This window comes from Neorhizobium phenanthreniclasticum, assembly GCF_040066075.1.
GTDB classification, from domain to species: Bacteria; Pseudomonadota; Alphaproteobacteria; order Rhizobiales; family Rhizobiaceae; genus Neorhizobium; species Neorhizobium petrolearium.
Genome location: NZ_JBEAAL010000025.1, coordinates 57,363 through 115,033, shown reverse-complemented (window position 1 = coordinate 115,033; position 57,671 = coordinate 57,363). Strand labels below are relative to the sequence as shown.

The following is a 57,671-nucleotide window of genomic DNA, read 5'->3' as shown; positions in this document are numbered from 1 at the left end:
CGGTATAGGCCCGACCTCGTCGCGTCTATCGAGGACGGTCTGCGCAAGGCGGGAGCACGCTTCCGGCTGAAGACGCTGGCCAGCGCCTACGCGCGGGAAGACTGATCGCTCAGCGACGTAAACGGGCCGGCCATTTACAGTTACATTTACCGTAACGTACTTGTGTTTTCACCGAAGCGCCGGATGCTGCCCCTGAAAGCATCCGGCAATCAGATACGGCACGACAAGCATATCCGAAAGGCATTTTTCTTGGGTTAGTCGCCCTTCTTCTGCTGCCGTTCAGCCAGAAAGCCGGAGCAGGTTCCTATCTGCTTGGCTTCAAGGGATCGGTTGATGCGATCTTGCCACCGGCTGAGGTCTTCCGTCCGACGGCACGACATGCCCGGCACGTGGACAGCTTGATGAGCGATGGTTGCTGCGTCGCGATATCCGGAAAGGAGGCCAGGAATGAGCAAGGACGACGACCCTTCTCGGCTTCAGCTGGCGCTGACCTGGACCGTCGTCGCGCTCGCGATCGTCCTGCTGCTCTTCGGCATTCTGCTGCATGGCTTTTCGGCGGAGGTTCACCAGCGATTTTGGAGCGATATCTTCGGTCGGCTTGGCGGCCCTATGACCTTCCGGTTCATCCTGCAGCCGGCAATGGCGCTGCTCGCCGCGCTGCCGGACGGTATCTCCGATGCGAGGCACGGTCATTCCTCCTTCTTCTGGACGAACTGGAGGGATCCGACAGTCCGGCACGGTCGCCTGCGCGAAGGGCTTATCTCGACGGCGCGCGTCCTGTTCCTCGGCATCGGTATGGACGTCATTTATCAGCTGAGAGAGTTCGACCGGTTTTATCCGGCCGAGGCCGTGGTGATGGCGCTGCTGCTCGCCCTCATTCCCTATTTCGTCTTCCGCTGGCTTGTCGAACTCATCGCCGGCCGGTGGTTCGCCCGCAAACCCACTTCTTGAAACATGTGAGCTACATGGCCAATCCGCCCAAAGCAATTCCCCAAAGGCCTGCGAAACTGCCGGAAAGCCCGGTGCCGCCCATCCCGAAAGTCGACGAGTCGAAATCGGACGTCGCCTCGGTACAATATTCCGCCTACCGGACCAACCTATCCAACCACCGGACCGGCCTGTCGGAACACCGTACCTCCCTCTCGGAATACAGGAGCGACCTTTCCACGTACCGCACCGACCTTTCGACGGATCGCACCAAAATGTCGATGCGCCGGACCGGCATGTCTTTCCAGCGTACGCGGATGAGCGCCGACCGCACGCTGATGTCTGTGATCCGCACGTCGCTGTCGTTGATCTCCTTCGGCTTCACCATCTTCCAATTCTTCGAGAGGATGCGCGATGCTGGCACCATCACGCATGCCGCAGCACCCCGCAATTTCGGCGTCACGCTGGTCCTTCTGGGCATAGTGCTGCTCGTCTGCGGCATCATCTACCATCTTCAGTTCATGTTGGGATTGCGCCACGAGCGGGAGGCAATGCGGCGGGATGGGCTCGTTCATGCCGAAAGCAAATTTCCCCCTTCGATAACGCTGATCACCGCGATCCTGCTGCTGATCATGGGAGTCGTCGTCATCCTCAGCATGGTGTTTCAGGCCGGGCCGTTCGGATAACCGCCCGAGGAAACAGCCGGCTGCCCGGTTCGAAGGAGGAAGAAGCAGCCGGTTCCTACGACCTGAAGCCGGTCATCCGCGCAAGCAGCTATCAACAAGCAGCTATCAAATAGGGAGTTAGCACTATGGCCAAGACAGACAAGCCAAACATTCTCGTTATCTTCGGCGATGACATAGGGATGTGGAACGTCGGCGTCTATGCCAACGGCATGATGGGCGATACGCCCAACATCGACCGCATCGGGCGCGAAGGCATTATCTTCACCGATCACTACGGCCAGGCGAGCTGTACGGCGGGCCGCGCAGCCTTCATCATGGGGCAGGTGCCGGTTCGCACCGGCATGACGACCATCGGTATTCCAGGCTCGCCGCGCGGCATCCAGAAGGAGGATCCGACACTTGCCGAGGTGCTGAAATCGCAAGGTTATGCGACCAGCCAATTCGGTAAAAACCACCTGGGCGACCGCAACGAGTTCCTGCCGACGGTGCACGGCTTCGACGAATGGTTTGGCAACCTTTACCATTTGAATGCGGAAGAAGAGCCTGAGCAGCTCGATTACCCGGGACAGAAGAAACCCGAATACACCAAGAAATACGGGCCGCGTGGCGTGCTGCATGCCTGGGCGACAGACGAGGACGATTCATCCACGGACCCCGTCTTCGGCCGCGTCGGCAAACAGAAGATCGAGAACACCGGCATGCTGACACGCGAGCGCATGGAAACCTTCGACAGCGAGGTGCTGGAGCAAACGTTGAACTGGCTGGATAGGAACGGCAAGGGCGATAAGCCTTTCTTCTGCTGGTTCAATACGACCGCAATCCACATCTGGTCGCACCCGCAAAAGAAGTACGTGCAGATGGCGGTGGACGAAGGACGCGCCGAAGAGGACGTCGTGCGTGCGAAAATGCTGGAACACGACGAACACATCGGCGCGCTCCTGCAGAAGCTCGAGGAACTCGGCGTCGCCGACAACACCATCGTCGTCTACACCACGGACAATGGCAACGAGCTCATGTTGTGGCCCGACGGTGGTTATGCGCCGTTCCGCGGAGAGAAGGGAACGACCTGGGAAGGAGGGCTGCGGGTGCCATGCATGGTGCGCTGGCCGGAAAAAATACCCGCCCATTCCATATCCAACGGCATTCAGAGCCACGAGGACCTGTTTGTGACCCTCGCAGCGGCAGCCGGCTTGCCTGACCTCAAGGACAAGCTGCTCAAGGGGCACGAGATGAACGGTGCGACCTACAAGGTCCATCTGGACGGTTACAACAACCTCGACCACTGGACCGGCGCCTCTAAGAAGTCCGCCCGGCGCGAATTCTTCTACTACGACGAGACGGACCTGATGGCCGTCCGCGTAGACGCCTGGAAGATGCATATCGGCCTCAAATCGGAGGGCAGTTGGTGGAATGACAAGTATTATCCAAGCGTTCCATATCTCTTCAACCTGCTGATGGATCCCATGGAGAAGATCGATCCGGAGTCCCACGAATGGGGTTATGCGGGCCGCAAGTTCTTCGCCCAGAAGATGTGGGCGCCGACCGCCGGCCAGTCGTTCATCGGTGAGCATTTGAAGAGCCTGAAGGACTATCCGCCCCGGCAGGGCGCCGACACGCTCAGCCTTCACAAGGCCCTCGAAGCGGCGATGGCAAAGATGGAAGCTGCCAGAACGTCAAACAATTAGAGACCTTACCGCGGTCTTCCGGTCGCGACCGGAGGACCGCAACAGGAGGAAGATTCATGGCCAAGTCACCGAAGAACGGAAAGCCGAATATTCTCGTCATATGGGGCGACGATATCGGCATCTCCATGTTTACCGACAGCTATGGCGAGCAGTCCTGCACCGCCGGCCGGTCAGCCTTCATCACGGGCCAGAGCGTCTACCGTACCGGCCTTTCCAAGGTCGGGCTTCCCGGCGCACCCATCGGCATGTCCGACAAGCTCGTCACGATCGCGGCGCTTCTCAAGGAGCAAGGCTATGCGACGGGACAGTTCGGCAAGAACCACCTGGGCGACCTCAACCACATGCTGCCTACCAATCACGGCTTCGACGAGTTCTTCGGCAACCTCTATCACCTTAATGCCGAGGAGGAGCCGGAGATGGAGGACTATCCATCGCCGAAGGATTTTCCGAACTTTCGCGACAAGTTTGGGCCCCGCGGCGTCCTCCACACCTTCGCGACCGATGAGGACGATCCGACCAAGCACGAGCGCTGGGGCCGGGTCGGCAAGCAGAAGATCGAGGATACGGGACCGCTCAACCGAAAGCGCATGGAGACCTGCGACGACGACTTCGTAGCGGCCGCTCAGGACTTCATCCGTCGGCAGGAGGAGGCCGGCAAGCCTTGGTTCGTATGGCTCAATACCACGCACATGCATCTCTACACCCATACCAAGCCGGAGAGCCGGGGCCAGGCCGGGCGCTGGCAGTCCGGCTACCACGACACGATGATCGACCACGACAAGAATGTCGGCCAGATGCTCGATTTCCTCGACGAGATGGGCATCGCCGAAAATACCTTCCTGCAATACTCAACTGACAACGGTCCGCACCGCAATTCCTGGCCTGATGGCGGCACGACGCCCTTCCGCAGCGAGAAGAACACCAACTGGGAAGGCGCCTTCCGTGTGCCGATGCTGGTGCGCTGGCCCGGGAAGATCGAGGCCGGCTCGATCAGCAACGAAATCGTGCAGCACCACGACTGGCTGCCGACGTTTCTGGCGATAGCCGGCGCCCCTGACGTGGTGGACAAGCTGAAGAAGGGCTATCAGGCAATCGGGCGAACCTACAAAAACCATATCGACGGCTATAACCTGCTGCCCTACCTCACCGGCGAGCAAGAGAAAAGCCCGCGAAATTTCTACTTCTACTTCAGCGATGACGGCGATGTGCTGGCGATCCGCATGGACAACTGGAAGATCACGTTCATGGAGCAGCGCACGGCGGGCAAGCTTGCTGTCTGGCGGGACCCGTTCACGCGACTGAGGGCACCGGTCATCTACAACCTGCGCACCGATCCATACGAGTTCGCGACCGTCACATCCAACACCTACGACGACTGGATGATGCAGCACGCCTACCTCATCTACGCGGTGCAGGCTGTGGCGGGGAAGTTCGCGGAGACCTTCAGGGAATTTCCGGCCGTACAGAAGCCGAACAGCTTCACTATCGACGACGCGATGTCAAAGATGAGCGAGGCGGCAGGCGGCGACTGATGCCGTGTGCGGGCGGCGAGCAGTCGCCGCCCCTTTTCGAGGGAGCCAGGTGGCATGAAGGAATGGCTGATCGCCGTGACGGAGAACGGGATCGTCATCATCGACTGGATGGCGCTTGTCATCGTGCTGATCGGGACGGCAGAGGCATTCTTCGTCGGGCTGCGCGCGATGCTCAGCTCGCCCTCCGGTCATGAGCGGCGCGACATCTGGCTGCGTTACGCGCGCTGGCTGGTGGCGGCGCTCACCTTCCAGCTCGCAGCGGATATCATCGAAACATCGATCACAACGGATTGGGAGGCGGTGGGACGCATCGCAGCCGTCGCAGTGATCCGCACCTTCCTCAATTATTTCCTCGAACGGGATCTGGCGGAGGTCAGGGAACGCCAGAGCAAAGTTCTGAGTGCGCCATTGTCGAGCGTCCCGAGGGAGGAATAGCAATGTTTCGCCATGGCTCCGTTCTCTCTATGACGCCTTTCGCTGCCTTTGCCGAGTGGCCGGCGTCCGCGCTCGGCGACGTGAACTGCAGTGATTTCCTTCTTCCGTCTGGTGTATCGTCGTCACGATCAGACGGTGGGGGACAGATGTGACCGCGAGTTGCCGCTTCGAGCCGGATCGGGCATCCGGTCCCGGAAGGTGGCATTCGGACGCAACTTAACGGCATTCGAAGAAGGGAGCAGCGTCAACGGCAACATCAGACGGGGTATTGGGGATGGTCAGCGACCGGCCATACGACCTCAAGATCGAATCGGGAATTCCGCATGTGAACTTCTGAGAGGGGAAGAGGAATATGCCTGCACCGAAAGCGTACATGCTGGCAGCATCCGCAGTGGTTGCCGCCTCCTTTCTTTGTTTGGACAAGGCGAGAGCCACTGAGGCCGTTGCCGGCCGCTACATCCCGGGAGCGTTCGCCGGCCCAGGGGCGGGCATTGTACCGCCGACGCCCGGTTTCTATTGGGCAGTGTCAAACATTTACTACCATGGCGAAGCGGGTAGTGACGTGCCCTTTGGGGGGAGTTCGATCGCGGTCGGTCTTGAGGCCGATATCTGGGCGACAATTTTCGGCGGATTGTACGTCCCCGACTGGGATCTTCCCGGAAACTGGACCTATGGATTTCAGGCGGCGATCCCCGTGGGCTGGACCGGAGCTACAGCAACCGTCGGACCCTTCGACGCCGACGACGAGGTGGCGGGATTGGGCGACATTGCGTTTGCACCTATCATGCTTGGCTGGCACAACGATGCGCTCAACACGTTCTTCTCCACCTCCTTGACGATAACCGCCCCGACCGGCACGTGGGAGGAGGGAGAACTGGCCTTTGTCGGCCTCAATTATTGGACTTTTACTCCAGCAATCGGATTCACGCGCCTCGTTCCCGAGCATGGCCTGGACTTTTCTGCGAAGCTCGGCATCGACATCAACACCGAAAATCAGGACACCGATTATTACAGCGGTCGGACCGTATCTTTCCTATAAGGCGAAGCTGAGCGAAGAGACGGAAGTGAGTTTGTCCCTCAAATGGCTGCACGAGGTGGAAGTGGAAAACCGCATGAAAGGTGATGCGATCTTCCTGGACATCAGCGGGAAATTCTGACCGGCTGGCGCATAACGGTAGCTCGGGTTCATCGGTCGAGGCCGTTCATGTCTCCTTGGGTGCCGGGCTATGAAGCAGACCCTTGTGCCCGTGCCACGTCTGATGTTCCGCCCTCGAGATGTTCCGGTATCTCGCGAAAGATCGCTCCGGATGCTCGTTCGATCAGCTTTGGGGCGAAGCGTTCACGCCCTCCGCCGCCGCCGTCTGGATTTGCTGCGAGCGAAGCGCCATCGCCGCCGCCGCGCCGTCTTTTTCTTCGCCGCCGACCTGTACCATGGGGTGCGCGAAGCTGATGCCGTTCTGCTGGAATGCCTCCCTGATCATCGCGTAAGCCCGCCGTCGGATCATGGACTGGAACTGGCTCGGCTTCAGCATCATGCCGAAGCTCAAGTCTATCCCGTAGTCGCCGAACTTCTCGACCCCCTTCATCTTGAGGGTTTCGATGATGAGAGGCTCGAATTCCGGGTCCTTCTGAAGTTCCTTACCGACCGCCTTGGTAAGTTTCTTCACCTGCGCGACGTCGGTGTCGTAGGCAACCGAGATTATGAATTTCACAACCGCCCAATCTCGGCTCATGTTCTGGACGGCGCCGAGTTCGCCGAAGGGTACGGTATAGACCGGACCCCGGTGATGGCGCAGCCGCACGGAGCGCAGGCTGAATCCTTCCACGGTCCCCTTGTAGCTACTGGCCTGGATGTATTCGCCGACCCGGAAAGCATCATCGAGCATATAGAAAATGCCACTGATGACATCCTTGACGAGCGTCTGGGAACCGAATCCCAGCGCCACGCCGAAAACGCCTGCACCCGCCAACAGCGGGCCGATCTCGACTCCGAGTTCCGACAACACTATCAGTCCAGTCATGACGATGACCATGGCCGCAAGAGCGTGCCGGAAGATCGGCAGAAGTGTACGAAACCTGGCGCGTCGCGCGGCCTCTGCCGGCGACATGCCACCGCTCTGCTCCGCGGCTGCCATGCTCCTATCGATCCAGGTCTTCGCGATCTGCCAGGCGAGATCGGCAATGAGAAGCACAACGACGCTTTTCAACAAGCCGTAGAAGATCGCCGCAACCGTAGGATTCATGTGGCCGAGCGAGTCCGGATTGAACTGCCAGACCAGCGCCAGCCAACCGAGGGCGGCCGCCACTGCGAGTGCTCGCGCGCCTCGGACAATCAGAACCCCCCGCAGACTATGGGGGTCGGCTGGGGATAAGGATGCGGCTGCGCGTCCAACCGCCCTCAGAGCCTCCGGCAGCAGGAGCGCGTATAAGCTCAACCAGAACAAGCCCTTGAGATCGAGGCACCAGAACATCCATACGATTACGAGGAACGCCGTGAGCAGTATTTTGCGGGAAACCGGAATGTGCCGGCTCGACCATACGGCCTCGGATGCGAGAACAAGCACGAGTACGGAAAAACCTAGAGAAACGGCATCCGAAACAGCCGGATCCACGCCGGTATAGCCGCCGGCCAATACGGTTGCCATCGCGAATGCCGCGATGCCCAGGATGATGTGCGCCCGCACCCGCGATGCCGGCTGCTCGACCAAGGCGAGCGCGATCAGCACGGAACCGACGCGGTAAAGGACGAAGGCCGAGATATAGGCCAACAGGACAACGCGTACGAGCGGCGGCCAGTTGAAGGCAAAGAAAACGATGGCCATAGTGATCGCGAACACCGCGACCGGGGCTAGTTCGCGGATAACGAGGTTCGAGAAGCGTTGGGTGCGACGGTAGATCCACTCCGCAGCGAGGCCGAGAGCTAGCAGCCCTGCGAGGATGATAAAGACGGGAGCGTAACCACTTGAGACAGCGTCCTCTCGAATTCTCACGGCGGCGGCCGATATTTCACTGGGAATTCGCGGAAAGGCCGCCAACGTCTGGTCTAGCCGAGCCCGAGTAGAGCTTTCCCATGCGGCAAGGTCGGATGAAGGACCGTTAACGGTCGCGGCAGCCGCCGTCGCCCCCGCAGGCCGGGGTGCCCCGTTTTCCAGCCAGGTACGGATCTCAGGATCCTGCAGCAACCGCACAAGATCGTCGATCTTCTGTTGCGGCGGGGTCTGCGCCAATGAAGGCCATGCCAACAGGAGCGCCAGGAAGAGTGCGATCAGCCACTTCATTAGTCGGCCTCTTGAGTGGAAACTGGGAGTCTATGCCCGCGAAGATCTGCCAGCGCGGCTTGCCGTTCATACGGCTCCCATGGACTGGCTATGCACATGAAGCCACAAGGGAGGCTCTTGTGGAAGTAGGTAACAGTAAATGCAGGTGCAGACGCGCGTAAACGTCGGCAAAGAAGGGCTCTACGGGGATGAATTTCCACCCAGCGGAGGACGCATCGACTTCTCGATCGGCAGTAAGGTTGGCGCATCGCGCTCGGCGTCATGCTCGGGACAAGCCCACTGCTGTCCGGTTTAAGTTTCCATTACTGGCATCGTTGGACCTAAATCGGGTTCGAAGCGCGAAGAGGACCAATTTGATGGTGGCTTGCGGTTTGAGCAGGCTGAACGTTTGGCTTTCGTGCAGTGACCCCGGACGTGTGCTCGGTTGGAATTGCGTCTTTCCCGGGCCTGCCAGGCGTGGCAGGAACGCGACCGCTAAAGTTCGTTCGATAGCGTGTGGGCGAAACTCCCATGATCCGTCGGAACGTTGCGCTGAACGCGCTATCGGATGTGTAGCCCAGTGAGGCGGCGATGGAGGTTACAGGTTCGCGGCTACGGCGCAGCCTCGCTGCGGCAAGCCGCATCCGCCAGCGCGCAAGATAGTACATCGGCGACACGCCAACGCTTACTTTGAAATGACTGGCGAAGGCCGATCGCGACTGGCCCGCAAGACATGCAAGTTCGGCTAGGGTCCAACTGCGGACGGGATCCGCATGAATCGCTTCCCAAGGCTTGCCAATGCGCGAGTCCGTGAGCCCGGCGAGCCAATTCCCCGGCGCTGGCGGCAGATCGGCGACATAGGCTCGGAGCGCATGGATGAACATGAGTCGAAGCAGATCATTGCAGGCGAGAAGCGAGCCAGGTCCAGCGTTTCGCCACTCCCGATCGAGTTGCTCCAGCAGCCAGTGCACGGCAGAAGCGGCCTCGCCAGAAATGAGGATCGCAGCCGGCAAGACATCCGTGAGGATCGCGCCGTTCACCGTATCGAAGCGCACGCTGCCGCCGATCAGGTGCGTGTCATCGCCGTCGCCGCAATGCCCGCTTTGTCCGAAGTCACCAAACACCGCCACCGCAGGTATCGGCGGTACGCCCGGTGAACTGGCGAGCGTGAACGCGTCACGGACCACAACGAAGCAGTCGCCCTCGCTGAGTTGCCGGGGCGGCAGGCCCTCGCTCGTGGTCAGCCAGCATGTGCCCCGCCGTAGTGCGCAGAATTTGATGTAGTCGGGCGCCGGAAAGCGGATCGCCCAATCTCCTCCGGCGGTCAGCGTCACCGACGCGACAGCGTGTGCGTCAACGAGTCGGAGGACATCGGAAAGACCATCATTGGGCGCATTTTGGACGATCACGACAGCAAACCGGACGCAGATGAATGGATCATCTCGTTTTCTTAGCCGAAACTGAGCCACAGCACCATGTCTGGCGGGGTAAGGATGATATTGCCGGTTCAAATACCAATCGGATCAGGGTTTGATGCGGCCACGACGGCGGCCGATGTGATCGGAGACGCCGGCCTGAACGGGCATACTGCGATCGTGACCGGTGGCTACTCCGGCATCGGACTGGAGGCGATCCGCGCGCTGGCCGGCGCTGGCGCAAACGTGATTGTTCCTGCCCGGGACGTGGAAAAGGCGGCCGGCGCCTTGCACAAGATGGAGCGGGTCGAACTGGAAACGCTGGCGCTGACCGATACCGCTTCCATGGCCAGCTTCGCGGAACGCGTCGTCTCTGCCGGTCGCACCGTTTCCATCCTCATCAATAGCGCAGGTATCATGGCCACCCCGCTCACGCGCTATGCCGATGGCCATGAAGGGCAATTCGCCACCAACCATCTTGGTCATTTCCAGTTCACCCTTGCGCTGTGGGCCGGCGCTCAAGGCGGCGGGAGGATCGGGACGGAACTGCCACGAGCGCAAAGGCGAGCGCCGAGAATACGATCGGCACGAGGGTATGGTTCGGAATGATCGCATGGGGAGGCCGCCGGCATACGTCGACGATGGTCTGCTTCTTCAGACCAGGTCATAAAATACATCCTACTTGCTGCTTTTCCGAAGATACTTAAAGATGCGTATCAACGAACCAGTAGGGACGAATTTTATAAATATATTTGTCTAAATCCGACTGTTTATTTGGGGGTCTCATAGTGTATGTTTGAATTTATTCAAGGATATAATCTTGTATCACTGGCGAGGTTTTTATGAAGGGTGCCAGCATTGATTGTCGATCGTTACCACGTCCTGAGCACGCTTAGTGTGAAGCAAAACGATCATCCCACCCGACGAAGCAAGCCGAATGGAGAATAGTCGTTCTGCCATGGATGACGAGGGGATAAGTTATGACAGACATGAAGCCAAATGAGCCGATCGATCCCGACCGTCGGGATCTGCTTGCCTTCGGGCTGGGCGCGACGATGCTTGCGTTGCTCCCGAGCTGGCCGGCCACAGCACAATCAACCACAGTCCAAAACCCAACCGTTGAAAGGAACCAAAGCATGGCCACCATCACCACACGCGATGGCGTCGAGATCTTCTACAAGGACTGGGGCCTGAAGACCGCCCAGCCCATCATGTTCCACCATGGCTGGCCGCTGTCATCCGACGACTGGGACACGCAGATGCTGTTCTTCCTGCAGAACGGCTATCGGGTCGTGGCTCACGACCGGCGGGGCCACGGGCGCTCGGCACAGGTCAGCGAGGGTCACGATATGGACCATTATGCCGCTGACGCCGCAGCGGTCGTCGAGCATCTCGATCTTAGGAACGTCGTTCATATCGGCCACTCTACCGGCGGCGGCGAGGCGACGCATTATGTGGCCAGGCATGGGCAGCCGCAGGGCCGGGTAGCCAAGCTGATCATCATCGGCGCGGTTCCCCCGATTATGGTGAAGACGGCAGCCAATCCTGGCGGCTTGCCGATCGAGGTTTTCGACGGACTGCGAAAGGCGCTCGCCGACAACCGTTCCAAATTTTACGTCGATCTGCCGTCGGGTCCCTTCTACAGCTTCAACCGGCCCGGTGCACAGCCGATCCAAGCCGTCATCGACAACTGGTGGCGTCAAGGCATGATGGGGGGCGCCAAGGCCCACTATGACGGGATCAAAGCCTTCTCCGAGACCGATTTCACCGAAGATCTGAAGGTCATCACCGTGCCGACCCTCGTCATGCACGGTGACGACGATCAGATCGTGCCGATAGCGGACTCCGCCCTCCTTTCGGCCAAGCTCCTGAAGAACAGCACGTTGAAGGTCTACGAGAAATTTCCGCATGGCATGTGCACCACCCATGCCGACGTGGTCAACCCGGACCTCCTCGCTTTCGTGAAGGGCTGAGATCCAGGCCGACGCTCTGGCGCCGGCCTTCTAATCACGTTCTAACGGAGACAGTTTCATGAAGATCGTCGTTATCGGCGGCAGCGGATTGATCGGGTCGCGCACCGCAGCACTCCTGCGCGAAGCCGGTCACGAGGTGCTCGCCGCCTCACCCAGCACGGGCGTCAACACCCTCACCGGCGAAGGCCTCCCGGAAGCCCTCGCCGGCGCAGAAGTGGTGGTCGATGTCGCCAACTCGCCCTCGTTCGAGCCGCAAGCGGTACTCGCCTTCTTCGAGACCTCGGGTCGCAATCTGCTTGCCGCCGAACGCGCGGCCGGTATCCGCCATCATGTTGCCCTCTCCATCGTCGGCACCGACCGCATGCCCGACAACGGCTACTTTCAGGCCAAGGTGGCCCAGGAGAAGCTGATTGAAGGCTCGGGCGTCCCCTTACAGCGTCGTGCGTGCCACCCAGTTCATGGAGTTCCTCGGCGCCATCGTCGAAACCAGTGTTGTCGATGGGATCGTCCGCCTACCGGACGGTTTGTTTCAGCCGATTGCCGCGGACGACGTGGCCGCCATCGTGGCAGAAACAGCTACCAACGCTCCACGGGGCGTGCATTTCGATATTGCGGGTCCTGATCGGGCGCCTTTCGATCGGATCGTCGCGCGCTATCTCGAGGCGATCGGTGATAGCCGAAGCGTCGTGAGTGACCGGAAAGCGCGATACTTCGGTGGGACGGTCGTGGAGACGTCGCTGGTACCGCTTGGCGAGGCGAGACTCGGTCGCAGCTCGCTCGACGACTGGCTTGGCGCCCACCGGCCCACTTGATGCTTCTAACCTTCGGGGATACGCCCATGAGATACTATCTTTTCCCATTGCTCCTGGCTGCGGCGTACGCCGTGCCTGCATCTGCCGATGATGTGCCGGGAGCCAAGAGCGCGAAAATCACGCTCGTCTACGAGCATGCGCTCCCGGATGTGCCCGGTAAGAGCATTCGCGGCGTTCTCGTAGAATATGGCCCCGGCGGCTACTCACCGGCACACACGCACGCGAAGTCGGCGATCATCTATGCGACGGTCCTGGAAGGCGCCGTAAAAAGCCAGATCAATGGAGGGCCGGTTCGGACCTTCAAGGCTGGCGAAAGCTTCACGGAATTACCGGGCGACCATCACGGCCTCAGCGCAAATGCCAGTGATGCGGAGCCGTCGAAGCTGTTGGCAGTGTTCGTCGTCAATACCGACGAGAAGGTGCTGACCATCCCGGATGAGAAGTGACCCGCAGCCGCCGCTCGCTGCACCCTGCGGGCGGCCACCCAGCAAGATCCGGAGGTAACCATGACCGAAACTGCCAGTAGAATGCTTGCAGGAATGTCCGTCCCTGACACGCCGCTCGTGGACAAAGCGATTGAATACGCGCGGGAGAAATGTGAGCCTTATCTGTTCAATCACGTGGTCCGTTCCTGGCTTTTCGCAGCGCGGCTCGGGCAGATCGAAGGCGTTGTGCACGATGCGGCGGTCGTTGCAGTCGGGACGCTACTGCACGATATCACGCTGAACGAAAGGTTCGCCGGACCACGCCGTTTCGAGGTGGAAGGGGCGGATCTTGCACGAACATTCGCGACTGAGAGCGGCGTCGATGGTCGCCGCGCGCAATTGATCTGGGATAGCGTCGCCCTCAACTCGACCCCTTCGATCGGCCTGTACAAGGAACCAGAGGTCGCGCTCTGCACCGCGGGGATCGGCCTTGATGTCATCGGTTGGCGCTACGACGCCATCCCCGCCGCCGAGCTGGTGAGGATTGTCTCGGAATTTCCCAGGCTGGGAATGAAGCAAAAAATGACGAAGTGCTTTTGTTGCATCGTCGAGAAGAATCCGGAGACGACGTATGACAACTTCGCGCGTGATTTCGGCGAACGGTTCGTTCTAGGCTACAAGGCGCCCTCGGTGGTGGATCTGGTCTTGAACGCCCCCTTCGACGAATGAGGTCCGCGGCGACTCTGCGACCGGCCTGCTCGCTGTAGGCAACCCATCAGGAGACCGTCAATTGATGCTCATATTTGAGCATCCAGTCCCGCATCTCGCGGAGCGTCGGCATCAAGTCGATTCCGGCTTGCGACAGCTCATACTCGACGCGCGGCGGAATCTCCGCGAAAGCACTACGGATCACGATGCCGTTGTTGGCGAGATCGCGGAGCTGCTCAGTCAGCATATGCTGGGTCACTCCCGGGAGTCGGCGGCGCAATTCGCCGAACCGGAGCGGCCCTTCGACCAGGATGCAGACAATTTCGATCTTCCATTTGCCCGTAATGGCGCGAATGGCTCGCTGGAAGCGCAGAATGTCGATTGGCTCCGGGCCTGTGCATCCGGCGCATTCGTCTTCGTCGTAGAGACGTGGTTCAGTGGTCTGATTTTTCATGCTGGGTCTGAAAATCCATCCTACTTGATAATCTCATATAACAGCTCGATGTTGCGGTAAAGCAAACAATCAGAGTGATATTATGAGCAAGATATTGGTTACGGGTGGTTCGGGTTTCGTCGGGAGCCACATAGTTGCAAAGCTTCTGAAGGAAGGTCATCAGGTTCGAACGACAATACGGAGCCCCCAGCGTGAAGCCGAAGTCCGGGCGATGGTGCGCAATGATGGTGTTGAAGCCGACCAGAAGCTTTCCTTCAGCCAGGCCGATCTGACCGATGACCATGGGTGGCCCGTTGCTGTCGCCGGATGTGACTATGTGCTGCACGTCGCTTCGCCGTTTCCACAGATTGCCCCGGAGAATGAGGACGAACTGATCGTCCCGGCGCGTGATGGCACCTTGCGCGTCTTGCGCGCCGCGAGAGATGCCTGTGTGAGGCGTGTCGTGCTGACCTCCTCGTTCGCGGCTATCGGCTATGGCCACACCAACTATGACAAGGTCTTCAACGAGGAGGATTGGACGGATCCGAACGGTCCGGACATGCAGCCCTATATCAAATCCAAGGTTCTTGCCGAGCGAGCGGCCTGGGAATTCATGGCGCGTGAAGGCGACGCTCTTGAATTAACCGTTATCAATCCCGTCGGTATTTTCGGGCCGGTTCTGGGGCCGGATATTTCTGCTTCGATTGCCTTCATCAAGCAGCTTCTCGAAGGGGCTCCGCCCCTGCCTGGCTTGAATTTCGGCATGGTCGATGTCCGCGATCTTGCCGATCTCCACATCCTCGCAATGGCGGCGGAGGCGGCAAGGGGACAGCGCTTCATCGCGGTGAGCGGCGATGTCGTCACGCTGTTCGATATCGCCAAGGTCCTCAGGGAGAATCTCGGCGAGTTCGCTGCGAAGGTGCAAGCACCGCTGATAGAAGAAGCGACGAGAGCACCCATTCGCAGGAGCACCAGCGAGAAGGCCAGGCGAATGCTGGGATGGCGTCCTCGGGCTCAGGAGGAAACCATCACCGACACAGCCCGGAGTCTATTTCACTACGGTGTCGTAGGCTTGGATTAGCGGCCGGATGAGGCGGTGATCGTTTCGGCGTATTTGCCCGGGATGCTCGAGCGCGGGCCAGCCTCCACCGAAAGCGGTCTCCGGTCTTCGACGACGATCACGACCGCGAACGGGGCGGCTCAAAGCAAAAAGTGACCGGTCGTGGGTTCCAGCCCGTTCAAGACCATGAACGACTGGCAACGGCGGTAATCTTCTGCCGTTGTCCTAATGCGCTTGGCTCGTTGCCTAAAACAGCAGAGCGCAAATGTCGAAAATGTACATGACTGATCACCGCTGGTTATCTCGTCAGTACCGGGAGCGATTATGCGGGCGATGATCTTTGCCTTAAACGGGTAACAGGGAGGACCCTCATGAAAACGATCTTCGTCCTTTTTGACTCGCTCAACCGCGACGCTCTCGGCTGTTATGGCGGAACCGGCATCGCCACGCCCAATTTCGACCGGTTCGCCGAGCGCTGCGTTACCTTCGACAGACACTATGCCGGCTCGCTGCCCTGCATGCCGGCACGGCGCGATCTGCATTCCGGCCGGCTTAACTTCATGCACCGCTCCTGGGGACCTCTGGAGCCATACGACAATTCGTTTGCGCAGATCATGAAGGGGAAGGGCGTCTATACCCACCTGATCACCGATCACCTGCACTACTTCGAAGACGGCGGGCATGGTTTTCACACGAAATTTTCGAGCTACGACTATATCCGCGGGCAGGAATACGATCCTTGGGTTCCGATGGTCGCGCCGCCGCTGGACATGATCGCCGAGAAATTCGACCAGCGGCATTACAATGTCAAAAAACCGAGCAAGCGGCTGCAGCATGCGATCAACCGGACCGAGATGCAGCAGGAGCAGGACATGCCCGGTCCGCGCTGCTTTGCCTCGGCCTTTGATTTCCTTGACCGCAACCGGATGGCCGACAATTGGTTCCTGATGCTCGAATGCTTCGATCCACATGAGCCTTTCCATGCGGCGGATCGCTTCAAGGAACTGTATGCGACAGGTTACCAGGGCAGCATCCTGGACTGGCCGCATTACGACAGGGTGGCCGAAAATCCGGAAGAGATGACCGAGATCCGCGCGAATTATGCGGCGCTTGTGGCGATGTGCGACGACTATTTCGGCAAGCTGCTCGACTACATGGATGAACATCATATGTGGGACGACACCTGCGTCGTGCTGAGCACCGACCATGGGTTCCTCCTGTCGGAACATGGTTGGTGGGGCAAGATCCGCATGCCCTATTACGAGGAAATCTCCCATATTCCGCTGATGATACATCACCCGGATTTCAAGAACCGGGCAGGAGAGCGCCGGCTGAGCCTGACCCAGACCGGTGACCTGATGCCGACCTTCCTGGATTTTTACGGCCTGGAGATCCCAGGTGAGGTGCGAGCCCGCAGCCTGCTGCCGCTGCTCGAAAAGGATGTCCGCCAGCGCGATGTTGCGGCATTCGGCGTGTTTTCCGGGCCGATCGGCGTGACGGATGGCGAATGGGTGCTCTATCACTATCCGCCGAATGTTCTGGCGGACGGACTGGTGGAATACACGCTGGCGCCCGCGCATATGACCGTGCCGTTCGATGCGGAAGAACTGCGCACGGCCAGGTTGGCGCCGCCGTTTGATTTTACCAAGGGCATACCGCTGCTCGCCATTGATGCCTTGAAGGGCGTGCCTCGTCCGCCCGGGAATGACAGCAAGGGTTTCGAGGATCTCGGCACGCGTCTCTACAATGTCATCAACGATCCGAAGCAGGAAATAACTGTCGAGGATGCCGGACATCAGGCACGGCTCACGCGTCTACTGCTCGGTGAACTCGCGGCACACGATACGCCGCCGGAAGTCTATCGGTGGTATGGGCTTACGCAATAGCCTTCAAGGCCCCGCTTGCGAGGCCTTTTTCTTGTCGGATCGACTGGCCATTGCAAAGGGAGTCGCCTTCTCGAGGAATTTCCGCATCACCTTGATCGGCGGAAAATCCTTAGAGGAGCGATGATAGGTGATGCCGGTCGGAATGCTCCAATGGAAACCTTCCATATGGATTTCGCGCAATTGCAGGGTCGAATAGCTCTGGGCGAGCGGCACCGGCATGCAGGCGATGAAATTGTGCTCGACCAGCATCTTGAGCGCAATCTGCAGGGAATGAGATTCGAGCGCAAGCGGCGGTGCTGGCAGGTCATGGCTTGCAAAAAATCGATCGATCTTGCCGTTCGCCAGTCCACCGCTGAACAGGCTCAGCCAGGGATAGTCGAGAAGCTTCTCGGGCGTGATCTCGCCCCCGTCGAACAGCGGATGCTGGCTGGATGCGAACAGTGAATTCTCCTGATCGTAGAGGATATCCGTGATGAAATCGCGGCCTAGTCCGTCGATCTCGGTGGGAATGCCGCCAGCATAGCATCTCAGATCACCGCGCTGCAGCAGCGGCAGAAGATCCGCGCCGACACCGGTCGACACTGCGACCCGCAGGTTCGGGAAATTGGTACGCAGGTCGGCCAGCATGTTGGGAAAATAGACTGCCGAATAAACTGGTCCGCCGCCGATGCGCATCTCGCCGCCGAGGCCGCGCGTTTGCACCTTGAGTTCGACCAGCGATGCATTCCATGACGCCTCGATCTCCCGTGCCCGGTGTCGGAAGAGCTCGCCCGCCTCGGTTAGCCGCACGCCACCCGGTAGCCTCACGAACAGCGAGCAGCCGAGATCCTGCTCGAGCAGGCGGATCGATTTGGTCAACGCCGGCTGGCTGACATTGATCGCCCTTGCTGCCGCGTGAAAGCTTCCCTGTTCCGCAACACTCAGAAAATGATGCAGCCGCCAGATATGATGCATCGCCACAAGCGATATCCCCAGGTTATCGACATCGATGTGAGAGGTATTAGCGCAAGCCGAAGACTGCCGCTAGTTTCCGCTCATGGAGGATCGTTGATGCGTGCAGTTTTTGTGCTGTTCGACTCGTTGAACAGGCTTGCTCTGGGTTGTTATGGGGGAACAGCTGTTCCGACGCCGAATTTCGATCGGTTTGCAGCGCGGTCTCTGACCTTCGATAATCATTATGTCGGCAGCCTGCCCTGCATGCCGGCGCGGCGCGACCTTCATACAGGGCGTCTCAACTTCATGCACCGATCCTGGGGACCTCTCGAACCCTTCGACAATTCCATGCCGGAGCTTCTGAAGAAGAACGGCGTTTACACACATCTCCTGACTGACCACTTCCACTATTTCGAAGACGGCGGAGCGACGTATCATTCCCGTTATTCGACCTGGGATTTCGTGCGCGGCCAGGAGTACGACACCTGGAAGGCGTTGGTTCAGCCGCCGCTCGATCGCTTCCGCAAAGAGTATTCCAACCAGCATTATAACGGTCCGAACCAGGCGAACCGCCTGCAGCATCAGATCAATCGGGAGTTCATCAAGGAAGAGAAGGATTTCCCGGCCGTCCAGTGCTTTGACCGGGCGTTCGAATTCCTGGACAACAACCGCGGCGCCGACAACTGGATGCTGCATCTGGAATGCTTCGATCCGCACGAGCCCTTCTACACGCCGAAGCGGTTTCGCGAGAAGCTCAAGACGAATTATGACGGCCCGATTATAGATTGGCCGAAATACGCGCCGGTTTCAGAAAGCGAGGACGAGGTCGCCGAAATACGCGCAAATTATGCTGCCCTGGTCGCTATGTGCGACGAATATTTCGGCAGTCTGCTCGACTATTTCGATACCCACAATCTCTGGGAAGACACATGCCTCATCCTGACGACCGACCATGGTTATCTCCTGTCAGAGCATAATTGGTGGGCGAAGAACGTCATGCCCTATTATGAGGAGATTTCGCATATACCGCTTATCGTTCACCACCCGAAGCTCGGCGCCCGCAAAGGGACGCGCACCAATGTCGTGACGCAGACACCTGACCTGATGCCGACGATCCTCAAGCTCTTCGACCAGGAGATTCCAGCCGAGGTGCAGGGCGCTTCGGTTCTCGAACTGGTGGAAAGCGAGAAGCAGGAAAGGTCGGTGATCTTCGGCATGTTCGGCGGCGCGATCGGCGTGACCGACGGCAGGCATACCTGCTTTCTTTATCCGCCTGATCTCGATGACGAAAATCTCAGGGAATACACCCTGATGCCGACGCATCTGCACAGCTTCTTCGCGCTGGACGAGCTGAAGACGGCAGAGCTTCACGAGCCGATGGATTTCACCAAGGGCCTGCCGGTGCTGAGCATTCGGGCACTGGACGATGCCCGACGCCCGCCCGGCGGCGACCGCACCCATTTCAAGAGCTTCAAGACGGCGCTCTACGACAATGTTGCAGACCCGTACCAGCAGAACCCGCTCGATGCACCGGACCTGGAGGAGCGCTTCAAGGACGCCATATCGGCCATCCTCCGACAGCATTCCGCAACACCGGAATTCTTCGACTGGATGGGTCTGGAACAATCGTAGAGCGAGATTTCAATTCAGGGAGGAGAACCGAAATGTCCAAAAGAAAAATTGGCAGATACACGAGAAGGACGCTGGGCAGGCTTCTTGCCGGCCTTTCCCTCGCAGCATGCCTCACGTCGCCGGCATTTGCGCAGGATGCGGGCACGATCAGAATCCTGATCAGCCAGTCGCCCTGGCTGAACTCGTTCGTATCGCTTGTCGATCAATACCAGAAGGATACCGGCACCAAATTCCAGCTCGACGTGACGCCCTTCGGCGGCATGGTCGACAAGATGCGCAACTCGGTTCGCGCCCAGCAGGGTTCGTACGATATTATCAATATCAATGCCCAAGGGCTCGCGGAAATGTATGCCGGCGGTTTCCTGAGGCCGCTCAAGGAGATCGATTCCAGCTTTTCCCTGCCGGAGGGTGTGCTGGATTTCGGTGGTTCGGCCCACTGGAACGCCTCCAAGAACAGCTTCGATCCCAAGGGGGAGCTCCTCGGTGTTCCGACCAATGGCAACGTCCTGGTGCTTTATTACCGGAGCGACCTCTACAAGCAGGCCGGGTTGAAGGTCCCGCAGACCTGGGATGATCTGCTGGCCAATGCCAAGAAGCTGCACAATCCGCCGAAGACCTACGGCTTTGTGTCGCGTGGTACGCGTGAATCGATCCTGTTCGATTTCTCGCCCGTCCTCTTCAGCCATGGTGGCAGCTTCTTTGCAGATCCGGAAACCGGCGATTTTTCGGTGACGCTCAACAGCCCGCAGGGCTTGCAGGCGCTGGAGACGTTCATCAAGCTCAACAAGGAAGTTGGCGCGGGCAATGCCGGCGCGCTTGAACAGGCCGAACTGATCCAGCTCCTTTCCACCGGCAAGGCAGCCCAGGGCACTGCGGTCATCGCAGCCGTCGCCGACCTTCAGGACCCCAACAAGTCGATCGTCACCGACACGATCGAAACCGCGCTTCTGCCGGCCGGCCCGGGCGGCAAGCACGCGTCGGTCGCCGGCCACTGGATGGCGGGCATTCCGAAGAACGTGCCGGAAGCCAACCAGAAGGCGGCGCTGAAATTCCTCAAGTGGTTCCTGCAAAAGGATACGCAGGTTGCCTACACACAGGCTGGCGGCATCCCGATCCGCAAGGACCTCAGCGATACCGCACTTGCCGGCGATCCAGCCTACCGTTTCATCAAGGCGTTTTCGGAAAATGCCGATGTCGCCAAGATGAATACGCCGCTTAAGGAAGGCGTGCGTATGAAGGAGGTCATTTCGCTTTATCTCAACCGGGCGCTGATCGGTGAGATTTCCGCCAAGGATGCTCTGAACGGCGCCGCGACCGAGATGAATCAGATTTTGACTGCGGCCGGCTACAAGCTCACTCCTCCCAAGATGCTGTGAGCCGCACGGTGTCCGGGACACCATGCCCGGACACCCCTTTCTGGAGTTATCTTTCACAATGGCGATACGTCCCATAGACGCGACGAAAATCGAACGCGCTAATTTCTGGTGGAGGGCTGGCTCCCTTGCACCTGCCATCATCGTCCTCGCTCTTCTGTCGATCTGGCCGGTCTTCAATTTGGCTTATCTGAGCCTTTCCGACGTCAAGTGGGTGTCCGGCTCGGCCGTCGTCGATTTCGTCGGGTTGCGAAATTTTCATGAGCTTTTCACCGGCGAGGAGGTCTACTGGGCCGGTGTCAGGAACACGATCATTTTTGCGATTTGCGCCGTCACGTTGCAGATGATTTTTGGGTTCACTATGGCGCTTGCGGTGCGTCGTGCTTCAAAGATCGGCAGGAGCGTGCTGACCGCGGTCTTCCTCTTGCCCATCGTCATTCCTCCGATCGTCATCGGGGCCATGTGGCGCCTTCTGCTTGGCCGTGATTTCGGTATCGTCAATTCCTTGCTGAGCTTCCTGAGCCTGCCGCAGGTGGACTGGCTCGGCGATCCGCGGTTCGCGCTGATGTCCGTTGTCGTTGTTGACGTCTGGCACTGGACGCCCTTCGTGTTCCTCCTGACGCTTGCCGGCCTGGAATCGCTCGACCAGGAAGTGTTCGAGGCTGCCAAGCTGGACGTCAAGAACCGCTGGCAGGAATTGCGCTACGTGACCATCCCGCTGATGATGCCGACCATCCTGATCACGCTGGCATTCCGCATGATCCTTTCCTTCAAGGTCTTCGACGAGGTCTTCCTGCTGACGGGCGGTGGTCCCGGTACGGCGACCGAAGTCATCAATTTCTCGATCAACCGCGTTTTCTTCGCGCAGGATCGGGTCGGAATGGGATCGGCAATGTCTCTCCTGACGATCTTCGGCGTCGCCGCACTGATCGTCGTTGCAAATACCGTGGTCCGCCGCCGCCGCAAACAGAAGGATGCCGCAGCATGAATGCCAAGAGAAGCCTCAGCGGCATCGGCGGAAACGTGATGGCTTGGGGTTATGCCCTGATCATTCTGGGCCCGATGCTGTGGATCCTGTCCAATTCGTTCAAACGGCAGATCGACATCCTGATGGGCACAACGGTTGCGCCATTCACGCTCGTCAATTACCAGCTCATCATCAATTCACGGCAATCGCACTTCCTCTGGAATCTCTGGAATAGTGCCGTTGTGGCAGTGATCTCGACACTGCTGGTACTGGCCATCGCAACAGTTGCGGCCTTCACCGTGGCGCGCCTCCAGCCGCCGCGCTGGGTGACATTCATCCTGCTCGGCTGGGCGCTGGTCTTCCACATGCTACCGACGCTGACATTCGTCGGGTCCTGGTACGTGATGTTCACGCAGGTCGGCCTGCACGGTACCTATACGGCGCTTATTCTGGCGCAGGTGGTGCAGGGGCTACCGATGGCGCTATTTTTGATGATCGGCTTCGTGATGAACATCCCGAAGGAACTCGTTCAGGCGGCGCGGCTTGACGGCTGCACCTATGCGCAGGTCTTCCGTCACCTGATCTTCCCCCTGTCGCTCGGCGGCATGGCAGCGGCCGGTGCGCTCGCCTTCATCTCGGCCTGGAGCGATTTCGCGATTGCTCTCAATCTCTCCAACACGGATACGATGACCGCACCCGTGGCGATCGCTACCTTCGCCCAGGAACACCAGATCCTCTATGGGCAGATGGCCGCCGCCTCCATGCTCTCCATGATCCCGGCGCTCGCCTTTATCATGTTCGGGCAACGTTTCGTCGTGCGCGGTCTTCTCGCCGGCGCCGTTAAATAGGAAAACCAATGGCACATTTGCAGCTTCAGAAAGTCGGTAAATCCTACGGCGCGGTCGAGGTCATTCCCGGCATTGATTTTGAGATCAATTCCGGCGAGTTTCTGGTTCTGGTCGGGCCTTCCGGCAGCGGAAAATCGACACTGCTCAAGATGATTGCGGGGCTGGAGGAAACGACGTCCGGCAAGATCATGGTTGATGGCGAGGACATTACCCATCTCGACCCGTCGGCCCGCGACCTTGCGATGGTTTTCCAGTCCTATGCGCTCTATCCACATATGACGGTCAGGGACAACATGTCCTTTGCGCTCCGGATGCGTGGCGAGGATCCGGCCGAAATCGACCGGCGGGTCAAGGAAGCTGTCGTCATGCTCGATCTCGGCGGCCTTGAAAACCGCAAGCCGGGACAGCTCTCCGGCGGCCAGCGTCAGCGCGTCGCAATGGGGCGCTGCGTCGTGCGCAATCCGAAACTCTTCCTGTTCGACGAACCGCTTTCCAACCTCGATGCAAAGCTGCGCGCCCAGACCCGCATCGAGATCCGCCGCCTGCACGAAAGGCTCAACGCAACCTCGATCTTCGTCACCCACGACCAGGTGGAAGCGATGACGATGGCGGACCGCATCGCGCTCCTGAAGGACGGCAAGCTGCAGCAGATCGGCTCGCCGCAGGATCTCTATCTGAGGCCGAAAAATACCTTCGTGGCGACCTTTATCGGCACGCCGGAGATGAATCTCGTGGCGAGCCAGGTCGAGATGATCGACGGTGGACTCTGGCTCGGTGGCGCCAGTGGAATGTCGCTGCCGGTGTCGCCGGAGCGGCAGGCGAAGCTTGCTGACGGGATGGCCTCCCGCAGGCAGGTCAAGGTCGGTATCCGACCGGAGCATTTCGAGATCGTTGCGACCGGCACGAAGGGCGCGCTCGAGGTCAAGGTCAATGTCACGGAATGGTTGGGCCACGAGATATTCATCTTCGGCCAGTCGGCGCTCGGGCCGATCGGCGTGCGCGTGCCGGAAGGAATGGCGGCGGCGCCGGCGGCGAACGATGTCCTGAACATCCGCCCGGTCGCAGATCGCTGGCACGTTTTCGATACCGCAAGCGGCGACAGCCTTCTGGCCGAATGACAAATCAATTGGTCAGGTGCGAGGTGCTGAAATGGTGATATTGTTCGGCCAGACGTTCACGAAGCGCGAACTCGGACGAGTTTTTCCCGATCTCATGCAAGTGGCGGGCTTCAAGAGGATGACGGTCGAGGACGGGGCGGGCCGCGGCATGCGGCTCCTCCAGATCGACAGCGGTGGCGGATTGCGGATCGATCTCCTGCCGGACCGGTGCTGCGATATCGGCCAGGTCTGGTGCGACAATATCCCGTTCGGCTGGATCAGCCCGATGGGGACGCCCCTCCCGTCCCTGATCGGCGAGAACAACGCTCTTTCCGGTCTGATGATGACCTGCGGCTTTGACCATATCCGCCAGCCGGACACCGATCAGGGGCGCAGTTTCCCTTTACACGGCAACATGATGAACCTGCCGTCGAAGATCACCACCACGGATACGGTCTGGGATGGTGACGAATGCCTCTTCCGGGTCAAGGCCGAGGTGACCCAGTTCAACCTGAACCACGGCACGATCCGGCTGCAGCGGCATGTCTATGTGCCGCTCGGAGGCCGCTCGCTGGTGGTTTCCGACCGCGTCACCGTGCTGTCCGGCAATCTGCCGATCATGGCGATGTATCACATCAACCTTGGTTTTCCGGCGATGACCCCGGCAAGCGTGCTGCATCTCAACGGCGAAGATATCTCAGTGGATTGCCTGGGCGAGAATAAGATCAAGACCCGCCCCTCCGGCGCGTCGGTATCGGAGGTCGAGCTAGCGGCTGGTGCCGGCGGCGGTTCGCGCTTCCGCCTGAAATATGACGGGCGGAAACTGCCTTTCCTGCAGACGCTTCGCAACTCGCACGATGGTGTAAATGTGTTCTGCATCGAGCCGGCGACGCATGATCGCCTACCGCGAAAGGAATTGCGCGAGGCAGGCGCTCTGGGGCCGACGGAGCGCGGCGGCACGCATATGTTCCATCTCGAGATGCTTTTCGACAGCGGCAGATAATGTCCGGCAGGGGCTCACCGATATGGGGAGCTTGGAAGAAACAATGAGCGGATGCTGTTCGGCGGTGAGCCGGAATATGGGAAATGAAGTATTGGGCGCTGCTGCGAGGATCACGACGCGCGGCAGGGCCGGCGTGGTTGTCGCGGTGAAGGGCGGCGAAAGCTTTGTTGGAACCTGTGAGCCGATCCTGACCGTCGATGGCGAAGGCCCGGAACGCAGGGTCACAGTCACCGATTTTTTCCTCGAAGCCGAAACCGTCACCGTCTCTCGCTTCGCCGAATTTGTGGCAGCCACCGGTTATGTCACCGAGGCGGAAAAGTTCGGCTGCGCCGCGGTGTTTGTCGGCCTGCTCGAGGATCAGAAGCTCATCGCCGAAAATGTCGCCCGCACGCCCTGGTGGGTACGTGTGGATGGCGCGGTCTGGAACATGCCGGAAGGACCGGGCAGTTCGATCGAAGACCGCATGGATCATCCGGTGACGCAGGTGTCTTGGAACGATGCGCTCGCCTTTGCCGCCTGGGTCGGCGGTCGCTTGCCGACGGAGGCGGAATGGGAGCATGCGGCGCGTGGCGGCAATCGCCGGCGGAAATATCCCTGGGGTAACGAGGAGCCGACGGACGACGAAGTGTTCTGCAACATCTGGCAGGGACGGTTTCCGCAGGTGAATACTCTGGCGGACGGTTATTTCGGCACGGCACCCTCGCGCAGTTTCACGCCGACAGGGGACGGTTTCTACAATCTGTCCGGCAATGTCTGGGAGTGGACGAGCGATCCGTTCCGGGTTCGCTCGCTATCGCGTCAGGCGAAGCTGCGCAACGAACAGTCGAAGAAGAGCGCCGACAAGGTGCTGAAGGGCGGCTCTTTCCTCTGCCACAAGAGTTATTGCTACCGCTACCGGATCGCCGCCCGTATGGGGCTTTCGCCGGACAGCGCGTCGAGCAATACCGGCTTCCGCATCGCCTACGATGCGCAGCCGTGCGAGGGCGACGCGATCTGACATGCTAGTTGGCCGGGAGGAAAAAGCTGCCATGCGTCCGAATATCCTGATGCTTTTTCCCGACCAGTGGCGCGGCGACTGGCTGGGCGCGATCAGTAACTTGCCGTTGCGCACGCCGAACATCGATGCGCTGATCGCAAGAGGCGTTTCCTTCGGCCGAGCTTGGACGCCCAGTCCCCTCTGTGCGCCGGCACGCTCCTGCTTTGCAACCGGCAAGGGCTACGGCCGGGCACCCGTCGCCAACAATCTGATGGACAACCCGCCCGACACCCCCACGTTTTATGCCCGCCTGCGTCACGGCGGATATCAGGTCGCCAATGCAGGCAAATCCGATTTGCTCAAGGGCGCTCATAGCTGGGGCATCGACGGCCGGCACGTGGTGAATGGCGTCGATCAGCTTGCCCAACTTGGCTTCAGTCACGGCTTCGACAGCGCCGGCAAGAAGGCGGCCGAAAAAGCCTATGCCGAAGGTTGTCCCGAACCCTATACCGAAATGCTGAAACACCGCGGCCTGATAGACCGCTTCATGGCCGATTATGCGCATCGTTCGGTCGGAAAGGAAAAAACGCCGATGGCGGACTGGATCGAAGGCCGCATCCAAAGGCCGCCCGATGCTTATGCCAACGTGGCGCCGGTCGACCTGCCGGGCGATGCCTATAACGACAATTTCGTCGGAGCGGCGGCGGACCGCATCATCCGTGACTTCGATCCGGCAAAACCCTGGTTCCTGATCGTCAATTTCCCCGGTCCGCACGAGCCGATGGACGTAACTGCAGACATGGCCACCCGCTGGAAGGACGTTAAGTTTCCGCTCCCGCATCTGAGAGACAATGCCGATGCCGCGCTGCAGCAGGACATCCGTCGGCGTTATGCCGCGATGCTCGAGAATGTTGACCGCTGGCTCGGCGTCTATATCGAGACGTTGCGGGAGATCAGGCAACTCGACGAAACGCTGATCGTCTTCGCCAGCGACCACGGCGAGATGCTTGGCGACCGAAATCTTTGGAAGAAACAGGTGCCGTACGAGGCCTCGGTGCGGGTGCCTCTGGTGCTCGCGGGACCCGGCGTAAAGCCGCAGGGACATGTGCCGGGTCTGCTTGCAAACCTTCTCGATCTCCCCGTCACATTCCTTTCCCATGCGGAACTTGCCGTCCCGGGCGACTATGAGGGTTGTGACCTGACCCGCATTCTGAAAGGCGAGAGACCGCCCGAAGGTCGGCTGTTGACCTCCGGCCTCGGCGGCTGGCGGGCAATCACCGATGGGCGCTACAAGCTGCTTGTCGGCTTCACGACCGAAATATTCCAGGAGAACCTGCAATTCGGCAGCTTGACGCCGGAGACGTTCGAGACCGGCTTGCTGTTCGACCTCGAAAAAGATCCGCTCGAAACCGAGAATCTTTGGGAAAGTGCCGCCGAAGTCCGCGATCGATTGCTTGCACAGTTACAGATCGAGGTCGACCGCTAGACATATGGGGGGCAGAAGCCCTCACCAAGGCAGAATCTGGCCATTGTAATTGTAGAATGTGCCGGTCTGATGCGGCCCTGCCTCGGCAATGATTTCCCGCATGCGGTTGACGCTTGCCGATGCGGCAAGCCCCGCATCGGCGGCGAACGGTACGTTGCCGGGATGGATGCCAAGCACGCAGATCTGCCGCGGCGCGAGATCGATCGCGAAGCTTTTCATCACCATGTTGAGGCCGGCCTTGCTGGACCGGTAAGCGTAGGAAATGCCGGTATTGTTGAGGCTGATCGAACCCATGCGGCTGGAGATGAACGCGATCACCTTTTGCTCGCTTCGCGCCACGTTTTCGATGAATGCCTTCGAGACGACGAAAGGGGCGATGAGATTGACTTCCAGCATCCGGCGCCAAAGGTGGAGGTCGGTGTCCGCCAGCGAAAGGTGCGGGCCGGGAATTCCGGCGTTGTTGATGAGGATATCGATCTCCCGGTCCTGAAGATCGGCGGCAAGCTGCAGCACGGCGCCTTCATCCGTTACATCAAGCCCGACGACATCGACATTCGGGCCCAGGCGATGTCTTGCCGAGAAACCAGCGGGGGAGAGACAGGTCGCGATGACATGGTCGCCTTTTGCCGCATATTGTAGCGCAAATTCTTCGCCAAGGCCGCGGTCGCAGCCGGTAATCAGTATGGTCGCCATGAGTCACTCGCAATATTGAATCTGGAAAATTGGTATCGTTTTCACTGCATGCGTCAAGGCAAAAATTGCATTGACCAGCTGCAAAACTGGCATTACGAAGACAAGAAATGAAAACGCTTCCAAAAAGGGCGAGCCGGTGAAAGGCCAGGTGAAACAGCTGCAGTCCGGTCGTCCGAAAATGGCTGATGTCGCCCGCATGGCGGGCGTATCCGTCACGACGGTTTCCCGCTTCTACAATGAGCCTGATGCCGTGTCGGAAAAGATTCGTGCGCGGATCGCAGAGGCGGCGCAGGCGCTTTCCTATGTGCCGAACGTCATGGCGGGCAGCCTGGCTGCAACGCGCAGCAAGATGGTGGCCGTTGTCGTGCCGACGCTCAACAATTCCGTCTTCGCGCTCATGCTGGAAGAGATGAGCAGCGTCCTGAACCGCCGTGGTTATCAAGTTATGCTGGCATCCAATGACTATTCCATCGAACGCGAGGAAGAGCTCGTCAAGTCGCTGCTTTCCTGGTCTCCGGCCGGTATCGTCCTGGTCGGGCGGCATCATTCGCGCGGCACGTTGAAAGTGCTGCTCGAGGACGGTCTGCCGGTCGTGGAAGTAGGCGAATATCTGGACGGCGCGATAGACAGCAATATTGGCTTCTCGCACCGGGATGTCGGGCGGCGGGTCGCCCGGCATTTTGCAAACCTCGGTGTCCGTCGCCTCGGGCTTGTGCTCGTGGCGCTGCCCGGCGACCGTCGGGCAGCTGATCGTGGCGCAGGTTTTCGCGATATCGCGCGGGAGGACGGGCTTCATCTGGAAGAATTCACCGTGCCCGAGCGGGCCTCGTCGAAGGTCGGTGCCACGGCGTTTGGCGAGCTGATGAGCCGGGCAGACGCGCCGCAGGCGATCTTCTTTTCAAACGACATGCTCTGTCTCGGCGCGCTGTTCGAGGCCGTCCGTCTCGGCATCCGCGTTCCGGACGATGTCAGGCTCTGCGGTTATGGCGACTTCGATTTCGCGACGACGACCTCGCCGTCGCTGAGTTCCGTCCGCCCCCCGGATCGCGAGATCGGCCGGCGGGCGGGAGAGCTGTTGCTCGAAAGATTCCGGGGCGAGGGCGCGCCGGTATCCATCGATCTCGGCTTCGAACATATCGTGCGGGCATCCGGCTGACCGGAGATCCGCGATCTTGCAAGCTCAATTCCCGGAGGAACAGGTGCCAAAGTCCCAGGAGCGTCCGAACATCATCTTCGTGATCACGGATCAGCAGCGTTTCGATACGATTGCCGCCGGCGGGTTCCCCTACATGAAGACGCCGACCCTCGACCGGATGGTCGGGGAAGGCACCTATTTCCGGCAGACCTATGTAACGTCGCCGTCCTGCGCGCCGTCGCGGGCGAGCCTTTTCACCGGTGTCTATCCGCACACCAACGGGGTTTTTCGCAATGACGAGCCCTGGGCCTTCAGCTGGGTCCAGCAACTGGCCGAATCCGGCTATCGTTGCGTCAATATCGGCAAGATGCACACTTCGCCCTTCGAGGACTCCTTCGGTTTCCACGAACGACACGTGGTGGAGAACAAGGATCGCGCCACGGCGCGCCTGCCGTTCTTTCTCGATCATTGGGACAAGGCGATCTGGACCCGAGGTTTCGAAAAGCCGAGCCGCGTAACCTATCGCCGGCGGGAGGATTATCGCTCCTCCCTCGGCGCCTTCGTCTGGGAACTGCCCGACGAACTGCATTCGGATAATTTCGTGCCGGAATTCGCCCAGATGTGGCTGGATTCCTATACGGGCAACGAACCGTTCTTCCTGCAGATCGGCATTCCTGGGCCGCATCCGCCTTACGATCCGACCCAGGAATATCTCGATCTCTACGCCGATGCCGACCTGCCGGAAGCAATCCTCAGCGACGAGGATCTAGCCTCTCAGCCGACAGCCTTGAAAAAATTGCGGGAGCAGCATCTCGCCGTAGACCATGACGCGGTCGTGCATCTCGCGAACCCGACCAAGGAGCAGTTACGGCGCCAGCGGCAGCACTATTTCGCGAATGTCTCGATGATCGACGCGCAGATGGCCAAACTCATCGAGGCGGTCGAGCGGCGCGGCGTACTCGATGACACGATCATCATCTTCACCTCCGACCACGGCGACAGTCTCAACGACCACGGCCACAGCCAGAAATGGTCGATGTATGAGCAGAGCGTCCGCGTGCCGGCGATCGTCTGGGCGCCCGGCCGCGTGGCGGAGGGCAGGGTGGTCGATGATCTGGTGTCACTCTTCGATTTCGCGCCGACCATTTTGGAGCTCGCCGGCCTGCCGGTTCCGGACTGGATGGAGGCACAGTCGCTCCTGCCTTACCTTGATGGCGAGGAATGCGAGCCGCGGAAATTCGTGTTCTCCGAACATGCGGGAGACCGGATCTTCAACGGCACGGAATTCATGACGATGATCCGCAGCCAGCGTTACAAGCTCGTCCACTTCGTCGACAGCGACGAGGGACAGCTGTTCGACATGGACAACGACCCGAAGGAAATCGACAATCTCTGGGATGATCCGGCGTATCAGGCGACCAGGCAGGAACTCATCACCGAAATCCTGAAATGGCGGATCAGAAGCTCGCTCAAGACGCAAGGGTGGACGTTGGCAAGCGTCAAGCTTGGCGCCAATTCCGGGCGCACACCGGAAAGCAATGCCCGTCAGGGCGGGGGGTAACTTTCAGAGGCGGGAAGGTGCGACACCCACGCCACACCTTCACGAGGGCAGGCGGCGCACAGGCAGGTTTTTTGCGGCCACTATGACAGGCGAACTCTCACTGATTTTGAGAGTCCCGCCGCCGGGTGCTTTCACGGATGATAAGCTCCCAATCGACAACTGTCGTCTTCGGTGCTCCATCGTTGATCCGTGCAAGGATCGCTTCCGCGGTCAGCTTGCCGATGCGCTCACGATCGGGACGGATCGTCGTGAGAGACGGGCTGACGCAGCTTGATGCCTCGTTGTCTCCGAACCCGATGACGCCGATTTCACCCGGTATCCGCCTGCCGCGCCTCTTGAGCGCCCGCAGGGCGCCAAATGCGACGACATCGCTGTTGCAGACAATGGCGTCGACCTCGGGACGCTGCTCCAGCAATTCGTGGGTCAGACGCTCTCCGAGATCCGGGCTGCCGTTTTGCTGGGCGGTGAACCTCACGATTTCCGGAAGCCCTGCCGCGACAACCGCGGCTTCAGCGCCGCGTAACCGCTTCTGGGCGCGTCTGTCGTTTTCGCGAAGGCTGCCGACAAACGCCAGGCGTGCATAGCCTTCAGCGATCAGATGGGCGGCCTGTGCCGCGCCGATGCTCGCGTGATCCATGCCGACCGCCGTATCGATTACCTCGCCCCCGACGTCCCACATCTCGATGATCGGGATGCCTGAGGCCTTCAGGAGTTCCACCACCTTCGGGGGATGATCGACGCCGATGATGGCGACCGCCGCCGGCCTCCAACTGAGTATCGAGCGGACCAGGCGTACCTCCTGGTCGGGATTGTATCTGGTATTGGCCAGCATCACCTGGAGATCCTGCTCCAGCAGGCCCGACTGCAGTGTGTCGACGATACTGGCAAATTCCGAATAATAGAGCGAGGTGACGACGACACCGACGATATCCGAGCGTGTCCCCGAGAGGCCCCCGGCAAGGCGGTTCGGCACGTAGTTCAGCTCTTCCATCGCCGCGTTGATGCGGCGGCGAAGCTCGACCCGCACCGTATTCGGAGCGCGCAGCGCCCGCGAGACCGTGTTGACCGAAACGCCCACCCGCTCCGCAATCGAGGCCAGGGTCGGGACGTTGCGCGTCTCTTTGTCAGCAATGCCCATATTCATTCCGGAGCCCAAAAAAACGTATGAGTGATCGTTGCGTTACCGTTAACTTTGTGCCATCGTTTTGATGGTGAGGCAAGCGGAAGAGGGACAAAACCAGTTTCTTTAGCCCGAAATGATTGGCGCCAGCCGAAAACCGGCGGCGTGGAGGAGCAGGACATATGGCTGAAAGGCCAAACATCATTCTGATCATGACGGATCAGCAGCGCTACGATTCGATCGCGGCGCTCGGATTCCCCTATGCGGTGACGCCCAATATCGATGCTCTCGTCGAGAAGGGCGTGGCGCTGACCAATTGCCATATCACGGCGCCGAGCTGCGTTCCGTCTCGTGCGAGCCTCTTCACCGGCTACTATCCGCATACGACGGGCGTACTGGCGAACGGTCAGAAATGGCAGCGGACCTGGGTCGAGCAGCTTCGGGATGCGGGTTATCGCTGCGTCAACGTCGGCAAGATGCACACCATCCCTTACAATTCGGATTCCGGTTTCCATGAACGTTATGTGGTGGAAAACAAGGACCGCTACATGGAAGGCCGCTGGTATTTCGATGAGTGGGACAAGGCGCTTGCCGCCAATGGCCTCGTCAAGCAGCAACGCGAACTCTACCGCAAGCTCGACGACTACCGCGACCGGCTCGGCTGCTTCGACTGGGAATTGCCCGAAGAGCTGCATGCCGACGCGTTCGTCGGAAACATGGCGAAGTGGTGGGTGGATACCTATCCGCCGACCGAACCGCTGTTCCTGCAGGTCGGCTTCCCAGGACCGCATCCGCCGTTCGATCCGCCAGCCCGTTATTCGGAGCCCTATCTGAAACGCAACGACCTGCCGCTGCCGAAACCGGCGAAGGAAGAGCTGGATTCGCTTCATCAGGAGCTGAAGGACAAGCGCAGGCATGACGTCGAGGTCGATCATGATTCCGTCGTCTGGAACCTCGATCCGACGCCAGACCAGATGCAGCGGCTTTGGGCGCACTACCTCGGCAATGTCACGCTGATCGACGAGAAGGTCGGCGAACTGCTCGAGGCGCTCAAGGCCCGCGGTTACCTGGAGGATGCGATCGTCATCTTCACGTCCGACCATGGCGAATGCCTCGGCGAACACGGCCTGATCCAGAAATGGTCGATGTACGACATCGTCACGCGCGTGCCCACGGTCATCTGGTCGACGGCAAACCGGTTCGAGGGCGGCCGCTCGATCGACGGGCTATGCCAGCTCTTCGACCTCGGTCCGACGATCCTTGAATATGCAGGCATCACGCCGCCGAAATCCTTCGAAGCGCAGAGCCTCAAGCCGGCGCTGGAAGGCAAGGACTGGACGCCGCGCGCCCATGTCTTCTGCGAGCAGATCGGTGATGTGGCGATGGCCGGCGGCGTGGAATTCATGACCGGCGTCAGAAGCGACCGATGGAAGCTCGTCCATTTCAAAGGCTCATCCGAGGGGCAGCTTTTCGATCTCGAAAGCGACCCGAAGGAGGTGAAGAACCTCTGGAGCGATCCGGCCTATGCCGAAAAGAAGCGGGAGCTTCTGGACGTGATGCGCGACTGGCTGATCGAGTCGAATTTCAAGACGCGCGACGTGATGGCCGGTGCCCGATGAGCCGTCGATATTCGCAAACCGGACAAGCTTTCGTGAGGGAGGCATGACCTTGTCAATTCCAACGACCGAGGAAAAGCTGGGGCCCACACAGCGGCCGTCCCTGCTGTCGCGTCCGATGGGCATGCTGGCGATCAATATCGCCGCTGTTGTCTTCGGCATCCTTCTTTGGGCGATCGTGACCGCGCAGGGCGTCGTCGGCCTGCCGACACCGCTCGCGGTTGCCAGGCAGGCGATCATTCAAGCGCAGAACGGGCTTCTCTGGTCCGATGCATTGGCGAGCCTCGGCCGCGTCTTCACCGGCTTTGCGCTCGGCATCGCCGTGGCGATCCCCACCGGTTTCCTGATGGGCTGGTACCGCACCGCCCGCGGCATTATCGAGCCCTATGTGCAGTTCTTCCGCACGATCCCGCCGCTCGCCATCATCCCGCTGGCGATTGTCACCATGGGCATCGACGAGACGCCGAAGATCTTCGTCATCTTCCTGGCGTCGTTTCTCTCGAGCGTCGTCGCGACCTATCAGGGGGTCGTCAACGTGGACAAGACGCTGATCAACGCCGCCCGTGTTCTCGGTGCCAACGACTTCACCATCTTCCGTCGGGTCATCGTGCCGGCATCGCTGCCCTATATCATGGTCGGCGTCCGCATCGGCCTCGGTTCGTCCTGGGCGACCGTGGTGGCGGCAGAACTCATCGCGGCGCAGTCCGGCCTCGGTTTCCGCATGCAGCAGGCGCAGCTCTATTACGACCTTCCGACAATCTTCGTCAGCCTCATCGCGATCGGCGTCCTCGGCCTCATCATGGACCGGATCGTCATGGCACTCGATAACGTGCTGACCGCCTGGCAGGAAAAGCTATGAGCATCAAGATTTCGTTCCAGAACGTCACGAAGACGTTCAACATTGCCGGTCAGACGTCCTTCAACGCGTTGCAGAGCCTCAATCTCGATATCGAAGACGGCGAATTCATCACCGTGGTAGGCCCGTCCGGCTGCGGCAAATCCACCGCCATGAACATCGCCGCCGGCTTGACGGCGCCGTCCTCGGGCCAGGTGCTCGTCGACAATGTGCCGGTGAAAGGGCCGGGACCCGAACGTGGCGTGATCTTCCAGCAATATGCGCTCTTCCCCTGGCTGACAGTTCGCGAGAATGTCGAGTTCGGCCTGCAGATTGCCGGGCACCCCAAGGCGGATCGTCGCAGGATCGCCGATCACTTCATCGGGCTTGTCGGCTTGAGCGACTTTGCGGACTCGCTGCCGAAGACGCTGTCGGGTGGCATGAAACAGCGTTGCGCGATCGCGCGTGCCTATGCCGTCAACCCGAAGATTTTGCTCATGGATGAGCCTTTCGGAGCACTGGATGCTTTGACCCGCGTCCAGCTTCAGGATCAGCTGCTGGCCACCTGGAGCAAGGAGCGGCGCACGGTGATCTTCATCACCCACGATGTCGACGAGGCGGTCTATCTGGCGAGCCGCGTCGTGGTCATGGCCGCCCGTCCGGGCAGACTTCACAGGATCATCCCGGTCGATCTGCCCTATCCGCGCACCGAGGAGATGCGCCTTTCGCCGGAATTTTCGACGTTGCGCAACGAAGTCTGGCGATCGGTCTATCACCCGGCCGCGGCCTGAAACACTGCCATATCATCGGCTGTCACAAGGAGGAGATGAACATGCTGACGAGACGAAATATGATCAAGACGACAGCGGCGATCACTGCCGCGAATGCGTTTTCGATCGGCGGAGGGGCGCGTGCCCAATCCGCCGACATGACCATCGGCTATATTGCGGACTTCCCGAATGCCAGTGTGCTGGCGATCGCCGAGGACCAGAAGCTGTGGGAAGCCGAAGGCATCACGCCATCGGTGAAGGTTTTCACCAACGGTCCGATCCAGATCCAGGCGATGGGCGCTGGCAGCCTGAACTTCGGCACGATCGGTCCGGGAGCCCTGTGGCTGCCGGCGAGCGGCCGCGCCAAGGTGATCGGCGTCAACGACATTGGCTTCTCCGACCGTGTCATTGTGCAGTCCGGCATCAACTCGATCGCCGATCTCAAAGGCAAGAAGGTGGGCGTGCCCCAGGGGACGTCCGGCGACATGATCCTGCGCATGGCGCTGACCAAGGCCGGCATGACGATCGGCGACATCCAGGTGGTGCCGATGGACCCGGCGACGGTTGTCTCCGCCTTCACATCGAAGCAGATCGACGGCGCCGGCATCTGGTATCCGCTGATCGACACGATCAAGCCACGCGTGCCGGACATGAAGGAGCTGGCATCGAACCAGGATTTCTACCCGCAGACCTCGTTCATCAACACATTCGTCGCACGCAACGAGATCGTCCAAGAGAACCCGGACCTCGTGAAGACATTCCTGCGCGTCATGAAGAAGGCGATGGACTATCGCGCCGCCAACCTCGAGAGGTCCATCCAGATCACCACGGCCTTCCTCAACGCCCCGGCTGATGCCACCGAGAAGGTTGCTCGCAGCCGCAAGATGCTGACAGCCAAGGAACTGGACGACTTCACCAAGGACGGCACCGTCAACAAGTGGCTGTCGGACTTCAACAAGATGTTCCAGGAATTCGGCACGGTGAAAGATCCGCTGCCGCCAGAGCAATTCTACACGGCTGACCTGTTTACCGGCGCTTGAGCCTTTATCGCTCCTCGCCGAGTCTCTTCGACGGGGAGCGGATACCGTCCAGCGTCGTGAAATCTGTCGGTATGCTACGTTTTGCGCTTAAGCCCAGCAACTGGTGCCTTACAGCGAAAAATCCACAGCTTTCTCTCGCAGGGAGTATTTTCCGTAAATTGACGCTGTAGCCGCGTCAGTTGAAAATCCTCCGATCGATGGCCCCAGGCGGTTGAGCCTTGCTTCTCCGGCAGTTCTACGACATTCGGCTCATACGAGGGGACGCCGCGGACCGTTTATGACTTCATGAGCCGTCATGAATGGTCCGCGGTTCCAGATCCGTAATCGTATCTCATGAAGAATTTTGTTTGGCGGAGATATCGCGCTCAATTTCGGACCGCGGAGGCGTGAGAATTCATCTACACCCATCGTTACACGGCATTGCCGAATGTTACGGCGGATGACGGGCTCGCTCCGGGGGTTAGAGCGAGCCCACCCGTGGTACGGCCGTAGTACCGGGTACCCGCAAGGAATGGGGGCGCGGGCAATCAAAGAAGGCGCCGAATAGCATTCTCATTCAATTCGTCTATTAGAAGTATAGGCGTTGAACATTTCGTTATCCCTGACGGATTGTCTCGAAGCCGTTCGGTGAGGTCGCGCCCATAAGTGCAAGGCGGTAGTGGACTCCAGCGGCCGTATGGCGGGGAGCTTGGGCGCCGTCGGCCCTTCGTTCATTTCCTGTTAAGGGAACGCCAGGCCCGCACGTCGTCACCAGTGATCGATATGCGTCCGTCGAATGCAGCCTTTTCGGTTTCGATCTTTCGGGTTGCGATTTCGGCGAAGACATCGAGATATTGCGCAAGCTGGGTAGCATCACACCGGGGAGGGGACTGGATGCCTGTCAAGGCATCGCGTGAGATCTGGACGGGTTGGCAACTTTTGCCGTCGCTCATGATGATGAGCGCATCCCGTCCAACCATGCGATATCCAAGGGCGTTAATTGTCGGTTCCATCCTAAACTCCGTCAGGCGTTTTTGACCGAAGGACGTGAGCTAGGCATCCCTCATAAGCCGGATCGGGCTGGTGTCTGAGAGGGCAGGAAAATGCGAAGAGCGCTCTCGATCAGGCCTGAGAGCCTGGCCGTGAGCGCCCGCGACGCAGACACAGCGCACGCATCCGGAGGATGCGCAAAGGACGCGGAGCTCTTTCAGTTCATCTTTGCGATACTCTTTGAGGCGGAGAGAGAGCCGGATGGGGCAAGGCTTACGCGAACGACATCGCCGGCCTGTATGCGCGTATGCTCTCCCGCCGCCATTTCCCTATATTCGCCGCTGACTGGACGTACGACTGAGAATTTCGTCTCAATCATGTCTTCGAGACTGCTCACGCGCCTTGCCGTCGCGCCGATCTCGGCGATTGTCTGCAAACTGAAAGCGATTTTTTTCTGCAGCCGGATCATGTCGAGCTCGATGTCCCTCAATTCAGTGGCCGCATCATTATGGCGTTTGCTTTCAAGTTCCAGGATTCGTCGTTCGACTTCGTTCTTGTTCTGTTGCGCGCGAGCGAGGAAGGAACTTGATTCAAGCAACTGCTGGTTCATTGCCAGCAACTCCCGTTTGCGTTCCCTGAGAGCGGATTGGGAGGCGGCTCCCCGTGTTACGAGCTCTTCCGAGGCATTGACATCGAGCCCCAAGAGATCGAATTGCTCATTGCGCAGGGAGGCGCTCTTTTCGAGAGTATCGATTTCCTGGATAAAGTTCTGCCGCTGCCCTTCCAGGTTGGTCTTTTCGTCCTGCATGACCGACAGCCGGAGCTTGTAAAGGCTTCGCTCCGCATCGACGATCTTCTGAACGACGGCAGGATCCCTGGTCAATCCGATTTCGTTGGTCTTGTACTCGAATTCAGCATTGTTCAGCTCTGCCTCCAGTCGAACGCGCTTGACGTCCTGGGACAGCAACTGCAGCGACATGTCCTCGTATTCCTGTTGCGCAGAAATGAGTTGGACGCCGGACATGTCCGTTCGTGCCGTCGGCTCGCGCAATCCACCGCCGAGTGCAAACAGTTCCAGCACGGTCATGCCGGGGCGGTATTCGTACTTTCCGGGTTTCTGAACATCGCCGACAATGAAGATAGGCGCATATTCCTTCACGGCGACGGCAACCGACAGATTGGCCAAATGCTTTGCGAGATCCTGGCCGATCTGGGTGCCGATCTGGTCAACGGTCTTGTCAACGACCTCGATGTTGCCAAGGATAGGATAGCCGATGGTGCCTTCCACGCTGACCGGGAAAAGGCCAGTCAGGCCGTTATCCCCATAGACGGATATCATCAACACATCGCCAATGGCGACCTTGTAGGCCGAGATCTCCGAGGCCGATACTTGCATTGGCGACAAGAGCAGGATCAGGAGCAGGAGGGTATTCCTGAACCAGGATCGCCGTTGCGGATATGAGTGTCGGGCGGGACGCGTGAATCGCATGTTCTTCACCTCGTATTCGAGACAGCGATTGGGGGACGGGGATTGTATGCCGGCTTTTGCATGGCCTGGTTTTTTGCCTTGAAGCTCATGATCCAACGTGACCGGCGCCGCTGTTTCGCTCGATGGACACCGTTGAGAATGATTCCGATGATAGGCCTGCCCGCCACGCGAAGCTTGATGACTGCATTCTGGATGATTGCGCTGTCGGCAGCGTCTTTTCTGGCCACGAAGGCGACAGTGTCCGCGAGGGTTGCGATGCGCAGCAGATCAAGATCGTGCGACGCCGACGGTGCATCGATCAGCACGAATTCATAGCGTTGCCTCATGTCCGAGACGAGAGCGGCAAATCCCTTGTTGCCAAGCATGAAATCCGGTGGCGCGGCGTCCGCGTGCGCGACAATGACGTCCACGGAAGAGGAGCTATCGTGTTGGATGACATCATCGAAGGGAATCTCACGGGCAATTGCGCGTCCGAAGTTGGGCAAGGGCTGAATTCCGAACTCGCGGCTAAGCCCCGGATTGCGCAAATCCGCATCGATTACGACCAGCCTGACACCGCTCAGGGCCAGTGATCGGGCCAGGTTTGCGATGACGAACGACTTGCCTTCGTGATCAGTGGACGATGTAAACGCAATGACACGGGTTCTGTCGTCGGACAGCTGTATATACGCCTGAAGCTCCGCTACGGCGCTGTAGAAATCGGCAGCGCCGCTACTGAACTTGTCGAAGCTATTCCTGAGCATGTTGGAAGGAACGCGCGGTATGCGGCCGATTACGGCGAGGCCTGTCCTCTGCTGAAGGGAGGAAATGGATCCTATCGACCGATCCGTGAAGTTCAGGACGAACGCGGCAGCCAGGCCGGTGCTCGCTCCCAGTAGAAGCCCCGCCAAGCCCCAAACCGCCGCGTCCGGGCTGGTGGGCCTGCGGCTCGGCATGGCACGCGAGATGATTCTCGCTTCGGCAGTAGCAATGCCGTCCTGTTCGATGGTTTGCTTGTAGCGTGTAAGATAGGTTTCGTAGATCGTGCGGTTTGCAGTGGCTTCCCGGTCGAGTTGAGCGGATTGGACGAAAGCCATGTTGGCTGCGGATATGGCCTCTTGCACTTCGTTGATCTTGGCCTCAACTTCATCCTGTTGTTTTTCATTCACCTCGATCTCGTTGCGCAGGCTGCCGATGATCTGGGCAATCTCCTGCTCGACCTGCTTCTTCAACGAGGCGAGCTGGGAGGAAAGCTGCGGCAGCTGGGCGTTCATGCGTGCACCGCTTTGGTCAATTTCCGCAATGGCCCTGACCACGCGGGCCTGCTCGGTACGCAGGACCTGAATCGTGGGTGATGAAAGAACCTCGGTCAAACCGATTCCGTCACCGCTCTTTTGCACTTCCAAAGCAGTTGCAAGACGGGCTTTCGCCCCGGCAAGCCTTGCCTGCAAGGATGTCAGTTCGACATTCAGCCCTGAAAGTCGCTGTGCCTGCAGTGTGACGCCGCCGGCGTCAATCAGCCCCGATTTCTCGCGGAACTCCGTTGCCACCCTCTCCGATTCTTCAAGCTTGGTGCGCAGGCTGCCAAGGCGTTCTCCCAGCCATTCGCTGACCCGACGTGTCGCGGTAGTCTGAAGGTCGATCTGGTAGTCGATGTAAGCTTCGCCAAAGGCATTGGCGACCATTGCCGCATAAGCCGGGTCGCTTGCATAGTAGGAAATGTAGATGGTGTAAGATCGTCCGTCGTTGATGACGCGCACGTTCTTCATCAGATCGTCGATCATCTTCCGAGTTTCGGCATCGTTGGGAAGAGAGTCCGGTTCGTTATATAAGCTGGCGTATTTGCCTTGCGGGCCGTTGACCGGAGTGGCCTTCTGGAGGCTCATGAGAACCCGTTCGGCCATCAATCTGGATCCTATGATGTCAAGCTCCGTGCGCAGGACCGGGCTTTCCTGCGGCAGAGGCGAAACGACGGATTCGGTTGGCAAAGCCTGGAGCTTGCGGACGTCGAGTGCAAGAATTGCCTCGGACTTGTATCGCGTAGGGCTGTGAAAATAGCCGAATGCGGCGATGGCGAAGCTGGCGAGCATGCAGAGGAAAATGACCTTCCGGCGTTCCCAGATGATCGAGAGGAAACGAGGGATGCCATCCTGCTCATTAGGAGGCGACGACGACTGGATCATTGCGATACCTGCTGTAAACCGTATTCCGATATGCCTCAAAACATGCGGCTAGTGTTCACACACCACCATATCGCCGATCTTGCAGGCCACCTCAGTTCGATTGGTTGCGCCAAGCTTCTTCATGATATTGCGGATATGCACTTTGATCGTGCTTTCACAAAGGTTGAGCTCCGAGGCGATATCCTTGTTCGCCTTGCCGCAGCGCAGCGCCTGTGCAATGGCGGATTGCCGATTTGTGAATTTCATGGCCGGCATAGTTCTGGGCGACGAAACGCCGAGAAGATCCCTTATATTGACGATACTGCTTGCCGGGATGAACTTGCCGCCGGCGATCGCGAGGCTTATCGCCTGAATGCACACATCTATGCTGACGGAGGTCGGTATATAGCCGCGAACACCGAGCCCGATTATGTCCAGAACCGTGTTGATATCCTGGTTGTCCGACAGGACCACGACCGCGGCCGGGGCCACCGCCTCCACGAGTTCGGCGATCTCTGCGACCAGCTGCTGGTTGCTGGCCGCGCAATTGCCGGCGTTGAAAAGTACCGCCGAGGGTATGCCGAGATCCGCTCTCGCTTCCTGCCATTCCTGAAGATCGGAAAATGTGAAGACCCGTCGATTGATATGATGGCAGTTGAGGCCATGGGCCAGGCATTCGCGCTCCAGCGTTCGCCGGTCTATGAGTGTTATGTATCCGCTTTCCGTCCGGCACCGAAGGTCGAGCTGCGGGCTCTCGATGTCGTCTTGTCGTAGTTTTCCTCGCAGCTCATCGTATTTGTCGAGCCGAGCAGAATTATAAATCCCATCGTTCTCTACCATCGCTACGTACTCCCCCTTGTTGTGACATCAGATATTTCAGACGAACATGTGCTCTCTTCTTTCTTGACCGATCGAAGGACCCCCCCTCCGATCAGCCTTTTCATTGAACTCAGACCAGGACAAACTTCCTGACGGTAAATGCCTCTGCAAAACGGGCCGGCGCACGACATTCCATGCCTCTCAGGCGGGCCAGGCCTTTGAACGTATCCGCATCGAACCAGTCTTTGGACCTTTGTGTGCCGAAATGCTCCAGGAGAAGCGCAACCTTCATGTTCAAGGCATCCTCAGTCAGCGGCACGTAGGTGTTGCGACTGCAGAAATCCCCATCCCACTTCGGAATCTCGTATTCCATTACGAGATGATCTCGAAACACGTTGGTCGTTAACTCGTTGATCTCCCGATGATCCTGATGGGCATCCTCACGGCTGTGCGTGAAGATCACATCCGGATCGATCTTCTCACGCAGAGCCAGGAGCCAGGACTTGATCTCGTTGCTTTGGCTCGGGAAGAAGCTGTCCCGAAACGATCCGAGTTCGATGGAATAGGACGCCGCTTTTCTCAGAAACGCTTCAGCAGAGTTCCGCGCTTCGGCCGCGCGTTCCTTCCCACCGCTCAACACGCACCAGTGCACGTCGAGTTGCACGCCCTCCGAAAGCAGACTTAGGATCGTGCCGCCGGCGCCGATCTCAATATCGTCGGAGTGTGCTCCGACACAAAGCACGGACAACCGATCGCCGGGTGCGGCCAGACATATCCTTTTCATGGGATCTGTACCGCCGCCTGGGGAGCCATTCTTGTCGTGGCATTGCGCCTTATCCAAGGCATATCACCACGCTCCACCATGGCTTCCAAAGTTTGCCAGTCGCGAAGCGTATCCATGGATCGCCAGAAGCCCTCATGCTTGTAGGCCATCAGTTTGTCTTCGGCGATGAGACGGGCGAACGGTTCCAGGACGAGTTCCTCACCGTCACGCATGTAGTCGAAGATCTCTCTCCGCATCAGAAAATAGCCGCCGTTGATCCACATGTCGGACGTCTCGGACGATCTGAACTCCTTGACCCGTCCGTTCTCCTCGATATCGGCAAGGTGGTAGGTGAGAGGAGGACGCACCGCGAGGAAACACGCAATCTTGTCGCTTTTTTCAAACCGCTCGATCATGTCATCGAGATCGACATCCGTCAGGCCATCGCTATAGTTCGCCAGGAATATCTTTTCGTTGTCGAGGTGATGGCGCACCGCCCACAGACGCTCGCCAATATTGCGCCAGATGCCCGTGTCGATCAGCGACACACGCCAATCTCTGGGCGGACCCTCGAGCATCTCGACCCGTCCGGAGCTCGATATGATGCAATCACTATAGCTTTCCGGCCTGCTGTTGAGAAAGAAGTCCTTGATGGTGCTCGCCTTGTAGCCAAGGCAGAGGATGAAGTCGTCATGCCCAAAGCTGGAGTAATATTCCATGACATGGCGCATGATGGGTTGGGAGCCGAGCGGGATGAGGGGCTTCGGGACGCTTTCCGAATATTCGCGGATGCGTGTGCCTCTGCCGCCGCAGAACAAGACGACCTTCATTGTCCGAGCTCCTTCGGATCGATGACGGAGACGTCCGGTATCGGGATCACGAACTTGCCGCCCCAATTGCCGATGTCCTTCATCTGACTGACGATTTCACTCTTGAGATTCCAAGGCAGGATGAGAATGTAATCCGGTTTGGCACGCTCGATCTCGCTGACGGGCTTGATCGGGATATGCATGCCGGGGGTGAAACGGCCGTGCTTGTAGGGGTTCCGATCCACCGCGAAATCGATGAAATCCGTGCCGATGCCGCAGTAGTTGAGCAGGGTGTTGCCTTTTCCGGGCGCGCCATAGGCGCAGATGGATTTGCGCATCTCCTTGAGACGTATGAGGAACGACAGGAGGTTTCGCTTTGTCTGCTGTATCGCGTCGTCGAATGCGGTGTAAGTTTCAATCTGGTTGAGCCTGGCTTCGCTCTCACGGTGTCGCAATGCGTCCACCCGGGGCTCACGCTGCCTTAGGCTGGAGGCATGGGTGAGATAGACTCGCAGGGACCCCCCATGGGTGGGCAGTTCCTCCACGTCAAACACCTTCAAATCATGCCGCTCAGCCATTTTTTCGATGGTCAGAAGCGAGAAGTAGGAGAAGTGCTCGTGATAGATCGTGTCGAACTGGTTTTCCTCGATCAGCCTCGCGATATGCGGGAATTCGAGCGTGATCACGCCCGATGGCTTGAGCAGGACCTTCATGCCGGCAACGAAATCGTTGAGGTTGGGCACCTGGGCAAGGACATTGTTGCCGATGATGAGATCGGCTTGTCGCCCTTCCGCTACCATCTGCTTTGCCAATGTCTTGCAGAAGAAATCGGTGATGGTCGGAACACCCTTTTGTACCGCGACCTTCGCAACGTTGATCGCTGGTTCGATGCCGAGGATGGGAATATCTTTCTTCAGGAAGTGCTGCAGCAGGTAGCCGTCGTTACTGGCAATCTCAACAACAAAGCTATTGTGATCCAATGCAAACCGCTCGATCGACTCTTCGCAATACTGCTTCGCGTGCGCAACCCAGCTATCCGAGTACGAAGAAAAATAAGCGTATTCTTCAAATATATCCCGCGGTTCGACATATTCCTGGAGCTGGACGAGGAAACATTCACTGCAAACGAAAGCGTGCAGCGGATAATATGGTTCCATGTTATTGATAGCACCTGCAGGCACAAAACTTTCGCAGGGCGGCGACATGCCGAGATCGGCGAATGTATGTTGGAGTGGTGAGCCGCATAGCCGGCACAGCCCCACATTTTGCGCAGTATCCATGCTGAAGGAAACTTCAGTCCCGCCATTCATATCGTCACCCCCGTTTACGTATATTAATTGAATGCCGTTTTTATTATTGGAAAGACTTTATTACGGAAGGACGGAAGAAGCGATATTGTATTCCGATGTAGGGTATCATCCAAAAGATGTATTAGACATCTGTCTTTTAGCGATCTTATCAAATGGTTGTAGTTTTTCAGTTTTGTGATCACATTTGGGGGGCGGTGGCTAATACAACTTATAGATCACTTTGCGGGATGAGCGGGGTGAAGGAAAGTCATTGGTCTGAGGGATGGGGATCACGTCCGCTGCGGAGGTAGCAATGCGGTTTGTCAGAACGAAAATTGAAGGTCTTTGGCTCATTGAGCCCGAGCGGTTCGTTGACCAGCGCGGCTCTTTCGCAAGGACGTTCTGCAAGCAAGAATTCTCTGACCACAACCTGGCGACCGACTTCGTTCAGCACAGCATTTCCATATCGACACTCAAACACACGCTGCGTGGACTTCATTTCCAGAAAACACCGCATCAGGAGACCAAACTGGTCTCCTGTGTAAGGGGAACGATCTGGGATGTGGCGGTGGATTTGCGCCGCAGCTCTTCAACCTACCTGCATTGGGTTGCCGCGGTACTCTCGGCCGAGAACGGATTGCAGTTCTATATTCCCGAGGGATTTGCGCACGGTTTCCAGTCGCTTAGCGATGACGTCGCCGTTTCTTACATGATCTCAGCACCATACGTCGCAGATAGTGCCTGTGGCATACGCTATGATGAGCCTGCGATCGGTATCAGCTGGCCGGCGAAGCCATCGGTGATTTCGGAGCGGGATCTGAGCTGGCCCAGATGGGCCATGTCCGACATTTCTACTGTTCTGTGAAGCCCAGGTTCGCAATCAGTCCGACTTCCTGAAGCGCGGCGGCTGCAGCGGCGATTTCCGAAAACGGCATCTTCGATCTTTCCGAAATGTCCAGCAACGAGTTGTGTCCATCGGAGAGATTGAGCACCCATAGATATGCCAGAGTTCGGTCGCTGTTGATCTTGTGTCCTCCGATGACGGAGAAAAGCCCGTACTTGCTCAATTGCGGCTCTCCCTTGGGAGAGAGGTTCAGAGGTGTCCAGTTCCCTTCCAATGCATCGATCATGTCCTTTACCATTCGGAAGGAGGTTCCGAGATGTTCCGGACGAATGAAATCAAGATTGTCAGCTGATGTATGATATTCGGGAAAGGTGCCGAATGCACTTCTCTGCAGAAGGCCCACCGGAAGATCGAAACCTGGCGAGCAGAACTGTCGCTCGTCATAGCCGTAGGGACTGAAGTCCTTGATGGTGAGAGGGATACCCTCATCTCCGCAACGCGTGCAGGCGGCAATGCGATCGATCATCGTATTGCCTCGCCGGCTTCGCTTGTAGTTCGGAACCGCGCCGTCTCCAATGCAGGACAGAACGAGGCCGTGAGCTATATCCGAAAGACGATGTTCGTTATTGGCCAGCCAGGCAAGCGAACCGATGGTTCCCGGCGCGAATATGAAACGATAGCTATAATACGTGCTGGTCGCCTTCATGTACGCGGCGAGGCATGTAAGCAATGCCAGCCCGGAGCAATTGTCGTTTGCGAGCGACGGATGGCAGATGTGTGCATAAAGGAGGACTTCCTTTTTACTCGCCCCCGCGTGAAGATATTCGCCATAGACGAGATGGCCCGGCCGCTTTTTGGTATCGATGACGACGTCGTAGACGTCATCCCGGAGTTTCAGGAACTCCCGGTGCGCCATGCAGAAGCCCCAGGCATCGGTGTAATAGGCGGTTTTATAGGGAATGAGGTCCGGCTGTGCCGGTAAGGTATAGATATGAGTTTTTAGCTCCGCCAACGGCATAACGCGCCGTACCGGAATGCTGTAGCTCATGAGATGGAGGTTGGACGCCGAGAAATCGATGACTTTCCGTCCGCTGGAATCCTTCACATACGCGTCTCTGACAGTCCATTCGTCGGGAATCGTCCAATCGAAAACGCGTGTGCCGCTCGGAACCTCCCGGCACTCGACATCGATATAATCTCGCATGATGCGGATCGTATCCCTGACGCCCTTGCCCGTGATGCTGCGGCATATCGGAAAGAGCCGACAGGCGAGCATGTAGATCGCCTGTCCCATTTCTCTGTCATTCCGGGAAGCCGCGGATGAGCCGAGCGTTTTCCCAACGCTATCCATGTCGGCCTCAGATTCCGGCTGCCGCAATATGGGTGGCGGGTTCCGGCATCCGCCGCGGGCGTCGCAGATTTTCATCGATCTCGTGATCACGGATAAGCTTTTGAATCTGGCCGATGCGCTGATAATGCGGGCCTTCAAACTCGGCGAGCGTGAGGCCGGCGCTCGTATAGGCCTTGTAAAGCTGCGCGGCGCCGGCGGCCGCAGTCCAGGTCGGTTTGAAAGCCGGGAGCGTTCTCTTAATCTTACCGAAATCCACGCGATAGGAGCGGGTATCCGGACTTGCGTCACTTGCATATTGCAGGCGGCATCCGGGAACCGTCATGGCGACGATCTCGGCGATCTCCTTGATCTGATAATTGTGTGCGTCCTGGCCCACATTGAACGCCTGATTGCGGACGTCGTCAGCCGGTGCCTCCAGCGCCGCCAGAAATGCGCGCGATATATCCTCGATATGAACGATCGGACGCCATGGCGTGCCATCGGACTTCAGCAGGATAAGCTTTTCGGTCACGGCCCAAGCCGTCAGATTGTTGAGCACGATATCGAAACGGAGCATGGGAGAAAGCCCGTAGGCGGTCGCCGGCCGCATGTACACGGGGCAGAAGTTGGCGTCGGCAAGGCCTGCGATTTCCTGTTCGGCGAGAACCTTGGAGATGCCATAGGCCGAGACGGGTTTCAGTTCCGCGGTCTCATTGACGAAGCCTTCGCCGGCTGCGCCATAGTTGCTGCAGGACGAAGCAAACAGAAAGCGCTTCACACCGGCTTTCTTGGCGGCGACCGCCGTGCGGACGCTGCCGCGGTAGTTGATTTCGTAGGTTATCTCCGGATTGAGATTACTCAGCGGGTCATTGGAAAGTGCGGCCAGATGGATGACCGCCTCAAACCCTTCGAGGTCGGCTTGTGTTATGTCGCGAACGTCCTTGCACACGCCCGGGACCCTGGGCAACTGCCCTCCGGGAAAGTAGGTGCAGCGATGGTAGAATTCGCTGTCATACCCGTGAACCTCATGGCCCGCCTTCAGCAGCATGGGCACCATGACCGAGCCGATATATCCTCTGTGGCCGGTAACCAGAACTCTCATTGCCGTTTTCCTTCTCAGCAGCTCTTGACGCGGAGAAGCGTATCGCCTCGACAGGCAGTGTTGGACTGAGGAAACCGGTCGCTGCAGGCATGCGATTTGATGATGCAATCCTAGCCACTACGTCTTTCTGACGATCTCAGAGCGGTTGGCGCAGCTGGCGTTGGCTCCGGGTGGTCTGCGACCGGCGATTGTTGGTTGAAGCGCCGGAAGACAACATCGGAGGGTCTCCCGATGAGATATTTCTCGACGCCATGTTCCAGTGCTTTCTTGTAGATGCCGAGCGCCCCATCGATAGCGCCAACCGTTCTTTCTATGTCGTCGTCCATGTGTGTATAGCTGACGACCAGCGACGGGGCGAGAAGACCGCGGCGTATGGTTTCCTGCAGGAAGAGGGAGCGAAAGGCCTGGGAGGCTTTTCCTTCTTCATCAAGGGTCGAATAGGTGAGGCAGGCCGGATGACCGTGGACGCCAAAGTGGTTTGCAAGCCCATGGCCTGCAGCAACCTGGTTGACCGCTGCCCGTAACAGATTTCCCTGGCGGACGAGATGCTCAACGACGGGTTCGTGCCGATAGACATGCATGGTGGCGATAGCCGCCGCCATTGTGTGGGTTTCCGCACCATGGGTCGTCGAAAGCAGAAATACGCGCGGCTTGGAAGTCTGCTCGATACCGCCGCGTTCCATGAATTCCCGCTTTCCGGCAAGCGCGGAAATGGAAAAACCGTTGCCCAGCGCTTTGCCGAAACACGACAAATCCGGAACGATACCATAGGCTTTCTGTGCGCCGCCGGTGTGCCACCGAAAACCGGTGATCATCTCATCAAGAATGAACAAGGTACCGTTTTCGTGACATAGTCTTTTCAGCTCGTGAAGGTAATGGTCCTTCGGATCTTCTCCGCGCGACGCTTCCAGGATGAATGCCGCGATCTGGCCCGGATATCGGCTGAAGAGACTGCGCGCGCTTTCCAGATCGTTGTACTTGAAGCCGACTGTAAGAGACTGAATCGCTTTTGGAATTCCCGCATTCATCTCGGTTGTCCCGATGAACCAGTCATCGACCGAAAAGAATGGGTGATCGCTGCAACGGGCGATGAGATCCCGTCCCGTGACCGCCCTTGCAAGGCGCATGGCCGCTGACGTCGCATCCGAACCATTCTTGCAGAACTTGACCATCTCGGCGGTTGTAATCGTTTCCAGAAATGCGGAGGCGCAATCGATCTCGATCCGGGACGGACGCGTGAAATTGCAGCCTCGTTCCAGTTCCGCTCTGGCCGCATCGACAACGTGGAAATAGGCGTGGCCGAGGCCGACAGCCCTGTTGCCCATTCCGTACTCGATATATTCGTTGCCATCGACATCCCAGACGTGGCAGCCATACCCTTTTTCGATGAAGCCGGGGGAAAGGACGGGATATTGATCATCTCCCTTCGCATAAGTGTGGGCACCGCCAGGTGTGAGCTGGCGTGCCCGCTTGCGAAGGCGATCAGAGTTTTCAAAATTTTGGATCAGGTTTTCCATTTAAGCGGCCCCCGGTTGCGATCTTCGAATGACGATTAATACCGTATCCGGGCTGCACGTTTTCATTCCACCATTTGACGGGCCGGCTCGATCGAAAGGTTTAGGTTATGCATTCATGAACCGGATCGAAAACGATTGAGCGGATTTCATTGGCTACGAAGAGCAAATGAGCTGACAACGCCTCTGTTTTTGAGCCCGTTGCGACAACGAGCCGGTCACAGGAGATTGTTCTCTTCCGAGGGGCAGATGGCGTGCGACCGGCGCATACCCGTCAATTATGCGGGGGTGAACCACCAAGATCTATCGAGGCGAGCACGCCTCAGACGAGGATCGACCGCGCCTCCTTGATAGAGAAGCCAGAATAGGGATTTCTACTTAAACAAATCGGATATCTTGAAAATGATCTCCGTCCTGTTTCTGGCATGCAGCTTTTTCATGATATTCCGGATGTGGACCTTGACCGTGCTTTCGCGGAGATTGAGCTCATAGGCAATGATCTTATTGGGCTTTCCGCGTGTCAGTGCGTCGATCACATCGGCTTCACGTTGTGTGAACATGGCTGTCCGGCGCCGCTCCTTGTCCTCGGCTACAACGAGCAACTGACGAAGGTCATCCGGGTTTTCCACCGAGATAAACTTACCTCCCGCCAGAGCCAGTGAAATGGCGCCGACGCAAACATTCAACCCGATCGCCGAGGAGATGTATCCTCGGACACCGGCTTCAAAAGCCCGGAGAATTTGCCGGAGGTCACGATTTTCCGCCAGAATGACAATAGGTAGTTCCGGAAATTCCGAAATAAGGCGTTTGAGATCATTTATAAAGAGATCGTCGCAGACGTCGTTCCGGCCGATATTGATCAAAATGCCGGCGTGCCGGGATTCTGCGGTGTTCCTCCACATATCGAGCGACGAGAACAGTTCCACATCCATCCCGAGCCCATGAGCAATCAGACTTTGAGCCAGGCATTCACGGTCTAGCGCTCGATCATCGATAATCGCCAGTTTAGGTGTCTCTGTGTCGGGCATTTCGGAGCCGCGCATCGAATTGGCGACCACCCTAAATCGCGCCGCGTTCGGCATATAGCCATAAGTAGGGATTGCTGTTGCCACTTTTTTCCCCCTTCCAACCCTTATTTCCAGCGAAAGTGCTGGATTCAAGTAAATCTTCGGCTTCACATAATTGTGATCCCGTTGAATTTTTTATTATATTTTAACTCTATTAAATAAAAACTTGCAAATGTAAACACAATACTTTCGTTGAGGTGATTTTTCCGATGTTTGCTTAGAGCTGAGGCGCTACGCGATGCTTCCGACTTGGTGCACAACGTGCCCAGGCACTCTCTCATGGCAGTAAGCTACAATGGAGCGACGCAAGTGGAAAAGCATCGGAAAATACCTAATTCTTCGTATACCTTCATTAATACGACAAAAATCGGGGGCGCGGAATTGCATCAAAATAGGTAAGAAAACGTGAAAAATTACTGGCTTGATCCCCTGCTTAATTATTTGGGCAATGCCCTACAACTTAAGGGTATATCCCTTTCGGGGGCGTATCTAGGTAATATATCGAAACCGAAACTATATAGAAACCTGGCCGAGCCGCTCGATTTCATCGGAAACCGCGGCTGAACGGAAGAGCCTGAAACAATCCAGGATGGCGTCTTTTACCATCGGAGTTGGTCATCACCGAACCCGCTAGTGACAACATGATCTCGAAACCTAAGGAATGCTCGCCGAGCCGATGAAGTCCTCTCACTTCGTCGAGGGACAAGCAACTGGCACCGGCGGTCCTTCATCAAAACAGCAGGCGGGAAGTAAGTATGGTGAAACGCCGCTTCAGTCGAAGAAGAAAGGCGCGGCGATCCGGCAGAGATTCGGACGAACCGTTACATGGCCTCGCGTCGAACCCGATAACCGGCTTCAAGGTGGTTGGCATAGGCGCATCCTCGGGAGGGCTGAATGCGGTCAGCTCGCTTTTGAAAGCCTTGCCCTACCGGACCGAATGCGCATTCATGCTTGTGCAGCATCTCGATGCGGCTCACCGAGGCATGTTGGCCGAATTGCTGTCGGCTGAGACTTCATTGAAGGTGCTCCAAGCAACGGATGGCATCGTCATCAAACCCGAGCATCTCTATATCATTTCGCCGGAACTCTACATGGAGGCGGAAGCGGGCAGGCTTCATCTCGCCCCGCCTCCTACCCAGGGCGATGCGCGGTTATCATTTGATTTCCTGTTATATTCCCTGGCGCGCGAATATGGTGCCCGCGCGGTTGCAGTCATCTTGTCCGGTACCGGGGCTGATGGCTCTGCTGCGGTCGCCTCAATAACGGATGCCGGCGGCCTCGTCGTCGTACAGGATCCGCAAGAGGCCGAGTTCGACGGTATGCCGCGCAATGCGATCAGGTCGGCTACAGATCCGGTCATCCTGCCTGTTGCAAGGATGCCGGAAGCAATCCTCAACCGGACACCTGTGGCTCCAGCAAACCTCCGCGCTCGATTGGCGACCCGTCCCGAGCGCACATTCCCACCCTCCGGAAAAGGTTCCCTGGCTGAATCCGTCTCTCGGGTCTTGCTTGATCGTTATGCTCCGGCGGCGCTTCTTATCGATCGGCGACATGAATGCCTCTATTCGACCGGCTTACTGGCTAAATTCCTCAATGTCGCGCCGGGGTCCGCATCTCACAATCTTTTCGCCATAACCCCCAAGAGACTTCATAGAAAACTCAGATCTGCGATCCAACACGCGACGGAAGACCGAAAGCCTTTCGTCGCAACAGGAGCAATGATCGAAAACAACGGCGACAAGATTCATTTCAGCATTCACATCGAGCCACTGATCGACCACGGGGAACACTATTTTCTGGTTTGCTTCGTCGAGGATATTTCTCCGGACCATGGGATGGAGCGGCCGCAGGGCGCACGTGCAGATGATGCTCGCGTTGCGGAGCTTGTGGCCGAGCTGGAGGAGACGCGGGCCGAATTGCAGGCCGCCATCCGGAACCTGCAGACCGCAGGCGAGGAGCAGCAGATCATCAATGCAGAAGCTCTCTCTCTCAATGAGGAATACCAGGCGGCAAACGAAGAGCTCGTAACCTCCCAAAAGGAATTGCAGTCTTCGAACCAGGGGCTGGCGTCTGTCAACAATCAGCTCCGGGAGGCTTTGGAGAGCCAGCGGGCAATCTCGAAGGATCTCGAGAATATTCTCAACAGTACAGACATTGCTACGCTGTATCTCGATACCGAATTGAATATCCGCTTTTTTACGCCTGCAACCCGGTCTCTGTTCAACATAATATCTTCCGATGTTGGGCGGCCGCTTTCCGACTTCACGACATTGACGGATGATGGGACGTTGCAGGCTGATGCGCTCGACGTCCTGAAAAGTGAGGGGGCAGTCGAAAGAGAGATCAGTGCGCGCGACGACCGCTGGTACATCCGCCGGATAAGGCCCTACCGAACCCAGGAAGGCCGGATCGAGGGGGGTGTGGTTATCTTCATCGATGTGAGCATTCAGAAGCAGATCCTGCAGGATAGAGAGGCGGCGAAGAGATCCGCGGAGCTCGCCACTCAAGCAAAATCTCACTTTCTGGCTGCCGCCAGTCATGATCTTCGTCAGCCTCTGCAGACGCTGAAACTCCTCCAGGGGCTGTTGGAGAAAATGGTCAAAGACGAGCAGCCGCGAACACTTGTACTGAGGATGGAAGAGACGCTCGCCTCGATGTCGGGCATTCTCAATACGGTTCTCGACATCAATCAGATCGAAGCCGGCATGGTGCAGCCGAAGTTTGAGAGCTTTGCAATCACCAATCTCCTGGTTCGGATGCAGAAGGAGTTCTTCTACCCCGCGCGTGCAAAAGGACTCGAACTGCGGGTTGTCCCTTGCGGGCTGGCGGTACGCACGGATCCACGTCTGTTGGAGCAAATCCTCCGCAATCTCATGTCGAATGCGCTCAAATACACGCTGAGCGGAAAGATCCTTCTCGGATGTCGTCGGCATGGCAGCAAACTTCGGCTTGAAGTCTGGGACACCGGCATAGGGATTCCCGAAAATCAGATCGAAAAGATCTTCAACGAATACCATCAGCTCGACATGCCCATTCGGGGCAGAGACCGTGGTCTGGGGTTAGGCCTTTCAATCGTTAAGCGTCTGAGCGATCTGCTCGGATCGAAGATTTCAATACGGTCACAGCTTCAGAAGGGATCGGTTTTCTCGATCGAGATCGATCGCGCTGCTATCGACCAACCCCTGGTGGCGTTGCCCTCGTTGGAACTTCGGACGGAAAGGCCTCAAAACTCTCCAGTGGCATCAATCCTTATCATAGAGGATGAGGATGCAATGCGAGACTTGTTGAGAATGGGGTTGGAGCAGGCCGGGCATACCGTCGCGACCGCAACTAACGCTTTCGAGGCGGTAACCCTTGTCAAGCAGGGACGCTTCATACCGACCTTTGTCCTGGCAGATTACAATATCTCGTCGGCAATGGACGGCCTCGCGACGATTGAGAACATACGCAATATCCTCGGGCGTCGGATTCCCGGATTGATACTGACAGGCAACATATCGAGCAACGCACTCAAAAAATATGCCCAGCACGATATCCCGCACCTGAACAAACCGGTGAAGCTGAGGGAGGTCATTCAGGCGGTCGATGACCTTCTTGCGCATTCCGACAAGGGGAATGCAACAGACGATAGTCATGCCGCGAGGTCGGACGCCGCTCTCAGTCCACTGATCGAGGTGATCGACGATGAGCTAGGCGTTCGGGAGAGTATACGCACCCTCTTCGAGGGGATGGGCTGGGCAGTCCTGACTTACGCCAGTGCAGAAGAGTTCCTGGCCGGCTACGATCCGGACCGACCGGGCTGCCTTGTGCTGGATGCCTATCTGCTCGGCATGAGCGGGCTTGAACTGTTGCGCATATTAAAGGAAAGACAGCATCGTTTTCCCGTCATTGTCATCACCGGTCACAGCGATGTGCGCATGGCCGTCGATGCGATGAAGCACGGGGCGGCGGACTTCATTGAGAAACCTTTTTCCCTTGAGGATATTCAACGGAGCGTCACAACGGCGCTCGAACAGGTGCGCGATACAAATGACCGTTCCGGCCGCCGTGACGCGGCCCGTACCAAGCTCGCTGCCTTGACGCGGAGGCAGCGGCAGATCCTGGACAGAATTATCCTCGGACAGCCGAACAAGATCATCGCTGCAGAGCTGGGATTGAGTCAGCGGACTGTTGAAAACCATCGGGCTTCCATCATGCGCAGAACAGGCTCGTCCTCTTTTCCCGCCTTGCTGCGGCTTGTGGTTATGGCAGAGGAATAGTGTCGGGCCGCATGCATCAATGAAAGCGGCGTCTGAAAATTTCCGGCCATCCTGAAAGAAGAAATCTTATGCGGCGACCGGCGTCGGGCCGATGCAGGAGATAGCCGACAGGTGGCAGAAAAGCCTTAAGTGGTGAGATGCGAAAAGCCTGCCTCAACAATTTGAAAGCCTCGATATCTCCCCGGAGAAGGTGAGAGATGCCGGACCAGTAGGCTCGGTTTGCAATACCCCGCCGGGCCAGCTGCCGCATTGCGTCACTGCCCACCATGTTCTTTCCTTCATGGCTGAAGAAGCTCTCGGCAGCTGCGGCCGTATGAAGGATGTGCTGTATCTGGCGCGACGCAAATGCCTTGGAGCGGTTGTTCGCATGTGACCGAATACCGGCCTGGACACATCCAATCTCGGCTACTGAGCCATGCAACGCCAGCCGCAGCCAGATTTCATAGTCGTCGCTGTGGGGTAAGTCAGTGCGATAATGGCCGACGCGCTTCTGGATGCTCGTCCTTACGACGACAGATGATCCGGGTATCTGGAACACTCCCATCCTGCAGAAGCGTTCGATGAAGGCTCGACCTTCGTGAAGTTCGAACGGCGTTGGATAGGGTTGAGCTGGAATCCGGGGAATTGGCGCGTCGTCTTCAACAGCGACGTCCAGTCCATAGCAGAATGCGATCGACGTGTTGCGCTCCATGAGGTCGACCGCGCGCTTTAGAGCTCCGGGGACGAGAAAGTCATCGGAGAACAGCAGCAGGAAATAGTCGCCCTGGGCCCAGTCCACGCCCTGATTGAAGGAGGCATGCGTTCCCAGGTTTTCCTGGCGGAGAATAAGCTCGACACGGTTGTCGTGGGCGAGCGATCGTGCGATCTCCGCGCTGTCGTCCGTCGATGCATTGTCGATAATCAGGACGCGGACCTGGACCTCTTCCTGATTCAGGATGCTTTCCACGCAGGTGCGCAGGTATCTTCCGTAATTATAGTTGGGTACGACGACGTCAACGGTCCTCATCTGTCTATGCTCTCAAGGCCGGAAAGTGTCGGCGCAGCCACGGCGCTGCGTTTGACAGCGTACGCAGGATCAACCGAATTTCCGTCAGAAATGGATGATTTGCGACAATCACGCCCGGGAGCCACCCTGCAGCGGCGGTCAAAAGCATCAGCCCGAAATGCAGGAAGTTCATCTGAAGGTTCCACCCGTTGAAGGCAAGAAACGCCAGCGGTCCCATCAGGGAAAAAAAGGTGACGACGACGCTTGGAAGAATTGCCGCCATCAGTTCCGCGAATGTAAATCCCAGGTGTTTCCTGGCAAAATATAGAGAGATCAGCATCTGTGCGGGTAGCGAGATGAATTGGCTTGCTGCCATGGCCGTGATGCCATAGGTGCTGGCCCCGCAGAGCAGGACCAATGCCAGGCAACGGCACAGGAAACCGGAGAGAAACGCGTCACGGTTGTGCCCGAGTGCAAGCAGCAGCGGATTGGTGACAACGACTGCGAACCAGAAAACTGCCGCAAGCGAAAGAAGTCGAACGAGCAGAATTGCATCACCCCATTGAGGCCCGAGAATGAGATCGACGATGGGGGTGGCTGTCAGTGCGATGAGAAGTACGCCCGGCCAATAGAGTCCTGACAGATAGCTGAGCGTATTGAGGTAGGCCTTCTTGATGTTTCCGCCCCCTCGTACGCTGGCAGCCAGAGCCGGAAAGGCCATCGCATAGAAGGCCGACATGACGATCCTGTCGGGAATTCCGCACAAGGTGTTGGCTCGATTGTAAAGACCGACAGAGGACATCGATATGATCTTGCCGAGGATCAGCTGCGGAACAGTTTCATAGATGCGATCGACTGCCTGAGAAGCTCCCTTGAAACGCCCGAACGCAGCCACCGTCCGCCAGGATTCCAAACTCGGCCGGCATATAAGGACGAGAGAATGGGGAGAGACAAAAGCAGACAAGCCGGCGAGCGTGATTGCGCCGGCGAGCGTAGCCCATGCATAACTGATATAACCGAAACCGAGAAATCCCAGCAGGATCGTCGACGAAGCGGAAACGAGCAGGGCGGCACTGCGGATTTTGGCGAGCACGCCAAACGCCATATTACGCCGCAGGGTTGCGACAATCGGCTGCGAAACCACGTCGGCGAAGGCCGACATCATGATAAGAAACAGAAATAGCGGCAGTTCGGGTGAATCATAAAACTGCGCGATCTCGTTTGAGATGATCAGGATTCCAACAGTGATCAACACGGTGAGCACAAAGAGCATCGTAAAGGAGGTTCGGAGATCCTTTTCCTCGATCTGCGGCCTTTGAATGAGAAATTCCGGCGTCACGAATTCTCGCAGCGACAGGGCGATCGCGCCAATACCAATACCCGTCACCGCGTGCCCGATGGCATCAGGCGTCAACAATCGTGCCATCGCGGCCACGACTGTGATGTTGATAGCCAGGCTCAGATACTGCTCTATCGACGACATAATGAACGCGCGGCGAGGGGTACTCATGTGCCGCTCCGAAATCCGGTGAACCTTGCGATCCAATGGAGATAGTCGGTTCTTTTCCTGTGCCGATACATTTTAAAGACCCCCGGGGCTACTCAAGGATTGGGCATGCGTCATTCCAGATGTTGTTTTGTACTCACGTCAGACCGGAGGCGCTGAAAGCAACTGCTTGCCCAAAATCTGCTGCTGCTCGAGAAGCTGACTTTGGAAACGCTCATTTACGAGGCTGATCTGGTGTTTGATGGCTTCTCGATTATCGAGCATCTCCAGAAACAGGTTCTGAAGTCCGTCCACGTCGAATGCTTCTATATGCCGACAAAATTGCTGCTGGCCGAAATCCCGCATCAGATCATCATTCTTCCTCGCATATCCGAGCGATATCGTCGGCCGGCCAAGCTTCAATGCGCAGACGAGATTGTGATACCGCGAGACGACCGCCAGATCGACGGTTGAGATCCGCTTCAT

At 58.2% G+C, this 57,671-nt stretch carries 49 protein-coding genes and 1 pseudogene (2 of these 50 cut by a window edge); 30 read left to right on the top strand and 20 right to left on the bottom strand.

The genetic code is table 11. The annotated features are described in order from the left end of the window. From ABK249_RS25790 to ABK249_RS25760, 7 genes are all read left to right on the top strand, one after another. On the top strand, positions 1–105 hold the 3' portion of the coding sequence (locus tag ABK249_RS25790; protein ID WP_348864432.1) for a tetratricopeptide repeat protein. It extends 1,236 nt beyond the left edge of the window; the window shows 105 of its 1,341 coding nt (coding positions 1,237–1,341); the start codon falls outside the window, past its left edge; it ends in the stop codon at positions 103–105. Between the two features lie 342 nt (positions 106–447). Further along, entirely contained in the window at positions 448–951 is a 504-nt protein-coding gene (locus ABK249_RS25785; RefSeq protein WP_227705834.1) for a hypothetical protein, read from the top strand. Between the two features lie 14 nt (positions 952–965). After that, positions 966–1,613 (top strand): YidH family protein, encoded by a 648-nt coding sequence (locus ABK249_RS25780; protein WP_037145520.1) that lies wholly within the window; start codon positions 966–968, stop codon positions 1,611–1,613. Positions 1,614–1,738: 125 nt separating this feature from the next. Next, positions 1,739–3,298: an arylsulfatase gene (locus ABK249_RS25775; protein WP_037145521.1), complete on the top strand. Its 1,560-nt coding sequence runs from the start codon at positions 1,739–1,741 to the stop codon at positions 3,296–3,298. Positions 3,299–3,354: 56 nt separating this feature from the next. Next, positions 3,355–4,830: an arylsulfatase gene (locus ABK249_RS25770; protein ID WP_348864431.1), complete on the top strand. Its 1,476-nt coding sequence runs from the start codon at positions 3,355–3,357 to the stop codon at positions 4,828–4,830. A gap of 54 nt (positions 4,831–4,884) precedes the next feature. After that, a complete protein-coding gene (locus ABK249_RS25765) occupies positions 4,885–5,265 on the top strand; it encodes a DUF1622 domain-containing protein (RefSeq protein ID WP_037145524.1) in 381 nt (126 codons plus the stop codon). Between the two features lie 352 nt (positions 5,266–5,617). Continuing rightward, on the top strand, positions 5,618–6,304 hold the full coding sequence (locus tag ABK249_RS25760; protein WP_348864429.1) for a SphA family protein: 687 nt from the start codon (positions 5,618–5,620) through the stop codon (positions 6,302–6,304). A 280-nt stretch (positions 6,305–6,584) separates the two neighbouring features. Here ABK249_RS25760 and ABK249_RS25755 read toward each other — a convergent pair whose 3' ends face one another. Continuing rightward, positions 6,585–8,543: a mechanosensitive ion channel family protein gene (locus ABK249_RS25755; RefSeq protein WP_227705835.1), complete on the bottom strand. Its 1,959-nt coding sequence runs from the start codon at positions 8,541–8,543 to the stop codon at positions 6,585–6,587. A 320-nt stretch (positions 8,544–8,863) separates the two neighbouring features. Continuing rightward, a complete protein-coding gene (locus ABK249_RS25750; RefSeq protein ID WP_227705836.1) occupies positions 8,864–9,931 on the bottom strand; it encodes an AraC family transcriptional regulator in 1,068 nt (355 codons plus the stop codon). A 147-nt stretch (positions 9,932–10,078) separates the two neighbouring features. On the opposite strand from ABK249_RS25750, the gene ABK249_RS25745 reads away from it, so the two are divergent. The 5 genes and pseudogenes from ABK249_RS25745 to ABK249_RS25725 all read left to right on the top strand — a co-directional run bounded on the left by ABK249_RS25745 (position 10,079) and on the right by ABK249_RS25725 (position 13,876). Continuing rightward, positions 10,079–10,546, top strand: a complete 468-nt coding sequence (locus tag ABK249_RS25745) for an SDR family NAD(P)-dependent oxidoreductase (RefSeq protein WP_227705837.1) — start codon at positions 10,079–10,081, stop codon at positions 10,544–10,546. A gap of 527 nt (positions 10,547–11,073) precedes the next feature. Then, positions 11,074–11,910, top strand: a complete 837-nt coding sequence (locus ABK249_RS25740; RefSeq protein WP_348864426.1) for an alpha/beta fold hydrolase — start codon at positions 11,074–11,076, stop codon at positions 11,908–11,910. Between the two features lie 58 nt (positions 11,911–11,968). Then, positions 11,969–12,722, top strand: a pseudogene (locus ABK249_RS25735) (SDR family oxidoreductase). A gap of 26 nt (positions 12,723–12,748) precedes the next feature. Then, a complete protein-coding gene (locus tag ABK249_RS25730) occupies positions 12,749–13,168 on the top strand; it encodes a cupin domain-containing protein (protein ID WP_037145531.1) in 420 nt (139 codons plus the stop codon). A gap of 60 nt (positions 13,169–13,228) precedes the next feature. Beyond that, positions 13,229–13,876: an HD domain-containing protein gene (locus tag ABK249_RS25725; RefSeq protein ID WP_227705839.1), complete on the top strand. Its 648-nt coding sequence runs from the start codon at positions 13,229–13,231 to the stop codon at positions 13,874–13,876. 46 nt (positions 13,877–13,922) lie between these two features. Here ABK249_RS25725 and ABK249_RS25720 read toward each other — a convergent pair whose 3' ends face one another. After that, the gene (locus ABK249_RS25720; RefSeq protein WP_227705840.1) at positions 13,923–14,309 is read right to left on the bottom strand and encodes a winged helix-turn-helix transcriptional regulator; all 387 of its coding nucleotides are present in this window, start codon (positions 14,307–14,309) and stop codon (positions 13,923–13,925) included. Positions 14,310–14,391: 82 nt separating this feature from the next. Between ABK249_RS25720 and ABK249_RS25715 the strand changes: the two genes are divergently transcribed. Together ABK249_RS25715 and ABK249_RS25710 are read left to right on the top strand one after the other, a co-directional pair. Then, positions 14,392–15,369: an SDR family oxidoreductase gene (locus tag ABK249_RS25715; protein WP_348864425.1), complete on the top strand. Its 978-nt coding sequence runs from the start codon at positions 14,392–14,394 to the stop codon at positions 15,367–15,369. Between the two features lie 350 nt (positions 15,370–15,719). Further along, positions 15,720–17,234, top strand: a complete 1,515-nt coding sequence (locus tag ABK249_RS25710; RefSeq protein ID WP_348864424.1) for a sulfatase — start codon at positions 15,720–15,722, stop codon at positions 17,232–17,234. A 3-nt stretch (positions 17,235–17,237) separates the two neighbouring features. Here the strand turns inward: ABK249_RS25710 and ABK249_RS25705 are convergent, their stop codons facing one another. Then, entirely contained in the window at positions 17,238–18,188 is a 951-nt protein-coding gene (locus tag ABK249_RS25705) for a LysR family transcriptional regulator (RefSeq protein WP_348864435.1), read from the bottom strand. Positions 18,189–18,284: 96 nt separating this feature from the next. On the opposite strand from ABK249_RS25705, the gene ABK249_RS25700 reads away from it, so the two are divergent. The 8 genes from ABK249_RS25700 (at position 18,285) to ABK249_RS25665 (ending at position 27,549) form a co-directional block, all read left to right on the top strand. Beyond that, a complete protein-coding gene (locus tag ABK249_RS25700) occupies positions 18,285–19,799 on the top strand; it encodes a sulfatase (protein ID WP_348864423.1) in 1,515 nt (504 codons plus the stop codon). A gap of 32 nt (positions 19,800–19,831) precedes the next feature. Next, the gene (locus tag ABK249_RS25695; protein WP_348864422.1) at positions 19,832–21,175 is read left to right on the top strand and encodes an ABC transporter substrate-binding protein; all 1,344 of its coding nucleotides are present in this window, start codon (positions 19,832–19,834) and stop codon (positions 21,173–21,175) included. A gap of 58 nt (positions 21,176–21,233) precedes the next feature. After that, complete coding sequence (locus ABK249_RS25690; RefSeq protein ID WP_227705844.1) at positions 21,234–22,160, top strand: carbohydrate ABC transporter permease; 927 nt, start codon at positions 21,234–21,236, stop codon at positions 22,158–22,160. After that, positions 22,157–22,987, top strand: coding sequence for a carbohydrate ABC transporter permease (locus ABK249_RS25685; RefSeq protein ID WP_348864421.1), 831 nt, complete (start codon positions 22,157–22,159; stop codon positions 22,985–22,987). The genes ABK249_RS25690 and ABK249_RS25685 overlap by 4 nt, the downstream gene beginning before the upstream one ends. A gap of 8 nt (positions 22,988–22,995) precedes the next feature. Continuing rightward, positions 22,996–24,105, top strand: coding sequence for an ABC transporter ATP-binding protein (locus ABK249_RS25680; protein WP_037145543.1), 1,110 nt, complete (start codon positions 22,996–22,998; stop codon positions 24,103–24,105). A gap of 31 nt (positions 24,106–24,136) precedes the next feature. Next, complete coding sequence (locus ABK249_RS25675) at positions 24,137–25,087, top strand: DUF4432 family protein (protein WP_037145545.1); 951 nt, start codon at positions 24,137–24,139, stop codon at positions 25,085–25,087. Between the two features lie 76 nt (positions 25,088–25,163). Further along, positions 25,164–26,084: a formylglycine-generating enzyme family protein gene (locus tag ABK249_RS25670; protein WP_244446811.1), complete on the top strand. Its 921-nt coding sequence runs from the start codon at positions 25,164–25,166 to the stop codon at positions 26,082–26,084. A gap of 31 nt (positions 26,085–26,115) precedes the next feature. After that, entirely contained in the window at positions 26,116–27,549 is a 1,434-nt protein-coding gene (locus tag ABK249_RS25665) for a sulfatase family protein (RefSeq protein WP_348864420.1), read from the top strand. Between the two features lie 21 nt (positions 27,550–27,570). On the opposite strand, the gene ABK249_RS25660 is transcribed toward ABK249_RS25665, so the two are convergent. Then, the gene (locus ABK249_RS25660; protein ID WP_227705849.1) at positions 27,571–28,242 is read right to left on the bottom strand and encodes an SDR family oxidoreductase; all 672 of its coding nucleotides are present in this window, start codon (positions 28,240–28,242) and stop codon (positions 27,571–27,573) included. 148 nt (positions 28,243–28,390) lie between these two features. Between ABK249_RS25660 and ABK249_RS25655 the strand changes: the two genes are divergently transcribed. Beyond that, positions 28,391–29,398, top strand: a complete 1,008-nt coding sequence (locus ABK249_RS25655) for a LacI family DNA-binding transcriptional regulator (protein ID WP_227705850.1) — start codon at positions 28,391–28,393, stop codon at positions 29,396–29,398. A 43-nt stretch (positions 29,399–29,441) separates the two neighbouring features. Then, positions 29,442–30,938: a sulfatase family protein gene (locus tag ABK249_RS25650; protein ID WP_348864419.1), complete on the top strand. Its 1,497-nt coding sequence runs from the start codon at positions 29,442–29,444 to the stop codon at positions 30,936–30,938. Positions 30,939–31,035: 97 nt separating this feature from the next. On the opposite strand, the gene ABK249_RS25645 is transcribed toward ABK249_RS25650, so the two are convergent. After that, the gene (locus ABK249_RS25645; protein WP_348864418.1) at positions 31,036–32,076 is read right to left on the bottom strand and encodes a LacI family DNA-binding transcriptional regulator; all 1,041 of its coding nucleotides are present in this window, start codon (positions 32,074–32,076) and stop codon (positions 31,036–31,038) included. Positions 32,077–32,240: 164 nt separating this feature from the next. On the opposite strand from ABK249_RS25645, the gene ABK249_RS25640 reads away from it, so the two are divergent. From ABK249_RS25640 to ABK249_RS25625, 4 genes are all read left to right on the top strand, one after another. Then, positions 32,241–33,677, top strand: coding sequence for a sulfatase family protein (locus tag ABK249_RS25640; protein ID WP_348864417.1), 1,437 nt, complete (start codon positions 32,241–32,243; stop codon positions 33,675–33,677). A gap of 115 nt (positions 33,678–33,792) precedes the next feature. Continuing rightward, on the top strand, positions 33,793–34,533 hold the full coding sequence (locus tag ABK249_RS25635; protein WP_348864434.1) for an ABC transporter permease: 741 nt from the start codon (positions 33,793–33,795) through the stop codon (positions 34,531–34,533). Continuing rightward, complete coding sequence (locus ABK249_RS25630; protein ID WP_348864416.1) at positions 34,530–35,300, top strand: ABC transporter ATP-binding protein; 771 nt, start codon at positions 34,530–34,532, stop codon at positions 35,298–35,300. Before ABK249_RS25635 ends, ABK249_RS25630 begins: the two co-directional genes overlap by 4 nt. Positions 35,301–35,344: 44 nt before the next feature. Then, complete coding sequence (locus ABK249_RS25625; RefSeq protein WP_415926485.1) at positions 35,345–36,319, top strand: aliphatic sulfonate ABC transporter substrate-binding protein; 975 nt, start codon at positions 35,345–35,347, stop codon at positions 36,317–36,319. 710 nt (positions 36,320–37,029) lie between these two features. Here ABK249_RS25625 and ABK249_RS25620 read toward each other — a convergent pair. From ABK249_RS25620 to ABK249_RS25590, 7 genes are all read right to left on the bottom strand, one after another. After that, positions 37,030–37,311, bottom strand: coding sequence for a hypothetical protein (locus tag ABK249_RS25620; protein ID WP_348864414.1), 282 nt, complete (start codon positions 37,309–37,311; stop codon positions 37,030–37,032). Between the two features lie 194 nt (positions 37,312–37,505). After that, positions 37,506–38,777 carry a polysaccharide biosynthesis/export family protein gene (locus tag ABK249_RS25615; protein WP_348864412.1) on the bottom strand — a complete coding sequence of 424 codons (1,272 nt, stop codon included), beginning with the start codon at positions 38,775–38,777 and terminating at the stop codon, positions 37,506–37,508. Between the two features lie 5 nt (positions 38,778–38,782). Next, positions 38,783–40,978, bottom strand: a complete 2,196-nt coding sequence (locus ABK249_RS25610; RefSeq protein ID WP_348864411.1) for a GumC family protein — start codon at positions 40,976–40,978, stop codon at positions 38,783–38,785. A 9-nt stretch (positions 40,979–40,987) separates the two neighbouring features. Continuing rightward, positions 40,988–41,758, bottom strand: coding sequence for a helix-turn-helix transcriptional regulator (locus ABK249_RS25605; RefSeq protein ID WP_227705859.1), 771 nt, complete (start codon positions 41,756–41,758; stop codon positions 40,988–40,990). Between the two features lie 109 nt (positions 41,759–41,867). After that, entirely contained in the window at positions 41,868–42,521 is a 654-nt protein-coding gene (locus tag ABK249_RS25600) for a PIG-L deacetylase family protein (protein WP_037145561.1), read from the bottom strand. Next, entirely contained in the window at positions 42,518–43,330 is an 813-nt protein-coding gene (locus ABK249_RS25595) for a glucose-1-phosphate cytidylyltransferase (protein WP_037145562.1), read from the bottom strand. The genes ABK249_RS25600 and ABK249_RS25595 overlap by 4 nt, the downstream gene beginning before the upstream one ends. Beyond that, positions 43,327–44,619, bottom strand: coding sequence for a class I SAM-dependent methyltransferase (locus tag ABK249_RS25590; protein WP_348864409.1), 1,293 nt, complete (start codon positions 44,617–44,619; stop codon positions 43,327–43,329). The genes ABK249_RS25595 and ABK249_RS25590 overlap by 4 nt, the downstream gene beginning before the upstream one ends. Positions 44,620–44,911: 292 nt before the next feature. Between ABK249_RS25590 and rfbC the strand changes: the two genes are divergently transcribed. Continuing rightward, positions 44,912–45,463, top strand: coding sequence for a dTDP-4-dehydrorhamnose 3,5-epimerase (gene rfbC / locus ABK249_RS25585; RefSeq protein ID WP_348864408.1), 552 nt, complete (start codon positions 44,912–44,914; stop codon positions 45,461–45,463). Here rfbC and ABK249_RS25580 read toward each other — a convergent pair. The 4 genes from ABK249_RS25580 to ABK249_RS25565 all read right to left on the bottom strand — a co-directional run bounded on the left by ABK249_RS25580 (position 45,450) and on the right by ABK249_RS25565 (position 50,566). Continuing rightward, positions 45,450–46,793: a DUF4910 domain-containing protein gene (locus ABK249_RS25580; RefSeq protein WP_415926484.1), complete on the bottom strand. Its 1,344-nt coding sequence runs from the start codon at positions 46,791–46,793 to the stop codon at positions 45,450–45,452. The genes rfbC and ABK249_RS25580 overlap by 14 nt on opposite strands. 7 nt (positions 46,794–46,800) lie before the next feature. Then, on the bottom strand, positions 46,801–47,874 hold the full coding sequence (locus ABK249_RS25575; protein WP_227705862.1) for an NAD-dependent epimerase/dehydratase family protein: 1,074 nt from the start codon (positions 47,872–47,874) through the stop codon (positions 46,801–46,803). Positions 47,875–47,984: 110 nt separating this feature from the next. Beyond that, a complete protein-coding gene (locus tag ABK249_RS25570) occupies positions 47,985–49,391 on the bottom strand; it encodes a glutamate-1-semialdehyde 2,1-aminomutase (protein ID WP_348864406.1) in 1,407 nt (468 codons plus the stop codon). A gap of 371 nt (positions 49,392–49,762) precedes the next feature. After that, positions 49,763–50,566 (bottom strand): response regulator transcription factor, encoded by an 804-nt coding sequence (locus ABK249_RS25565; protein ID WP_348864405.1) that lies wholly within the window; start codon positions 50,564–50,566, stop codon positions 49,763–49,765. 644 nt (positions 50,567–51,210) lie between these two features. Here ABK249_RS25565 and ABK249_RS25560 point away from each other — a divergent pair. Next, the gene (locus ABK249_RS25560; RefSeq protein ID WP_348864404.1) at positions 51,211–54,714 is read left to right on the top strand and encodes a chemotaxis protein CheB; all 3,504 of its coding nucleotides are present in this window, start codon (positions 51,211–51,213) and stop codon (positions 54,712–54,714) included. Positions 54,715–54,730: 16 nt separating this feature from the next. On the opposite strand, the gene ABK249_RS25555 is transcribed toward ABK249_RS25560, so the two are convergent. The 3 genes from ABK249_RS25555 to ABK249_RS25545 form a co-directional block, all read right to left on the bottom strand. Continuing rightward, positions 54,731–55,720, bottom strand: a complete 990-nt coding sequence (locus ABK249_RS25555; protein WP_227705866.1) for a glycosyltransferase — start codon at positions 55,718–55,720, stop codon at positions 54,731–54,733. 4 nt (positions 55,721–55,724) lie between these two features. Beyond that, on the bottom strand, positions 55,725–57,245 hold the full coding sequence (locus tag ABK249_RS25550; RefSeq protein ID WP_081952651.1) for an oligosaccharide flippase family protein: 1,521 nt from the start codon (positions 57,243–57,245) through the stop codon (positions 55,725–55,727). Positions 57,246–57,347: 102 nt separating this feature from the next. Continuing rightward, positions 57,348–57,671: the final stretch of a polysaccharide pyruvyl transferase family protein gene (locus ABK249_RS25545; protein WP_348864403.1), read on the bottom strand. The gene runs 888 nt beyond the window's last position; the window shows 324 of its 1,212 coding nt (coding positions 889–1,212); its start codon lies beyond the right edge, outside the window — the gene reads right to left on this strand; it ends in the stop codon at positions 57,348–57,350.

What these genes read in the sequence shown, in the direction of transcription:
- ABK249_RS25785 (WP_227705834.1), top strand. Translation starts at nt 448, where the DNA reads ATGAGCAAGGACGACGACCCTTCTCGGCTTCAGCTGGCGCTGACCTGG.
- ABK249_RS25780 (WP_037145520.1), top strand. Translation starts at nt 966, where the DNA reads ATGGCCAATCCGCCCAAAGCAATTCCCCAAAGGCCTGCGAAACTGCCG.
- ABK249_RS25775 (WP_037145521.1), top strand. Translation starts at nt 1,739, where the DNA reads ATGGCCAAGACAGACAAGCCAAACATTCTCGTTATCTTCGGCGATGAC.
- ABK249_RS25770 (WP_348864431.1), top strand. Translation starts at nt 3,355, where the DNA reads ATGGCCAAGTCACCGAAGAACGGAAAGCCGAATATTCTCGTCATATGG.
- ABK249_RS25765 (WP_037145524.1), top strand. Translation starts at nt 4,885, where the DNA reads ATGAAGGAATGGCTGATCGCCGTGACGGAGAACGGGATCGTCATCATC.
- ABK249_RS25760 (WP_348864429.1), top strand. Translation starts at nt 5,618, where the DNA reads ATGCCTGCACCGAAAGCGTACATGCTGGCAGCATCCGCAGTGGTTGCC.
- ABK249_RS25755 (WP_227705835.1), bottom strand. Translation starts at nt 8,543, where the DNA reads ATGAAGTGGCTGATCGCACTCTTCCTGGCGCTCCTGTTGGCATGGCCT.
- ABK249_RS25740 (WP_348864426.1), top strand. Translation starts at nt 11,074, where the DNA reads ATGGCCACCATCACCACACGCGATGGCGTCGAGATCTTCTACAAGGAC.
- ABK249_RS25730 (WP_037145531.1), top strand. Translation starts at nt 12,749, where the DNA reads ATGAGATACTATCTTTTCCCATTGCTCCTGGCTGCGGCGTACGCCGTG.
- ABK249_RS25725 (WP_227705839.1), top strand. Translation starts at nt 13,229, where the DNA reads ATGACCGAAACTGCCAGTAGAATGCTTGCAGGAATGTCCGTCCCTGAC.
- ABK249_RS25720 (WP_227705840.1), bottom strand. Translation starts at nt 14,309, where the DNA reads ATGAAAAATCAGACCACTGAACCACGTCTCTACGACGAAGACGAATGC.
- ABK249_RS25715 (WP_348864425.1), top strand. Translation starts at nt 14,392, where the DNA reads ATGAGCAAGATATTGGTTACGGGTGGTTCGGGTTTCGTCGGGAGCCAC.
- ABK249_RS25710 (WP_348864424.1), top strand. Translation starts at nt 15,720, where the DNA reads ATGAAAACGATCTTCGTCCTTTTTGACTCGCTCAACCGCGACGCTCTC.
- ABK249_RS25705 (WP_348864435.1), bottom strand. Translation starts at nt 18,188, where the DNA reads ATGCATCATATCTGGCGGCTGCATCATTTTCTGAGTGTTGCGGAACAG.
- ABK249_RS25700 (WP_348864423.1), top strand. Translation starts at nt 18,285, where the DNA reads ATGCGTGCAGTTTTTGTGCTGTTCGACTCGTTGAACAGGCTTGCTCTG.
- ABK249_RS25695 (WP_348864422.1), top strand. Translation starts at nt 19,832, where the DNA reads ATGTCCAAAAGAAAAATTGGCAGATACACGAGAAGGACGCTGGGCAGG.
- ABK249_RS25690 (WP_227705844.1), top strand. Translation starts at nt 21,234, where the DNA reads ATGGCGATACGTCCCATAGACGCGACGAAAATCGAACGCGCTAATTTC.
- ABK249_RS25685 (WP_348864421.1), top strand. Translation starts at nt 22,157, where the DNA reads ATGAATGCCAAGAGAAGCCTCAGCGGCATCGGCGGAAACGTGATGGCT.
- ABK249_RS25680 (WP_037145543.1), top strand. Translation starts at nt 22,996, where the DNA reads ATGGCACATTTGCAGCTTCAGAAAGTCGGTAAATCCTACGGCGCGGTC.
- ABK249_RS25675 (WP_037145545.1), top strand. Translation starts at nt 24,137, where the DNA reads ATGGTGATATTGTTCGGCCAGACGTTCACGAAGCGCGAACTCGGACGA.
- ABK249_RS25670 (WP_244446811.1), top strand. Translation starts at nt 25,164, where the DNA reads ATGGGAAATGAAGTATTGGGCGCTGCTGCGAGGATCACGACGCGCGGC.
- ABK249_RS25665 (WP_348864420.1), top strand. Translation starts at nt 26,116, where the DNA reads ATGCGTCCGAATATCCTGATGCTTTTTCCCGACCAGTGGCGCGGCGAC.
- ABK249_RS25660 (WP_227705849.1), bottom strand. Translation starts at nt 28,242, where the DNA reads ATGGCGACCATACTGATTACCGGCTGCGACCGCGGCCTTGGCGAAGAA.
- ABK249_RS25645 (WP_348864418.1), bottom strand. Translation starts at nt 32,076, where the DNA reads ATGGGCATTGCTGACAAAGAGACGCGCAACGTCCCGACCCTGGCCTCG.
- ABK249_RS25640 (WP_348864417.1), top strand. Translation starts at nt 32,241, where the DNA reads ATGGCTGAAAGGCCAAACATCATTCTGATCATGACGGATCAGCAGCGC.
- ABK249_RS25635 (WP_348864434.1), top strand. Translation starts at nt 33,793, where the DNA reads ATGGGCATGCTGGCGATCAATATCGCCGCTGTTGTCTTCGGCATCCTT.
- ABK249_RS25630 (WP_348864416.1), top strand. Translation starts at nt 34,530, where the DNA reads ATGAGCATCAAGATTTCGTTCCAGAACGTCACGAAGACGTTCAACATT.
- ABK249_RS25620 (WP_348864414.1), bottom strand. Translation starts at nt 37,311, where the DNA reads ATGGAACCGACAATTAACGCCCTTGGATATCGCATGGTTGGACGGGAT.
- ABK249_RS25615 (WP_348864412.1), bottom strand. Translation starts at nt 38,777, where the DNA reads ATGCGATTCACGCGTCCCGCCCGACACTCATATCCGCAACGGCGATCC.
- ABK249_RS25605 (WP_227705859.1), bottom strand. Translation starts at nt 41,758, where the DNA reads ATGGTAGAGAACGATGGGATTTATAATTCTGCTCGGCTCGACAAATAC.
- ABK249_RS25600 (WP_037145561.1), bottom strand. Translation starts at nt 42,521, where the DNA reads ATGAAAAGGATATGTCTGGCCGCACCCGGCGATCGGTTGTCCGTGCTT.
- ABK249_RS25595 (WP_037145562.1), bottom strand. Translation starts at nt 43,330, where the DNA reads ATGAAGGTCGTCTTGTTCTGCGGCGGCAGAGGCACACGCATCCGCGAA.
- ABK249_RS25590 (WP_348864409.1), bottom strand. Translation starts at nt 44,619, where the DNA reads ATGAATGGCGGGACTGAAGTTTCCTTCAGCATGGATACTGCGCAAAAT.
- rfbC (WP_348864408.1), top strand. Translation starts at nt 44,912, where the DNA reads ATGCGGTTTGTCAGAACGAAAATTGAAGGTCTTTGGCTCATTGAGCCC.
- ABK249_RS25580 (WP_415926484.1), bottom strand. Translation starts at nt 46,793, where the DNA reads ATGGATAGCGTTGGGAAAACGCTCGGCTCATCCGCGGCTTCCCGGAAT.
- ABK249_RS25575 (WP_227705862.1), bottom strand. Translation starts at nt 47,874, where the DNA reads ATGAGAGTTCTGGTTACCGGCCACAGAGGATATATCGGCTCGGTCATG.
- ABK249_RS25570 (WP_348864406.1), bottom strand. Translation starts at nt 49,391, where the DNA reads ATGGAAAACCTGATCCAAAATTTTGAAAACTCTGATCGCCTTCGCAAG.
- ABK249_RS25560 (WP_348864404.1), top strand. Translation starts at nt 51,211, where the DNA reads ATGGTGAAACGCCGCTTCAGTCGAAGAAGAAAGGCGCGGCGATCCGGC.
- ABK249_RS25555 (WP_227705866.1), bottom strand. Translation starts at nt 55,720, where the DNA reads ATGAGGACCGTTGACGTCGTCGTACCCAACTATAATTACGGAAGATAC.